Consider the following 57,325-nt stretch of genomic DNA (forward strand, 5'->3'; position numbering starts at 1 on the left):
CTCCAGCCGCTCGAACCTCTCGGCACCGATCTCCTGGCGCAGGGCGTACAGGACGAGCGCGCTGCCGTCGTAGACGACCGGCCGGAAGATGCTGCCTTCCCCGATGAGATGTCGCACGAAGTGCGCATCTCAGGGGCGCGGGGAACTGCGCGAGAAGAGGCCACCGGGCCGCGCATGACGAACTGTCCAGGGGCGCGGGGAACTGCGCGGCCAGCCACAGCGGACCCGCGGATGAAAGGGGGTCAGTACAGCTCGGGGCGGCGGTCGCCGAGGACGTCGTTGTGGGCGCCGAGGGACTTGTCGCGGGCCTGGGCCAGATCACAGGAGGCCAGCACCAGCGCCGGCCCCGCACTGGGCACCCGCCCGGCAACCGGAAACCCATCCGGAGCGACGATCACGGAGCCCCCGGTCCAGACCACCCCGCGCTCGTCCCCGACCCGATCGGCGACGGCAACATACATCCGGTTCCCCGCGGCAGCGGCCTGCGCCTTGGTCACCTCGGCGGGCCGCTCCCCCTCGGGCCGGGGGAAGAGCGGCCAGTTCACGGGCGCGCACAACAGCTCGGTACCGGCGAGAGCCGCCCGCCGCACCCACTCGGGGAACTCCAGGTCGTAGCAGACCATGACGCCGATCCGCCCGACCCCGTCGATGTCGACGGTGGGCGGTGCCTCGTCACCGGGGACGAAGAAGTCCTTCTCGGTGCCGAAGAGGTGCACCTTGCGGTAGACGGCGCGCAGCTCGCCGGCCGGGTCGATGACGACGGCCGAGTTGCGCACGAGCCCTTCGGCGTCGAGCTCGGCGAGCCCCGCGACGAGAGTGACCCCGTGCCGCCGGGCGGCCGCCGACCAGGCGGTGACGGTCGGCCCGTCCAGCGGTTCGGCGAGGGCGCGCGCCTCGGCGACGGAGGCGAAGACATAGCCGCTGTTGGCGAGTTCGGGCAGGACGACGACCCGGGCCCCGGCGCGCGCGGCGGCCTCGATCGCCTCCTCGGCGGCGGCCAGGTTCTCGGCGACGTCGCCGACCCCGAGGGCGAGCTGGGCGCAGGCCACGGTGGTCATCGGCCGGCCGTCCCGCTCCGTGGAGTCGTTCATCGCGGAGCCTTCCCTCTCGCCGTACGGGGCGCGCGGGCGCACGCCTGGTGACGGCTGGACCCTAACCCGCGCCCCCGCGCCCCGTCTCCGCCCATCCGGCCAAATGCCGCTCCCGGACCTGGACACGGCGTAGGAGGAGGCCGCGGGTCAGCAGTCGGCGCTCTCCTGCCGCTCGGGGCCGGGGACGATCTCCGGTTCCCGGACGGCGGACCGCGCCCGCGCCCTCGACCTGGAGACCGCGACTCCGGCCAGGCAGAGCACGCCGCCGAGCAGGGTCAGCCAGCCGGGCACCTCGTCCAGGAACAGCCAGCTCAGCAGGACCACGATGGCGGGCACGGCGTACGTCGTCGCGCCCATCTTCCCGGCGGGCGTGCGGGCCAGGGCGTACGTCCAGGTGGTGAAGGCGAGGGCGGTGGGCACGACGCCGAGGTAGACCATGTTGAGCGTCGCGGACATCGGCGCCCGGGACGCCTCCGAGACGAGCTGCCCGGAGAACGGCAGGCAGACCGCCGTCCCGATCAGGCAGGCGAACGCGGTGACCTGGAGCGGGGAGCCGTACGACAGGGCGGGCTTCTGGGACACGACGCCGACCGCGTACGCCACGGCGGCGAGCAGGCACAGCGCGACACCGCCCACCAGCTCACCCGTGCTGCCCTCGACGTCCCCGGAGCCCGAGGAGCCGGCCGACATGGACAGGCCGACCACGGCGGCCCCCGCGAACGACACCCCCATCCCGGCGAGCAGCCGCGGCGGCAGGCCCTCGCCGAGCAGCCGGGCGGCGAGCAGCGCCATGAGGATCGGTCCCACGTTCACCAGCAGCGCGGCGGTTCCGGCGTCGACGAGCCGTTCGCCCCAGTTCAGCGCCACCATGTAGGCGCCGAACCAGACGACGCCCGAGATCACGATCCCGCGCCAGGCGCCGCGCGGGGGCAGCCCTTCGCGGCGGATCAGCACCAGTGCGACCAGCACCACCGATCCGGAGAGCAGCCGCCCGAGGGCCAGCGCTCCCGGCGAGTAGGCGGCTCCCGCGCTGCGGATGGAGACGAAGGCGGAGGCCCAGGCGAGCACGGTGAAACAGACGGCGCCGACGGTGAGCGGACCGGGGGTGGCGGGACGCGGGTCCTGAGAGGTCATACGAGGGAGCGTACGGAGAAATGCGTTCGGCGAGCACCGAAATATCGAGGCCGGTACGGCAGTGGTCCTGGTCCCACTCCGCGGAACCGATCGGCACCCCCCTGCGGCCCCCGGCACAATGGGAGGCATGCCGATACCCGGGATTCCCAGCAACAGTCCGACCCGCGCCGCCCTGATCGACCACCTCGTCCGCACCCGCATCGCGGGCGACGTGGCCACGCCCCGCGAGAACAATCTCTCCCACTACCGCAAGCTCGCGAACGGCGACCGGCACTTCTGGCTGGGCCTGGAACTCGGCGACCGCTGGACCGACGAGCAGGACGTGCTGTCGGTGATGGCCGAGCGCTGCGGTGTCGTCGACGACGCGGAGCACCGTTACGGGCAGGACACCATCGACCCGGAGCTGACGGTCGACGCCCTGGAGCGGATGGCGGCCCGGCTGCGCAAGGCGGCCGAGGACCGCCAGAGCGTGCTGTTCGCGACGGGGCATCCGGGCGGGCTGCTCGACGTGCACCGGGCGACGGCCGCCGCTCTGCGCGCGGCCGGCTGCGAGATCGTGGTGATCCCCGAAGGGCTGGCCACCGAGGAGGGCATGGTCTTCCAGTTCGCGGACGTGGCGATGCTGGAGCGCGGGGCGACGCTGTGGCACACGCACTCCCCCGACCCGATGACGCGCATCCTGGACGGCCTGGAGCGCGAGGGGCGTCCGCTGCCCGACCTGGTCGTCGCCGACCACGGCTGGGCGGGGTGCGCGGCCCAGCGCGGGCTCGACTCCGTCGGTTACGCGGACTGCAACGACCCGGCGCTGTTCGTCGGCGAGGCCGAGGGCACGATGCAGGTGACGGTCCCCTTGGACGACCACGTCACGAGCCCCCGCCACTACGACCCGATGACGGCCTACCTCCTGACGGCGGCGGGCCTTCTGGACTAGCGGACGCGCAACCACCGCGCCCTGGACGAGCGGAGCTCGTTTCAGGGGCGCGGGGAACTGCGCGACCAGCCACGACGCGACCCGCACCCGACGACGAAACAGGCTCCTACCAGGGCTCCAGCCCCGCCTCACGCCGCTGGGCGAACCCGGGCGTCGGGTCCAGGTACACCCGCCGCACCGCAGGAAACCTCTCCCGCAACCGCCGAGCGGCATCCTCACAGGCCCACTCGATCTGCGCCGCCGTCGAAGCGTCCCGGAAGTCGACCTTGGCCGCGACCAGCGCCTCCCGGGGCCCCTGCACCAGCGTCGTCAGCTCCAGCACGGCCTCGACGTGCTCACTGCCGAGCAACAGCGCCCGGATCTCCTCCCGCACGGACCGCGGCAACGGCCGCCCCACCAGCAGCGCCGCGTTGGACCGCCCCAGCACCCACGCGACCCACAGCAGCAGCACCCCGATGCACAGCGAAGCGACCCCGTCCCACACCCCGGACCCGGTCAACTGCCCGCCCAGCAGCCCGCCGGCGGCGAGCAGCAGGCCGACGAGGGCGGCGCTGTCCTCCAGGACGACGGCCTTCACGGCGGTGTCGGGCGTGTGCTTCAGATACGTACCGAAGGGCGCCTTGACCCGGGCGGCCTCCCCGCGCGCCTGTCTGACGGCGGTGCGCAGCGAGAAGCCCTCCAGGAGGAAGGCGACGGCGAGCACGATGTAGGAGACGAGCGGGTCGCCGAGGTCCTCACCGGAGATCAGCGTGTGGATGCCGTCGTAGAGGGAGAAGACGGCGCCGCCGACGAAGGTGGCGACGGCGGCGAGCAGCGCCCACACGTACCGTTCGCCGCCGTGGCCCAGCGGATGGTCCTCGTCGGCGGGCTTCGCGCCGCGCTTGAGGGCCGTGAGCAGCATCAGTTCGGTGACGGTGTCCGCGAACGAGTGCGCGGCCTCCGACAGCATCGCGCTGGATCCGCTGATGAGCCCGGCGACGACCTTGGCGCAGGCGATGCCGAGGTTCGCCCCGGCGGCGACGAGGACCGTGAAGACGCTCTCCCCGCCGCCCTCCTCCGCGTCGTCGAACCCGTTCGTCACCGCTGTGCCGCCGTCCCGTACATCCATGTACGGGACGGTATGTCCGATCAGCGCGGAACGCGAACCACGCCTTCCTGGATCACGGTGATCGCGAGCCGGCCGTCCTGGGTGTAGATGCGGGCCTGACCGAGGCCCCGGCCGCCGGACGCGGACGGCGACTGCTGGTCGTAGAGGAGCCATTCGTCGGCGCGGAAGGGCCGGTGGAACCACATGGCGTGATCGAGGGAGGCCCCGACGACGTCGCCGACGGCCCAGCCGCCGCGCCCGTGCGCGAGCAGGACGGAGTCGAGGAGGGTCATGTCGGAGACGTAGGTGGCCAGGCAGACGTGGAGCAGCGGGTCGTCGGCGAGCTTGCCGTCGGTGCGGAACCAGACCTGCGAGCGCGGCTGCTGGGGCTCGCCGACGAAGGCGAACGGCGGCGCGTCCGCGTACCGCAGGTCGACGGCCTCGCGCGCTTCGAGCATCCGCTGGACGCGGTCGGCCCCGAGGACGTCGGCGTAGCGCGGCAGCATCTCGGCGGCCGTCGGCAGCGACGCGGGGTCGGGCGCGGGCGGCATGTCGGTCTGGTGCTCCAGGCCGTCCTCGTACGTCTGGAAGGACGCGGAGAGGTGGAAGATCGGCTGCCCGTGCTGGATGGCGACGACGCGGCGGGTGGTGAAGGAGCGGCCGTCCCTGATCCGGTCGACGGTGTAGACGATGGGCGCGCCCGGGTCCCCCGCGACGAGGAAGTACGCGTGCAGGGAGTGGGCGTGCCGGTCGGCCGGGACGGTGCGTCCGGCGGCGACCAGCGCCTGGGCCGCCACCTGTCCGCCGAAGACCCGGGGGACGACGGCGGACCGGGACTGGCCCCGGAAGATGTCCTCCTCGATCCGCTCGAGGTCGAGCAGATCGAGGAGTGACTGAAGTGCCTTGTTCATGCGCTCAGTTGTATGCGACGTCCGGGTCCCGTGGGTTACAGGCCCATGTTCTTCGCGATGATCATCTTCATGACCTCGCTGGTGCCGCCGTAGATGCGGTTGACGCGGTTGTCCGCGTACAGGCGGGCGATCGGGTACTCGTTCATGAACCCGTAGCCGCCGTGCAGCTGGAGGCAGCGGTCGATGACGCGGTGCGCGACCTCGGTGTTGAACAGCTTGGCCGAAGCGGCCTCCGCGGCGGTCAGCTCACCGGCGTCCAGGGCCTCCAGGGCGCGGTCGGCGACGGCCTCGGCGGCGTCCACCTCGGCCTGGCAGGCGGCCAGCTCGAACTTGGTGTTCTGGAAGGACGCGACCGGCTTGCCGAAGACGGTGCGGTCCTGCACGTACTGCTTGGCGAACGCGACGGCGGCCTTGGCCTGCGCGTACGCGCCGTAGGCGATGCCCCAGCGCTCGGAGGGGAGGTTCTGGCCGAGGTAGTAGAAGCCCTTGTTCTCCTCGCCCAGCAGGTCCTCGACGGGCACCTTCACGTCGACGAACGCCAGCTCGGCGGTGTCGGAGGTGCGCAGGCCCAGCTTGTCGAGCTTGCGGCCGATCGAGTAGCCCTCGAGCTTGGTGTCGACGGCGAAGAGGGAGATGCCGAAGCGGCGGTCGTCGGCGGTCGGCGCGGCGGTGCGGGCGCAGACGATGACGCGGTCGGCGTGCACGCCGCCGGTGATGAACGTCTTCGAGCCGTTGAGGACGTAGTGCGTGCCGTCCTCGGAGAGCTTCGCGGTGGTCTTCATGCCGGCGAGGTCGGAGCCGGTGCCCGGCTCGGTCATCGCGAGGGCCCACATCTCCTCGGCGGTGACGAACTTCTCCAGGTAGCGCTTCTTCTGCTCGTCGGTGCCGAGCATCTTGATGTAGGGAAGCGCGAGCAGGACGTGGACGCCCGAGCCGCCGAAGGTGACGCCCGCGCGGGCGGTCTCCTCGTACTGGATGGCCTCGAACTTGTGCGTCTCCAGGCCGGCGCCGCCGAACTCCTCCGGCACGTTGATGCCGAACAGGCCCAGGTCGGCGAGCTTCGTGTACAGCTCGCGCGGGACGATGCCCTCCTGGAACCACTCGTCGTAGTGGGGGACGACCTCGGCCTCGACGAAGGCGCGCAGGGTCTCCCGGAACGCCTCGTGGTCCTCATCAAAAACGGTACGGCGCACGGAAAACTCTCCCTCTACGGCGTCTACGACACTACTAAGCGCTTGCTCAGAACAACGTTACCGGCCGGTCACCGGAGCGTCCAGAGATACACATCACTCTGCGGCAGCCGCGAACGCCCCGCGCGCCAACGTGTGCAACATCCGTGCCGTGACCGCCCGCCCCGGCAGCGAACCCGGGCGGCTCAGGTGCGGGGTGGAGTTCAGCAGGCCGAAGACCGCGTGCACGGCCACGCGCGCGTGCGGTTCGGCGAGGCTCGGGTGGACCTTGCGGACGACCTCCACCCACAGCTCCACGTACTGCCGCTGGAGGGAGCGCACCAGCTTGCGGTCGGTGTCGCGCAGCCGGTCCAGCTCGCGGTCGTGCAGCGTGATCAGGTCCCGGTCGTCGAGGGCGAAGTCGATGTGCCCCTCGATGAGCGAGTCGAGCAGCGCGTCCGGACCGTGCTCGGCCTCGGCGACCCGGCGCCGGCCACCGGTGAGCAGCTGTCCGCTGATGCCGACGAGCAGCTCGGCGAGCATCGCGTCCTTGCCGGCGAAGTGACGGTAGAGGCCGGGGCCGCTGATGCCGACCGCGGCGCCTATCTCGTCGACCCCGACGCCGTGGAACCCGCGCTCGGCGAAGAGCCGCGCGGCCTCTTTGAGGATCTGCTCGCGACGGCTGGGGGCATCGGTTCTGGTGGCTCTGGAGACCATGCGTCAATTCTAGACAGGGCGGTTAGCGACCGTTAACCTGAAGGCGACTGGTTAACGGTCATTAACATCGCGACGTGGTGAGGGGACCGCAGGATGCAGGAGGCACCTGAGCTGACGAGCGCGGCGGATCCCGCCTCGGAGGTCTGGCGGGCCAATGAGACGGCCCACCGGGCCCTCGCGGCCGAACTGCGCGAGAAGCTCGCCGCCGCCCGGCTCGGCGGCGGCGAGCGCTCCCGCGCCCGGCACACCGCCCGCGGCAAGCTGCTGCCGCGCGACCGCGTGGACACCCTGCTCGACCCGGGCTCCCCGTTCCTGGAGCTGGCCCCCCTGGCGGCCGACGGGATGTACGAGGACCAGGCCCCGGCCGCCGGAGTGATCGCCGGCATCGGCCGGGTGTCGGGCCGCGCCTGCGTGATCGTCGCCAATGACGCGACCGTCAAGGGCGGCACGTACTACCCGATGACGGTGAAGAAGCACCTGCGCGCCCAGGAGGTGGCGCTGGAGAACCGGCTGCCGTGCGTCTATCTGGTGGACTCCGGCGGCGCCTTCCTGCCGATGCAGGACGAGGTCTTCCCCGACCGCGAGCACTTCGGCCGGATCTTCTACAACCAGGCGCGGATGTCCGGGGCGGGCATCCCGCAGATCGCGGCGGTCCTCGGCTCGTGCACGGCGGGCGGGGCGTACGTCCCGGCGATGAGCGACGAAGCGGTGATCGTCCGCAATCAGGGCACGATCTTCCTCGGCGGCCCGCCGCTGGTGAAGGCCGCCACGGGCGAGGTCGTCACGGCCGAGGAGCTGGGCGGCGGCGAGGTCCACTCGCGCGTCTCGGGCGTCACCGACCACCTCGCCGAGGACGACGCGCACGCGCTGCGCATCGTGCGGACCATCGTCTCCACCCTCCCCGAGCGCGGCCCGCTGCCATGGTCGGTGACGGCGCCGATCGAGCCGAAGGTGGACCCTGCGGGGCTGTACGGCGCGGTGCCGGTCGACTCGCGCACGCCGTACGACGTCCGCGAGGTCATCGCGCGCGTGGTGGACGGCTCGCGGTTCGCCGAGTTCAAGTCCGAGTTCGGGCAGACGCTGGTCACCGGCTTCGCCCGGATCCACGGCCACCCGGTCGGCATCGTCGCGAACAACGGCATCCTGTTCGCCGAATCCGCCCAGAAGGGCGCCCACTTCATCGAGCTGTGCGACCAGCGCGGCATCCCGCTGGTGTTCCTGCAGAACATCTCGGGCTTCATGGTCGGCAAGGACTACGAGGCGGGCGGGATCGCCAAGCACGGCGCCAAGATGGTCACGGCGGTGGCCTGCACGCGCGTGCCGAAGCTGACGGTGGTGGTCGGCGGCTCGTACGGCGCGGGCAACTACTCGATGTGCGGCCGCGCGTACTCGCCCCGCTTCCTGTGGATGTGGCCCGGCGCGAAGATCAGCGTCATGGGCGGCGAGCAGGCCGCCTCGGTCCTCGCGACCGTCAAGCGCGACCAGCTGGAGGCGCGCGGCGAGGAGTGGCCCGCGGACGACGAGGACGCGTTCAAGGCCCCGATCCGCGCCCAGTACGACACCCAGGGCAGCGCGTACTACGCCACGGCCCGGCTCTGGGACGACGGCGTGATCGACCCCATGGAGACCCGCCAGGTCCTCGGCCTGGCCCTGACCGCCTGCGCCCACGCGCCGCTTCCGGAGAAGTCCGGCGGCTTCGGCGTCTTCCGGATGTGAGAGGAGCTCAGAGAGTGTTCGACACAGTCCTGGTCGCCAACCGCGGCGAGATCGCCGTCCGCGTCATCCGTACGCTGCGGCAGCTCGGCATCCGCTCGGTGGCGGTCCACAGCGACGCCGACGCGGACGCCCGGCACGTGCGCGAGGCCGACGAGTCGGTGCGCATCGGCCCGCCGCCCGCCACCGAGAGCTATCTGTCGGTGGAGCGGATCGTCGAGGCCGCCCTGCGCACGGGAGCGCAGGCCGTGCACCCGGGCTACGGCTTCCTCGCGGAGAACGCGACGTTCGCGCGGGCCTGCGAGGACGCGGGCCTGACCTTCATCGGCCCGCCCCCGGACGCGATCGCGCTGATGGGCGACAAGATCCGCGCCAAGGAGACGGTCGAGGCGGCCGGTGTCCCGGTGGTGCCGGGCGGCCGTGACCCCGAGCTGGCGCGGGCCGCACAGGAGTTGGGCGCACCCGTGCTGCTCAAGCCGTCCGCGGGCGGCGGCGGCAAGGGCATGCGCCTTGTACGCGACCTGACCCTCCTGGAGGAGGAGATCGCCGCCGCGCGCCGCGAGGCCCGGGCCTCCTTCGGCGACGACACGCTGCTCGTGGAGCGGTGGGTCGACCGCCCCCGGCACATCGAGATCCAGGTCCTCGCGGACGGGCACGGCAATGTCGTGCACCTCGGCGAGCGCGAGTGCTCGCTCCAGCGCCGCCACCAGAAGATCATCGAGGAGGCGCCCAGCGTGCTCCTCGACGAGGCGACGCGGGAGGCGATGGGCGCGGCGGCCGTGGAGGCGGCGCGCTCGTGCGGCTATCGGGGCGCGGGCACGGTGGAGTTCATCGTGCCCGGCGAGGACCCGTCCTCGTACTACTTCATGGAGATGAACACCCGCCTCCAGGTCGAGCACCCGGTGACCGAGCTGGTCACCGGCCTGGACCTGGTGGAATGGCAGGTGCGGGTGGCGGCGGGCGAGCAACTGCCCTTCGCGCAGGCCGACATCACGCTCACCGGGCACGCGGTGGAGGCCCGGCTGTGCGCCGAGGACCCCTCGCGCGGGTTCCTCCCCTCCGGCGGCACGGTCCTCGCCCTGCGCGAGCCCGAGGGCGACGGTGTGCGCACCGACTCCGGGCTCAGCGAGGGCACGGAGGTCTCGTCCCTGTACGACCCGATGCTCGCGAAGGTCATCGCGTACGGCCCCGACCGGGACACGGCGCTGCGCCGGCTGCGGGCCGCGCTGGCCCGGACGGTGACGCTGGGCGTGCCGACCAACGCGGGCTTCCTGCGCCGCCTGCTGGCCCATCCGGCGGTCGTGGCGGGCGAGTTGGACACCGGTCTTGTGGAGCGCGAGGTCGACGCGCTGGTCCCGGCGGACGTGCCGCCCGAGGTGTACGCGGCGGCGGGCGTGCTGCGCCAGCGGGCGCTCGCCCCGACGGCGGCGGACGGCTGGGTGGACCCGTTCGCCCGCCCCGACGGCTGGCGGCTCGGCGGCAGCCCCGCCTGGACCGTGCACCACGTCCGCGTCCCCGGCCACGACCCGGTCGAGATCCGGGTGCGCGGCACCGAGGTCCTGGTCGACGGCGCCCCCACCACCCCCGCCCGGCCGACCGCCGCCGCGGGCGACTGGCTGGCCCTCGACGGCGACGCCTGGCAGATCCGCGACCACGACCCGGTGGCGGCGAGCCTGACCGGCGCGGGCTCCGGCGGCGCGGGCTCCCTCACCGCCCCCATGCCCGGCACGGTGACGGTGGTGAAGGTGGCGGTCGGCGACGAGGTCACCGCGGGCCAGAGCCTGCTGGTGGTGGAGGCGATGAAGATGGAACACGTCATCGCCGCCCCACACGCGGGCACGGTCACGGAGCTGGACGTCTCCCCCGGCACGACGGTGGCGATGGACCAGATCCTGGCCGTCGTCGAACCTTCCGGCACCGCCGAAGAGATCGCGCCCGAAGGGGCGCGGGGAACTGCGCGAGCAACCACGACGGCGAAGTCACCCGTGGACGCCCGAGACCCCAACGGCGAGGGGAATCCCGAGGAGGCCGCACGATGACACTCCCCATGATCAGCCCAGCCCCAGGCCTCCCGGCAAGGGTGCGGATCCACGAGGTGGGCCCCCGCGACGGCCTCCAGAACGAGAAGTCCACGGTCCCCACGGAGGTCAAGGCGGAGTTCGTCCACCGCCTGGCCCGCGCGGGCCTGACCACCATCGAGGCCACCAGCTTCGTCCACCCCAAGTGGGTGCCCCAACTGGCGGACGCGGAGACCCTGTTCCCCGAACTCCAGGACCTCGCCCCGGCCGTGCACCTCCCGGTCCTGGTCCCGAACGAAAGGGGCCTGGACCGGGCCCTGGCCCTCGGCGCGAGCCGCATCGCGGTGTTCGCCAGCGCCACCGAGTCCTTCGCGAAGGCCAACCTCAACCGCACGGTCGCCGAGTCCCTGGCGATGTTCGAGCCGGTGGTGGCCCGCGCCAAGGAGGCGGGCGCGCACGTGCGCGGCTATCTCTCCATGTGCTTCGGCGACCCGTGGGAGGGCCCGGTCCCGGTCCACCAGGTCGTCTCCGTCGCCAAGGCCCTCATGGACCTGGGCTGTGACGAGCTGAGTCTCGGCGACACGATCGGCGTGGCCACCCCCGGCCACGTACAGACGTTGCTCGCGGAGCTGAACGAGGAGGGCGTGCCGACCGAGGCCGTCGGCGTGCACTTCCACGACACCTACGGGCAGGCCCTCGCCAACACCCTGGCGGCGCTGCAGCACGGGGTCACCACGGTCGACGCGTCCGCCGGAGGGCTCGGCGGCTGCCCCTACGCGAAGAGCGCCACCGGCAACCTCGCCACCGAGGACCTCGTCTGGATGCTGCGCGGACTCGGCATCGAGACCGGCGTCGACCTCGCCCTGCTCACCGAAACCAGCACGTGGATGGCCGGACACCTGGGCCGCCCCAGCCCCTCCCGCACCGTGCGTGCCCTCTCCGCGACCCCACAGGAGCAGTGAACAATGGATCACCACCTCTCCCCCGAGCACGAGGAACTGCGGCGCACCGTCGAGGAGTTCGCGCACGACGTCGTGGCGCCGAAGATCGGCGACTACTACGAGCGGCACGAGTTCCCGTACGAGATCGTGCGCGAGATGGGGCGGATGGGCCTGTTCGGGCTGCCGTTCCCGGAGGAGTACGGCGGGATGGGCGGCGACTATCTGGCGCTCGGCATCGCGCTGGAGGAGCTGGCCCGGGTCGACTCCTCGGTCGCCATCACCCTGGAGGCGGGCGTCTCGCTCGGCGCGATGCCGCTCCATCTCTTCGGTACCGAGGAGCAGAAGCGGGAGTGGCTGCCGAAGCTCTGCGCGGGCGAGATGCTCGGCGCGTTCGGCCTGACCGAGCCGGAGGCCGGTTCGGACGCGGGCGGCACCCGCACCACGGCCGTCCGCGACCCGGAGACGGGCGACTGGGTGATCAACGGCACGAAGTGCTTCATCACCAACTCCGGCACCGACATCACCGGCCTGGTGACCGTGACGGCGGTGACCGGTCGGACGGCGGACGGCAAGCCGCTGATCTCGTCGGTGATCGTTCCGTCCGGGACTCCCGGCTTCACGGTCGCGGCCCCGTACTCGAAGGTGGGGTGGAACGCGTCGGACACGCGTGAGCTGCACTTCGACGACGTCCGCGTGCCGGCCGCGAACCTGCTGGGTACGGAGGGGCGCGGCTTCGCCCAGTTCCTGCGCATCCTCGACGAGGGCCGGATCGCGATCTCGGCGCTCGCCACCGGACTCGCCCAGGGCTGTGTCGACGAGTCGGTGAAGTACGCCAAGGAGCGGCACGCCTTCGGGCGGAGCATCGGCGGCTACCAGGCGATCCAGTTCAAGATCGCCGACATGGAGATGAAGGCGCACACCGCGCGGCTCGCCTGGCGGGACGCGGCGTCGCGGCTGGTGTCCGGGGAGCCGTTCAAGAAGGAGGCGGCGCTCGCGAAGCTGTACTCGTCGACGATCGCGGTGGACAACGCCCGGGAGGCGACCCAGATCCACGGCGGCTACGGCTTCATGAACGAGTATCCGGTGGCCCGGATGTGGCGGGACTCCAAGATCCTGGAGATCGGGGAGGGCACGAGCGAGGTGCAGCGGATGCTGATCGCTAGGGAGCTGGGGCTCACGTCTTAGGGGGCGTTGGGTTCGGCCCCCTTGGCGCGCCTTTGGTTCCGGGGGCCTCTGTTGTGCGCGGGTGCGGGTTCGTCGTGGCTGGGCGCGCAGTTCCCCGCGCCCCTGAAAAGCCGCTCCCGCGTGCGGCGTTGGCGACTCTTCGCGTCTACCGCGCCGTCGTGGTTGCTCGCGCAGTTCCCCGCGCCCCTGAAAAGCCGCTCCCGCGTGGGGCGTTGGCGACTCTTCGCGTCTACCGCGCCGTCGTGGCTGGGCGCGCAGTTCCCCGCGCCCCTGGAAAGCCGCTCCCGCTTGGGACGTCGGGGTTCCGTCGCGTCCTTCGCGCCGTCGTGGTTGCTCGCGGCCCCGAAGAGCTCAGGTCGACGGGATCAGGCGGCCGCGCTTCAGCGTCAGGACCTCGTCGGATGCCGCCGCCACGTCCTTCGAGTGCGTGACGACGACCACGCACTTGCCGTCCTCGTGGGCCAGGCGGCGGAAGACGTCGATGATGCCGGTGGCCGTCTCGTGGTCGAGGCTGCCGGTGGGTTCGTCGGCGAAGAGGATGTCGACCTCGCAGGCCAGGGCGCGGGCGATGGCCACCCGTTGCTGCTGGCCGCCGGAGAGTTGCAGGGTGCGCCGGTGGTGTTCGGCCGGTTCCACGCCGAGGAGTTCGAGGAGTTCGACGGCACGGCGCCTGCGGTGGCGGCCCTTCACGCCGGTGATTTCCATGGCGGTGGTGATGTTCTGCACCGCCGTGAGGTACGTGAGCAGGTTCAGGGACTGGAAGACGGTGGCGGCGTGCCGGTTGCGGTAGCGGCCGAGGCCCAGTTCGGCGATGTCCCGGCCGCGCAGCCGCACGGTGCCGGAGGTCGGTGAGTCCAGGCCGCTGGCGAGCGAGAGCAGCGTGGTCTTGCCGGACCCGGAGGGGCCCACGACGGCGTACATGCGGCCCGCTTCGAAGCGGTGGTCGACGCCCTTGAGGACGGTGCGGCGCCGGGTGCCGCTCTGGTGGACGCGGGTGACGTCGGCGAGTTCGAGCAGGGGTGCGGTCATGGCGGTCAGTCGCCCTTCGTGAGGATGTCGCGCGGGTTCAGGCGCAGGACGCGGGAGCCGGGGACGAGCGTGGCGAGGGCGGCGATGCCGAGGCCGGTGGCGCCGACCCTGCCGATGTCGGCCGCGGTGAGCCTGATGTCCAGCGAGCTGATCGGTTCGGGCCCGTCCTCCTTCGGACTCGGACCGCCGGGCGTGGAGTTGCTGTAATCCGCCTCCGGCGTGCTGTCGTCGGCGTCCTGCCGTGCCGAGGAGACCTCGCCCGCGAGCAGCTTGTCGCCGATGGTCTGGGACAGCAGCCCGCTGCACGCACCCGCGAGGCCGACCGCGAGCAGCGCGCAGGCGACGACCTCGACGAGGTGCTGGCCGAGCAGGCGCGGCTTCTTCTCGCCGAGGGAGAGCAGGATGCCGAGCTCCTTGCGGCGCTCGCGCAGCGACGAGGCGACGATGAGGGCGAGGATCACCGTGCCGGCCAGGGCGACCAGCCAGACGGTGACGGTCGCGAACCCCGCGGTCCTGGTGATGGGGCCGACCAGCGCCTTGTACTGCTTGTCGTTCACCGTGATCGGGAAGATCTTCAGGTCCGCGCCCGCGGCCCGCGCGTCGTCGCGCAGCCGGTCGAGGTCCGCCGGGTCCTTGAGGGTGAAGGTCGCGCTGGACAGGGCGGTGCCCCGGTCGCCCTTGCCCATGAGGACGGAGCCGCCGTCGGGGGTGGCGTAGAGCCGGTTGGCGGGGTCGACCATGGCGGGGAGGTAACTGCCGGTGTCGGCCGTGCTGTTCTTGTAGATGCCGACGACTTTGAAGGGGTGTTCGGTCGTGTCCGGCTTCTGGCCGGGGCCCGGCAGTTCGCCGACCTTCAGTTTCAGTACGCCGCCGACCTTCAGGTGGTTGTCCTTGGCGACGCGTTCCTCAACGACGATCTCGTCGGGCTTGCTGTCGGGGGTGATGCCGCGTCCGGCGATCAGCCGGGAGTCGCCGTTGCGGAATTCCTTGACGGCGTCGAGGTCGCGAATGCCGGAGACGGAGAAGAGGTCGGTGCCCGTGCTGTCCTGCCCGGCGGGCGGCGGTACCGGCTGGTGCAGTTTGCCGCTCTTGGTGGGGAAGGCGCCGCCGTCGGTGGAGTAGTTGCAGGAGGCCACCACGGACGACTCGCAGATCTTGTCGACGAGGCTGCGGCGCAGGTCGCCCTCGGATCCGATGACGCCGCCCTGCTGCCCTTCGGGCTTCTGCCCCTTGCCGGACGCGAGGAGTCCGTTCACGTCGAGCTGCATCGTCGCCACCGCGCCGACCCGTTCCTTGGCGGCGTCCGCCGCCCGGGCCGCCGCCGATCGGATCAGGAATCCGGACAGGACGAGGGTGCAGATGACGAAGAAGAGGCCGACCAGCATCAGGCTTTTCCCCGGATGGGCGGTCAGCCGCCACCAGGCCCGTTTGAAAAGGTTCATGCCGCGAGACGCTATGCAGGCGGTGTTTTCGGCTCTGTTTGCCGTTTCGGCGGGTGTCGGCTCCTTTCATATACGGGTCACATACCGGCTCTGATAAATGTGGCGGACCACGGGCGAAACGCCATCGGCGGACGTCCCGGTCTTTCATGGAATTCTCAGGACGGAGTGCGCGGTGCGGGTGCTGGTGGTCGAGGACGAGCGGTATCTGGCGCGCGTCATCGAGCTGGGGCTGCGCCGCGAGGCGATCACCCCTGACGTGGTGCACGACGGCCGTGCCGCCCTGGAGCGGCTGCGGGTCTACGACTACGACGCCGTGGTCCTGGACCGGGATCTGCCGCTGGTGCACGGCGACGAGGTGTGCCGCCGCGTCGTCGAGGAGCGGCTGCCCTGCCGGGTGCTGATGCTGACGGCGGCGGGGCGTCTCGGCGACAAGGTGGAGGGGCTGGGCCTCGGCGCCGACGACTATCTCGCCAAGCCCTTCGACTTCCCCGAACTGGTCGCGCGGCTGCGGGCGTTGTACCGCCGTCCCCCGACGGGCCACGCCCCCGTCCTCACCTTCGCCGACGTCTCCTTCGACACGCACCGCCGCCGGGTCGAGCGGGCGGGCGCGGAGGTCCGCCTCACGCGGAAGGAGCTGGCGGTCCTGGAGCTGCTGATGCGGGCCGACGGCGGCGTGCTCAGCACCGAGGACCTGCTCGACAAGGCGTGGGACGCGGGCACGGACCCGATGACGAACGCGGTCCGCCTGGTGGTGCACACGCTGCGCAGAAAGCTGGGCGAACCGCGCCTGGTGCACACGGCCGTCGGCGCCGGCTACTACCTGAGCGCCGGATGACCCGCCGCACAGGCCACAAAGACACAGGCCCCAAAGGAACAGGCCACGACGGACGCACAGGCCGCCGCACCCTCAGCATCCACCTGCGGCTCTTCCTCGGCTTCGGCGGCGCGCTCGTCGCCTGCTCGGTCCTGATGGTCGCCGTCATCTACGTCGGCATCCGCTACGTCCCCACGTACGACCTGACGACGCCGGTCGTGGTCCCGAGCCCGACCGCCGGTGCCTCGGCGACGCCGTCCTCGATCCCGCCGCACACCGTCGCACCGAGCGCGGACGCGAGCGTCCTGCCCGGCCAGAAGATCGACACGACCGGCCTTGTCCGCGACAAGGAGGACGTCTGGGCGAGCGTGCTCGCCATCTCGATCGGCGGTCTGCTGCTCGTCACCGCCGTCGGGCTGACGGCCGGCTGGCTGCTCTCGCGGCGGCTGCTCGCGCCGCTGCACACCATCAGCCGGGCGGCCGCCCGGGCGGGCGAGGGCGATCTGGCGTACCGCATCGACGCGCAGGGCCCGCACGACGAACTGAGGCAGCTCGCCGACACCTTCGACACGACGCTGGCCCGCCTGGAGGAGTCCTTCGCCGCCCACCAGCGGTTCGCGGCGAACGCCTCGCACGAACTGCTCACCCCGCTGACCACGGCCCGTGCCGCGCTCCAGCTGGCGGCCTCGGACCCGTCGGGCGCGTCGTTCGCCGAGCTCGTGCCGATGCTCGCCGAGACCAACGAGCGCAACATCCGTATCGTCGAGGAGCTGCTGGCGCTCGCCGCCGCGGACCACGTGGAGTTCGACGGCGCACCCGTGGACCTCGCCGCGCTGGCCCGCGAGGTCGCCGAGGAGGCGGGCCGCGCGCCGGGAACCCCCACCGTCACCTGCACCACGGAAGCGGACTGCGCGGTGCGCGGCAACGCGACGCTGCTGCGCCACCTGGTGGCGAACCTCGTCGGGAACGCCGTGACACACAACACCATCGACGGCGGAGGTTTCGTCACGGTCGAGGTGCGGGCAGGCGACCCGGACGGCGGCGGCCGGGACGACGTGGTCCTGGAGGTCGTGAACTCCGGCCCCGGGGTCGAACCCGGCACGGTCGAGCGGCTCTTCGAGCCGTTCCAGCGGGCGGCGGAGCGGGTCGGCAGCGAGCGGGGACACGGTCTCGGCCTCGCGCTCGTGCGCTCCGTGACCCGTGCGCACGCGGGCTCGGTCACCGCGACGGCACGGCCGGCGGGCGGTCTGGTGGTGCGGGTGCGTCTGCCCCGCGCGGGCGCCTGACCTGCCGGACCCGCGTCGCGGGCGCGTGCGGGTGCCCCCGCCCCCTGGACATGCCAGAAACTTAGGTTAACCTTCCCTCAGTTCTGCACCCTGCCCGGCCGACAACCCCGGCACGTCCGAAAGCAGCCCGTGATGCCCAACGCCCGACTGTCCCGCCCCACCCGCCGCGGCATACTCGCCGCCGGCGGAGCCCTCGGCCTCGGCGCCGCGCTCGCCGCCTGCGGCAGCGACAGCGGCTCGAAAGACAGCGGTTCGGACGCGACGAAGGCCGCGGACAAGTCCGGCCCGTTCTCCTTCGAGGACGACCGCGGCACGGCCGTGAAGCTGGACAAGATCCCGGCGAACATCGTCGCCTTCACCGGCGTCGGCGCGGCCCTCTTCGACTACGGCATCCAGGTCAAGGGCGTCTTCGGCCCGACCACCACGAAGGGCGGCAAGCCCGACGTGCAGGCCGGCGACATGGACGTCTCCAAGGTCACCGTCATCGGCAACAAGTGGGGCCAGTTCAACATCGAGAAGTACGCGGGCCTGGCGCCCGACGTCCTGATCACCACGATGTTCGACTCCGCGGGCACCCTCTGGTACGTCCCCGAGGAGTCCGCGGCGAAGATCGCCAAGCTGGCCCCCAGCGTCGGCGTCTCGGTCTTCGACCGCCAGCTGACCAAGCCGCTGGAGCGGATGTACGCGCTGGCCGAGTCGCTGGGCGCCGACCTGAAGGCCGACAAGGTCGTCGCGGCGAAGAAGCGCTTCGAGGACGCCGCGGCCCGGCTGCGCAAGGCCGCCAAGGCCCACCCCGACATCAAGGTCCTGGCCGGTTCGGCGAGCGCGGACATCTTCTACGTGTCCGGCACGAACCTCTCCATCGACCTGGAGTACTTCAAGGCCCTCGGCGTGAACTTCGTCGAGCCGCCGGAGAAGGCGAAGAAGGACTCGGGCGGCTGGTTCGAGAACCTGAGCTGGGAGAACGTCGACAAGTACCCGGCCGACATCATCATGATGGACGACCGCGCGCAGGCCATCCAGCCCGCCGACATCGAAGAGGGCACCTGGCAGAAGCTGCCCGCGGTGAAGGCCGGTCAGGTCATCGCCCGCTCCCCCGAGCCGATCCTCTCCTACGACAAGTGCGCTCCGCTCCTGGAGAACCTCGCCAAGGCGATCGAGACCGCGAAGAAGGTGTCCTGACCCCATGACCGCGACGGCCGAAGCCCCCGCTGTAGCCCCTTTCCGATTCTTCGATCTGCAAGTGGTCCGCACGCGGCGGCTCGGCCCGTCGCTGCTCCGGGTGACCTTCACCGGTCCCGAGCTTGAGCACTTCCACGGCGGCGGCCGGGACCAGTCCCTCTCCCTCTTCCTGCCGCAGCCGGGCCAGGACGCCCCCGTCCTGCCGCCCATCGTGCCGGGCGACGACGGCCACGGCTGGCACACCGCGTACCGCGCGCTGCCGGACGACGTCCGCGCGGTCATGCGCTCGTACACGCTGAGCGGCCAGCGCCGGCACCCCGCGCAGGAGGTCGACATCGACTTCGTGCTGCACAACGACGACCCGGCGACCACCGGCCCCGCCTGCCGCTGGGCCGAGGCCGCGACGGCGGGCGACAAGGTCGTCGTGCTCGGCCCCGCGATCGCCGACAACGCCGCGGTGCGCTGCCAGCCCCCGGCGGACTTCGACCACATCCTCATGTGGGGCGACGAGACGGCCCTGCCGGCCGCGCTCGGCATCCTGGCCTGGCTGCCCTCGTCCGTCTCCGCGCACGTGTGGCTGGAGGTCCCGCACCGCGCCGACATCCAGCCGATCCTCACGGCCGCCAACCTCACCGTGCACTGGCTGGTCCGCGACGAGCGGGCGCCGAGCGCGCTCGACGCCATCCGCGCCGCCCAACTCCCCGACACCGCACGGCCGTACGCCTGGCTGTCCGGCGAGTCCGGCTCGATGAAGGAGCTGCGCCGCCATCTCGTGCGCGAGCGCGGCTACGACAAGCGGGCCGTGAAGTTCGTCGGCTACTGGCGGCGCGGCCTGAGCGAGGACGCGCTGCGGGCCGAGGCCGCCGCGTAGACGCAATTCCCGCCAAACAACTGCACATTCCGCCATAAACAGGGGCGGGGTCCCACGTAGAAATTAGGTTAGGCTAACCTAAGTCAAGCGTCGCGGCCCCGCCCCTGCCCATGGCCGCGGCACTCCTGCCCCACCCGGGAACCACCTCATCCCCACCCGGAGGAACCGTTCATGCGCTCGCACCTGCTCAATGACACGACCGCGGAGTTGTACCGCAGCTCCGTGACCGAGGGAATCGAGCGGGTGGCGGCCAAACTCGCCACCACCTCACGGCCGTTCACCGGCGTCTCACCCGACGCCCTCTCCCCCACCGTCGACGCCGTGAACCTCGACGAGCCGCTGCACGACACCATCGCCGCGCTCGACGAGCTGGAGGACGTCTACCTCCGCGACGCCGTCTACTTCCACCACCCCCGCTACCTCGCCCACCTCAACTGCCCGGTCGTGATCCCGGCCGTGCTCGGCGAGGCCGTGCTGTCCGCGGTCAACTCCTCGCTCGACACCTGGGACCAGTCGGCGGGCGGGACGCTCATCGAGCGCAAGCTGATCGACTGGACCGCCGCCCGGATCGGGCTCGGCCCGGCCGCCGACGGCGTCTTCACCTCGGGCGGCTCGCAGTCCAACCTCCAGGCGCTGCTGCTCGCCCGCGAGGAGAGCAAGACCGAGGACCTCGCCCGGCTGCGCATCTTCGCGTCCGAGGCCGGCCACTTCAGCGTCCAGAAGTCCGCGAAACTCCTCGGCCTGCCGCCGGAGTGCGTCGTGACGATCCCCGTCGACCAGGACAAGCGGATGCGCGCCCTGGCCCTCGCGGCCGAGCTGGAGCGCTGCCGGGCCGAGGACCTCGTCCCCATGGCCGTCGTCGCCACCGCGGGCACCACCGACTTCGGCTCCATCGACCCGCTGCCGGAGATCGCCGAGCTCTGCGCCCAGTACGACACCTGGATGCACGTCGACGCCGCCTACGGCTGCGGCCTGCTCGCCTCGCGCACCCGCCGGGACCGCCTCGACGGCATCGAGCGCGCCGACTCCGTCACCGTCGACTACCACAAGTCCTTCTTCCAGCCGGTGAGTTCGAGCGCCGTGCTGGTCCGCGACGGCGCCACCCTGCGGCACGCCACCTACCACGCGGAGTACCTCAACCCCCGGCGCACCGTCGCCGAGCGCATCCCCAACCAGGTGGACAAGTCGCTCCAGACCACCCGCCGCTTCGACGCCCTCAAACTGTGGCTCACCCTGCGCGTGATGGGCGCCGACGGCATCGGCTCCCTCTTCGACGAGGTCTGCGACCTGACCCACCGGGCCTGGGAGGTGCTGGCCGCCGACCCGCGCTTCGACGTGGTCGTCGAGCCGAGCCTGTCCACCCTCGTCTACCGCTACATCCCCGCGACCGTCACCGACCCGGCCGAGATCGACCGGGCCAACCTGTACGCCCGCAAAGCCCTGTTCGCCTCCGGCGACGCGGTCGTGGCGGGCACCAAGACCGGCGGCCGCCAGTACCTGAAGTTCACCCTGCTCAACCCCGAGACGACCCTCGACGACATCCGGGCCGTCCTCGACCTCATCGCCGGCCACGCCGAGCAGTACCTGGGAGACATCCTTGACCGCGCCTCTTGAGACCTACGACTTCATCGGGATCGGGCTCGGCCCCTTCAACCTCGGTCTCGCCGCTCTCACCGAACCCATAGCCGAGCTGAACGGCGTCTTCCTGGAGTCCAAGCCGGACTTCGAGTGGCACTCGGGCATGTTCCTCGACGGCGCCCACCTCCAGACCCCGTTCATGTCGGACCTGGTGACCCTCGCCGACCCGACCTCCCCCTACTCCTTCCTCAACTACCTGAAGGAATCGGGGCGGTTGTACTCGTTCTACATCCGCGAGAACTTCTATCCGCTGCGCGTGGAGTACAACGCGTACTGCCGCTGGGCCGCCGCCAAGCTCTCCTCGATCCGCTTCAGCACCACGGTGACCGAGGTGCGCTACGAGGACGACGCGGAGCTGTACGCCGTCACCACCGACACCGGCGAGACCTACCGCGCCCGCCACCTGGTCCTCGGCACCGGCACCCCGCCCCACATCCCGGAGGCCTGCGCGGAGCTGGGCGGCGACGGAGTCCTGCACAACTCCCGCTACATGCAGCACAAGCAGGCCCTCCAGCAGAAGGAGTCGATCACGCTGGTCGGCAGCGGTCAGTCCGCCGCCGAGATCTACTACGACCTGCTGAGCGAGATCGACGTCCACGGCTACCGGCTGAACTGGGTGACCCGCTCCCCCCGCTTCTTCCCGCTCGAATACACCAAGCTGACGCTGGAGATGACGTCCCCGGACTACATCGACTACTTCCACGCGCTGCCGGAAGCCACCCGGTACTCGCTGGAGGAGCGGCAGAAGGGCCTGTTCAAGGGCATCGACGGCGAGCTGATCGACGCCATCTTCGACCTGCTCTACCAGAAGGGCCTCGACGGCCCGGTGCCGACGCGGCTGCTGACCAACTCGGCGCTGAGCAAGGCGAGTTACGACGACAACGGCACGTACACCCTCGGCCTGCACCAGGAGGAGCAGGACAAGGCGTACGAGATCGAGACCGAGGGCCTGGTCCTCGCCACCGGCTACAAGTACGCGACCCCCGCGTTCCTGGAGCCCGTCAAGGACCGCATCAAGCTCGACGGCAAGGGCCGCTTCGACGTCGCCCGCAACTACGCGATCGACACCACGGGACGCGGCATCTTCCTGCAGAACGCCGGCGTGCACACCCACTCGATCACCAGCCCCGACCTGGGCATGGGCGCCTACCGCAACAGCTACATCATCGGCGAGCTGCTCGGCACCGAGTACTACCCCGTCGAGAAGACCATCGCCTTCCAGGAGTTCGCAGTATGAGCACCCCCACACACACGCTCGGCAAACTGACCCTGCGCCCCGTCGACCCGCAGGCCGACGCGGAGCTGCTGCACCGCTGGGTCACCGATCCGAAGGCCGCGTTCTGGCTGATGCAGAACGCGAAGCTGGAGGACGTCGAGCGCGAGTACATGTCCATCGCGGCGGCCGAGCACCACGACGCGTTCCTCGGGCTGCACGACGGGGAGCCCGCGTTCCTGATGGAGCGCTACGACCCCCGCCACGTCGAGCTCGTCGGCCTGTACGAGCCCGAGCCCGGCGACATCGGCATGCACTTCCTGACCGCGCCGTCGGAGATACGCATATCCGGCTTCACCCGGGCCGTGATCACCGCGGTCATGGAGCACCTGTTCACCGACCCGGCCGTGCGCCGTGTCGTGGTCGAGCCCGACGTGCGCAACACGGCGGTCCACGCGCTCAACGAAGCCGTCGGTTTCGTCCCCGAGCGCGAGATCGACAAGCCGGAGAAGAAGGCGCTGCTGAGCTTCTGCACGCGCGAACAGTTCGAGAAGGCCACCGGAAGGAGCGCGCGAGCATGAGCATCGCGGACGCAGTCTCCCACCTGACCCCCGACCACTGGGCGGAGGCCAACCGCCTCCTGATCCGCAAGGCGCTCGCCGAGTTCGCCCACGAGCGGCTGCTCGCCCCGGAGTCCGTCGAGGGCGACCGGTACCTCGTCCGCAGCGACGACGGCAAGACCGCGTACCGGTTCGCGGCCCAGCGGCTGCGCCTCGACCACTGGCAGGTGTCCCCCGACTCCCTCACCCGCCACCGCGACGGCGCCGAACTCCCGCTGAACGCGCTGGAGTTCTTCATCGAGATGAAGGACTCGCTCGGCCTGAGCGAGTCGATCCTGCCGGTCTACCTGGAGGAGATCTCCTCCACCCTCTCCGGCACCTGCTACAAGCTGGCGAAGCCGGGCACGACGGCCGCCGAGCTGGCGGCCACCGACGACTTCCAGGCCATCGAGACGGGCATGACCGAGGGCCACCCGTGCTTCGTCGCCAACAACGGCAGGCTCGGCTTCGGCATCCACGAGTACCTGTCGTACGCGCCCGAGACCGCGAGCCCGGTCCGGCTGATCTGGCTGGCGGCGACCCGCGAGCGCGCCGCGTTCACGGCGGGGGCCGGTCTGGAGTACGAGTCCTTCCTCCGCGCCGAACTCGGCGAGGAGACCCTGGGCCGCTTCGACGCGACCCTGCGCGGCCAGGGCCTGGACCCGGCCGACTACCTGCTGATCCCGGTGCACCCGTGGCAGTGGTGGAACAAGCTGTCGGTCACCTTCGCGGCGGAGGTCGCCCAGCGGCACCTCGTCTGGCTCGGCGAGGGCGACGACGAGTATCTGGCCCAGCAGTCGATCCGTACGTTCTTCAACACCACCGACCCCGCCAAGCACTACGTGAAGACGGCCCTGTCGGTCATCAACATGGGCTTCATGCGCGGCCTTTCGGCGGCGTACATGGAGGCGACGCCCGCGATCAACGACTGGCTCACCGCGCTCATCGAGAACGACGAGGTGCTCAAGGGCACCGGCCTGACGATCATCCGCGAGCGGGCGGCCGTCGGCTACCGGCACCTGGAGTACGAGGCCGCCACCGACCGCTACTCGCCGTACCGCAAGATGCTGGCGGCGCTGTGGCGCGAGTCCCCGGTCCCGTCGCTGGCCCCCGGGGAGCGGCTGGCCACCATGGCCTCGCTGCTGCACGTCGACCGCGAGGGCCGCTCGCTGGCGGGCGCCCTGATCGAGCGCTCGGGACTGACGCCGAAGGAGTGGCTGAAGCCGTACCTGCGCGCGTACCTGACCCCGCTGCTGCACAGCTTCTACGCCTACGACCTGGTCTTCATGCCGCACGGCGAGAACGTCATCCTGGTCCTGGACGAGCGGGGCGTGGTCCAGCGGGCCGTCTTCAAGGACATCGCCGAGGAGATCGCGGTGATGGACCCGGACGCGGTGCTGCCGCCGAAGGTGGACCGCATCCGCGCCGACGTGCCCGACGACATGAAGCTCCTGTCGATCTTCACGGACGTCTTCGACTGCTTCTTCCGCTTCCTGGCGGCGAACCTGGTCGGGGACGGCGTCGTCGACGAGGACACGTTCTGGGCGGCGGTCGCGGACTGCGTCCGTGACTACCAGGCGTCGGCTCCCCAACTCGCCGACAAGTTCGAGCGGTTCGACATGTTCGCCCCCCACTTCGCGCTGTCCTGCCTGAACCGGCTCCAGCTGCGCAACAACGAGCAGATGGTGGACCTGGCCGACCCCTCGGGCGCCCTGCAACTGGTCGGCGATCTCGACAACCCGATCGCCTGATCGCAGGCGCACAGACCGCAGGGGCTCGGGAGACGGTCCTCCCGGGCCCCTGCCAGAATTGCCCCATGGCGGAAATCATCCAGCGCGACGGGACGTGGACGTTCGACGGCGAGGCGCTGCGGCTCGTCCCGGGCCGTGACAAGGGCGTGAACCCGCTGCGCAGGGCCCTGGGTGAGCTGACCGTCCCGCTCGCGGCGCTGGCCGGCGTCTCCTTCGAGCAGGGCCGGAAGTCGGGCCGGCTGCGGCTGCGGCTGCGCGAGGGCGCGGATCCGCTGCTGCAGGCGACCGGCGGCAAGCTGACCGAGGGCACGGACCCGTACCAGCTCACCGTCGAGTCGGACCGCTACGGCGTCGCGGAGTACCTCGTGGACGAGGTGCGCAACGCACTGCTGCTCGAACAGGTCCCGTCCTCGGCCTGTACCGCGTATCTGCTGCCCGGACCGGCCGTGCCGCTCTCGGTCTCCGCGGGCGACGGCACGGCCAGCTTCGACGGGGAGCACGTCCGCCTGGAGTGGAACTGGAAGACGGAGGACGCGAAGGCGACCGCCGGCACCCGGCAGCTCGCCCTCGCCGACATCGCGGCGGTGGAGTGGCAGCCGGCCGCCGGCCTGGAGAACGGCTGCCTGCGCTTCACCGTCCGCTCCGCGCCCACCAAGGCCCCGCCGAAGTACGACCCGAACTCCATCGAGCTGTGGGGCTTCAAGAAGGACCCGCTGATGGCGCTGGTCGCGGCGGCGGTGCAGGCCCGGCTGCCGCACCCCGGAGCGGGGACGGCCACTGCGGCCCCCGCCCTGGAGAAGGCGCCCGAGGCCGCGCCCCCGGCACCCGCGAAGGTGCCGGAGGACGACCACGACGCACTGCTGCGCCGGCTGCGCGAACTGGGCGAGCTGCACCGGGCCGGGGTCCTGACGGCCGAGGAGTTCGCGGTGGCGAAGCAGGCGGTCCTCAAGCGGCTGTGAGCCGCCGTGGTCAGCGCTTGGACTTGCGGGCCACCACGAACTTGTCGATCTCGGCGCCGGTCTCGGCGATGCCGCGGACCGTCAGGGTCGCCGTGCGCCCGAACGACGCGGGCTTCACGTCCACCCGCAGGAACGAGTAGTTGGTGTAGCGCACCCGCGACCAGTCGACCGTGACGGCCTTCTTGGCGCCGCCCTCCTCGGTGACGTACGAGGCGAACGGGTCGATGTCCTTCGCGTTGCCCTCGTACGTGTCGGCGACCGGGAACGCGTACAGGCTCTTGCCCGCCGCTCCGGCCGTGACGTAGACGACGCCCTCGGTCTCCGGGTAGACGGTGCCGCCGATCGGCAGCTCCTTGGTGACCTTCTCGCCCTTGAGGACGTCGGAGCGCTCGTAGACGTGGTTGTGGCCGTTGATCACCAGGTCGACGGTGTACTTCTCGAACAGCGGCACCCACTCCTGGCGCACGCCCCCCTCCGAGGCGTGCGCGGTGGCGGTGCAGTACGCGCAGTGGTGGAAGAAGACGACGACGAAGTCGATGCCGGAGTTGTGCGCGCGGAACTTCTTCAGCTGCGCCTCGAACCACTTGGTCTGGGTGCCGCCGGAGAGGCCGAGGTTGGCCGGGATCTCGAACGACACGTCGTTGGCGTCGAGCGAGATGATGGCCGTGTTGCCGTGCACGAAGGAGTAGACGCCGGGCAGGTTCTCCGGGTCGGGGCCGTTGGCCGGCGGCTCGAAGCGGGCCTGCTGGCTGCCGTAGCCGTGCGGCGCGTACCAGGCCTCCATGTCGTGGTTGCCGTAACTGACCATCCACGGAACGGACTTGGCGACGCTCTCGGTCTGCGCGAGGAACTGGTCCCAGGTCCGCGCGTCGAAGGTGTCGGTGGTCTTCCCCTGGCCCGACGGGTCCGCGTACGCGATGTCACCGGCGTGCAGGTGGAAGGACGGGCCCTGGGCGAGGATCAGGGAGTCGTTGGCGAGCGCGTGGTAGCTGACGCCCTGGTCGCCGAAGGCCGTGAAGGTGAACGGCTCCGCGTGGGAGGGCGCCGTGGTGAAGGTGCCGATGGTGCCCGCGAACTTCGGCGACGCCGGGTCGAAGCCCTGGTGGCCGACGCCGTAGTAGTAGGTGCGGCCCGGCTTCAGGTGGGACAGCTTGGCGTGCACGTAGTACTGGGTGTGGTCGGCGCTGGTGCCGACCCCGGCCGGGGTGTACAGGGCGCGGACCTCGGCGGTGATCTTCCGCGACAGGTCGCCGGCGCTGGAGCCGATCCGGATGAACGGGTTCTTGACCGGCGCGGGCACCTGCCAGGAGACCGTCATCTCGGTGCGCGCGTCGTCGCCGTAGGAGAGGTGGCGGCCGAAGGGGGCGACGAGGGCCCCGTCGATGTCGGCGGTCACAGATGCGGGGGCGGCGGCCGGGGCGGCCTGGGCGACGGCGCCGGGCACGAAGGCCCCGCCGGCGATCGCGCCGACGGTGACGGCCCCGCCGCGCATCATCGTGCGGCGGGAGAAGGTGCTGCGCAGGTATTCGTGCTGCTCGGCGAGGCTCCGCTCGGCCAGTTCGGCGGGTACGCCCATACGTGGAATGTCCATGACCCGAAAGGTGCTGGTGGCAACTATCCCGGCCGGATACGCCGGATGAACGGGGGCCGAACAAGCGGCATGGCGCCCTTCAAACCTTCACAGCTTCCGCCCGGGCGCCCTCGCGATCTTCCCGACCACGTGACACCTGCCCGATATCGGGCAGATTTCTTGCGAAACCCCCGCCCGTCCCCCAGGATCTACCGAGTGCACGAGGAACTTGTCGATCATCTGACGCGGACCACCGCCCTGAGCAGGGGCGAGGCGCTGCGGGTGATCCAGGACGTGCTCGCCTACTTCGACGAACCGACGGAGGGCTTCGTCCGCCGCCGCCACCGCGAGCTCCAGGGTCAGGGCCTGGTGAACGCGGCGATCTTCGAACAGATCGCGGCGGAACTGCCCTACCGGGCGGTGGCCCCGCCGGAGCTCACGCTCCGGCAGCTCCGCCGGATCGTCTACGGCTGAACCAGCCGGCTGAACCAGTGCTTCACGTAGAGGGGACTTCACCAACTTATGTGCGGAATCGTCGGTTACATCGGCAAGCGTGACGTGGCACCGCTGCTCCTGGAGGGTCTGCAGCGCCTGGAGTACCGCGGTTACGACTCCGCGGGCGTCGTCATCACCAGCCCCAAGGCGTCCGGCCTGAAGATGGTCAAGGCCAAGGGCCGCGTCCGCGACCTGGAGGCCAAGGTCCCGGCCCGCTTCAAGGGCACGACCGGCATCGCCCACACCCGCTGGGCCACGCACGGCGCCCCCTCCGACGAGAACGCGCACCCGCACATGTCCGGCGACAACAAGGTCGCCGTCGTGCACAACGGCATCATCGACAACGCCTCCGAGCTGCGCGCGAAGCTGACCGCCGAGGGCGTCGAGTTCCTCTCCGAGACGGACACCGAGGTCCTCACCCACCTCATCGCCCGCTCGCAGGCGACGGACCTGGAGGACAAGGTCCGCGAGGTGCTGCGCCTGATCGAGGGCACGTACGGCATCGCGGTCCTGCACGCCGACTTCCCGGACCGCATCGTCGTGGCCCGCAACGGCTCGCCGGTCGTCCTCGGCATCGGCGACAAGGAGATGTTCGTCGCCTCGGACATCGCCGCGCTGGTCTCGCACACCCGCCAGATCGTCACCCTCGACGACGGTGAGATGGCGACGCTGAAGGCCGACGACTTCCGTACGTACACGACGGAGGGCACCCGTACGACGGCGTCCCCCACCACCGTCGAGTGGGAGGCCGCCTCCTACGACATGGGCGGCCACGACACGTACATGCACAAGGAGATCTCCGAGCAGGCCGACGCCGTGGACCGCGTGCTGCGCGGCCGCATCGACGACCGCTTCTCCACGGTGCACCTCGGCGGCCTCAACCTCGATGCCCGCGAGGCCCGTTCGGTGCGGCGCGTGAAGATCCTCGGCTGCGGCACGTCGTACCACGCGGGTCTGATCGGCGCCCAGATGATCGAGGAGCTGGCCCGCATCCCCGCGGACGCCGAGCCGGCCTCCGAGTTCCGCTACCGCAACCCGGTCGTCGACCCCGACACCCTGTACATCGCGGTGTCCCAGTCGGGCGAGACGTACGACGTCCTCGCGGCCGTCCAGGAACTGAAGCGCAAGGGCGCGCGGGTCTTCGGCGTCGTCAACGTCGTCGGCTCGGCGATCGCCCGCGAGTCCGACGCCGGTGTCTACGTCCACGCGGGCCCCGAGGTCTGCGTCGTCTCGACCAAGTGCTTCACGAACACCACGGTCGCCTTCGCGCTGCTCGCCCTGCATCTGGGCCGCATCCGCGACCTCTCCGTCGCCGACGGCAAGCGCATCATCGAGGGCCTGCGCAAGCTGCCCGCCCAGATCACGGAGATCCTCGCCCAGGAGGCGGAGATCAAGAAGATCGCCGAGGAGTACGCGGACGCCCGCTCGATGATGTTCATCGGCCGTGTCCGGGGCTACCCGGTGGCCCGCGAGGCCTCCCTGAAGCTGAAGGAGGTCTCGTACATCCACGCCGAGGCCTACCCGGCCTCCGAGCTGAAGCACGGCCCCCTCGCCCTCATCGAGCCGGCGCTCCCCACGGTCGCGATCGTCCCCGACGACGACCTGCTGGAGAAGAACCGCGCCGCGATGGAGGAGATCAAGGCCCGCTCCGGCCGCATCCTCGCGGTGGCCCACCAGGAGCAGGAGAAGGCCGACCGCACCATCGTCGTCCCGAAGAACGAGGACGAGCTGGACCCGATCCTGATGGGCATCCCCCTCCAGCTCCTCGCCTACCACACGGCCCTGGCCCTCGGCCGCGACATCGACAAGCCCCGCAACCTGGCGAAGTCCGTCACCGTGGAGTAGCCGGCCTCCCCTGAGATGCCGCACGAAGTGCGCATCTCAGGGGCGCGGGGAACTGCGCGACCAGCCACGACGAGAGCCGCACCCGGCAACCGGAAGCGAACCGGACGAACGGGCCCCTCCACGCGCCACCCGACGCGGAGGGACCCGTTCCCGGAGGGCCGGGGCCGCCCATTGCCCCGGCCCGACATGGCTGTCAGCCGGCGGCCGTCACGCCGCCCCGGCCGGCAGCCCGCCCGGGCAACACGGTCGGCAGCCCCGACATGGCGGCGGTCGCCCCGTACCAGGCCACAACCCCGCCGGCCACGGCGAACCACCCGCCCACCTTGGCGAGCCCCGCCGTGTCACCGAACGCGGCGACGGCCAGCAGCAGCATCGCCACGAACAGCAGCCCGTACGTCCCCCGCGCGAACACCCCGGCCCCCGCGGACCCGAGCGTCAGACTGAGCGCGAGCAGGGCGAACAGCAGCAGGAACAGCCCCGCCGCGTTCGCCGAAACGGCCTCCCCGGCCCCGACGCCCCAGGTGAACCAGAAGGCGCCGAGCCCGGCGAAGGCGGTACCGGTGAAGCCGTCCTCGCGCAGGGCGAGCAGACCGGCGACGAAGAGGGCGATCCCGCCCACGTACGTCGCGACGGAGACCGCGTCGGCCGCCGTGACCCCGTCGATCACGGCGGTGTGACCGAGGCCGAAGGCCAACAGGGTGAGTCCGAGAGTGAGTTGACCGAGAGTGGAAACGGACGAGGTGGTCGCCGTGCTTCCCGCGGAGACGTCGTTGTCCACAGCGGGCTCCCTTCGTGCGAAGTGCGGGTGCTCTGAGCTGTTGTCCAGCGACCGCTATGTACCCTTCACAAGGGCACAAAGCACCTCTACGCGCGAGTAGTATCAGCCATCCGGCAGAAATTCACCGAACACCGAACGGCGCTTCCCCGTAACGAAATTGAGGAACCGTCAGCCGTATTCCACCTGGGACAGGACCCGGTTACGGAATGACAACGACGGGCCGCTGCGCGCGCCGCGCCAGCCGCCCCGCGACCGAGCCGAAGATCCGCCCGACGAGACCGTGGGTCGAGCCCACGACGATGGCGTCGGCGGAGTACTCCCGGCCGACCTCCTCCAGCTCGTGACAGATGTCGCCACCGCGCTCGACGAGGATCCAGGGCACTTCGGCGAGATAGTCCGCGCAGGCCAGCTCCAGACCGAGCACCTCGGTGCGGTGGTCGGGCACGTCCACGAAGACGGGCGGCTCACAGCCGGCCCACACCGTGGTCGGCAGCCGATTGGCGACATGCACGATGATCAGCCCGGAGCCCGAGCGGTGCGCCATGCCGATGGCGTAGGAAAGGGCCCGCTCGCTCGACGTCGACCCGTCGAAGCCGACGACGACGCCGTGCTTGAACGCGGGGTCACAGGCGTGACGGTGCTCTTCGGCGGCTCGGGGGGTCGTCGTCGGATCGGCGACCTGCCGTTTGCGGCCTTCGGGTTCGGAAAATTCGTGACCGGCCATGAGTGTCTCGGCGTGTACCTCGTGGGCCTCAAATGAGGGGACGACATCTGATCGGCGGAGCTGTGTCCGGGAATCATCTTCCCAACCCCATACCCCCAAGGGTACGGCGACACTCCTCCTCTGCCCAGACTCCGGCCCGCTCTCGGACCTGTACGTACGTGCGCTCCGCAGCGTTCAGGGGAGCATGCACGAGGCGCCGACCGTATGGCAATGGTTGCTGCCCCGTACAGGCGGTTTGCGCACTCTTGTGGGCCACTCCAGGGGCGGAACGAGTGACCGGGACGGACCCCGCGCGTTGAACTCCCGACCGTCACGACCCAGGGAGCACCGAGGAGCACCACGTGCCCGGACCGTCCACCGCGCACCGGACCACCGGCTCGCGCCGGAGCATCCCGGCCCCCGCCCGCGCGCCGGAGTCGCACACACGGCCGACCCCGCACGCCCAGGACAAGCCAGTCGCGGGGACCGACGGGGCGGGCGATGTCGTCCGCTGGGCCGCGTTCTCCTGTGTCCTGGTGCCACTGGTTCTCGTCGGATACGGCATCTCGGCGGCCGGCGCCGCCGGGGCCGCGCTGGGCCTCGCCGCGGTCACCGCGGCCTGCCGACTGCTCCTGCGACAGTCCGAACGCGGTGCTGCGCGGTTGCACACTGAACAATGCTGCGCGCATCGTGGTAGGCACGGCCGTACGGGGCAGGGGGCGCACAGGGGCGGACACCGAGCCGGGCAGAGTACGCCGGTGGATTGAGGCGTTTCCACGCGCTACCCCGTACATTTTCAGCCAACTTCGGCCACACAGGCTTTCCTTGCTCCTCAGGCCTTCCAACCCCCTTTCCACCAGGGCTGAAAGGGCCGCAAAACCCCCGTGCACCCTACGGGGACCGGCCACTGAGTTGAGGCGCACTTCCCAGCAACGCCCGTGAGTGCAACGCTTCGTGATCGAATGCTTCACGCCAAGTTGCCATGTCGACAATGTGCCAGGTCTTTAACTGGTCACAGGGGCAGCCGGAGACACAGTAGATTCGATCATGCTGGTCGAGTTTTTTGGCGGCGGGGGACTTCAGCAGGACCGAGGGGAAACGTGCAGGAGCGAACAGCCCGTCAAAGTATTGAGGGAGCCGCGATCACCGAGGGGGGCTTAGCAGGATGAGCCACGACTCCACCACCGCGCCGGAGGCGGCGGCTCGCAAGCTGTCAGGGCGCAGGCGACGCGAGATCGTCGCGGTGCTGCTGTTCAGCGGCGGACCCATCTTCGAGAGTTCCATACCGCTCTCCGTATTCGGAATCGATCGTCAGGACGCGGGAGTTCCCCGCTACCGGTTGCTCGTGTGCGCCGGTGAAGAGGGACCCCTGCGGACCACCGGAGGACTGGAACTCACAGCGCCCCATGGGCTCGAGGCGATCTCGCGGGCGGGCACGGTCGTCGTGCCGGCCTGGCGGTCGATCACCTCGCCGCCCCCGGAGGAAGCGCTGGACGCGATACGTCGCGCGCATGAGGAAGGAGCACGCATCGTCGGCCTGTGCACCGGCGCGTTCGTGCTCGCCGCGGCCGGCCTGCTGGATGGCCGACCGGCGACCACGCACTGGATGTACGCACCGACACTGGCCAAGCGATATCCGTCGGTCCATGTGGACCCGCGCGAGCTCTTCGTGGACGACGGCGATGTACTGACGAGCGCCGGCACCGCGGCCGGTATCGATCTGTGCCTGCACATCGTGCGCACGGATCACGGCAACGAGGCGGCAGGCGCACTCGCCCGCCGTCTGGTGGTCCCGCCGCGCCGCAGCGGCGGCCAGGAGCGCTATCTCGACCGGTCACTGCCCGAGGAGATCGGTGCGGATCCGCTGGCCGAGGTCGTCGCCTGGGCGCTGGAGCATTTACACGAGCAGTTCGACGTGGAGACGCTCGCCGCACGTGCCTATATGAGCCGCCGCACCTTCGACCGCCGCTTCCGGTCACTGACGGGGTCCGCCCCGCTCCAGTGGCTGATCACGCAGCGTGTCCTCCAGGCCCAGCGGCTGCTCGAGACGTCCGACTACTCCGTGGACGAGGTCGCGGGGCGCTGCGGGTTCCGCTCCCCCGTAGCGCTGCGCGGCCACTTCCGGCGGCAGCTGGGCTCGTCCCCGGCCGCGTACCGGGCGGCCTACCGGGCGCGCCGGCCGCAGTCGGCCGACGGCCCGGGGGCGAACGGCAAGCCGGCCGACAGGCAGCCGGTCGACTTCGCCGCCATGTCGGGCGACCCGGCGGGCCCGGGCGCCGTGCCGAGCCAGTCCCGGCGCACGGCCGCGGCCACGTCCGGCCTGGGCGCCCATGCGGCGTCCATGCCGACCGGGCCGACGGGGCACACCGGACACACGGGGCACTCCGGGCACCTGGAGGGCGGCAAGCCGCCGTCCGACGCGTTCGCGCCGGGGCGCGCCAGTCTGCCCGGGCCGCGGACCGCGCCCCAGTAACCCGCACAGGAGCTGACGCCCGTCGTCTGCCAGCGAGAAGGTCTGACCCGTAGGGTTGGCGCATGAACGATCGCATGGTGTGGATCGACTGCGAGATGACCGGACTCTCGCTGGCGAACGACGCGCTCATCGAGGTGGCCGCACTGGTCACCGACTCGGAGCTGAACGTACTGGGTGAAGGGGTGGACATCGTGATCCGCCCCCCGGACGAGGCCTTGGAACAGATGCCCGAGGTGGTGCGGCAGATGCACACCGCCTCGGGCCTCCTCGAGGAGCTGGCGGGCGGCACGACGCTGGCCGACGCCGAGGAGCAGGTCCTGGCGTACGTACGTGAACACGTCAAGGACGCGGGCAAGGCCCCGCTGTGCGGGAACTCGGTCGGGACCGACCGCGGATTCCTGCTGCGGGACATGCCGACGCTGGAGGAGTACCTCCACTACCGGATCGTCGATGTGTCCTCGGTCAAGGAACTGGCCCGGCGCTGGTACCCGAGGGCGTACTTCAACAGTCCGGAGAAGAACGGCAACCACCGGGCGCTCGCCGACATCCGCGAATCCATCGCGGAGCTGCGCTACTACCGCGAGGCGATCTTCGTCCCGCAGCCCGGGCCCGACTCGGACACCGCGAAGTCGATCGCGGCGAAGCACGTCCTGCCTGCGGAGTAGCCACTCCCAGGCCCGCCCGTACGGGGTCCGCCCGGCTTCGGCAAAAGGGGTGCGCGAGCACCCCTTCGGACCCTGTACACTTTTTCTCGGCCGGTCGGAAGAACGACAAAAGACCGGACATGGTGGGTGTAGCTCAGTTGGTAGAGCACCTGGTTGTGGTCCAGGTGGCCGCGGGTTCAAGTCCCGTCACTCACCCTGCAAGGCCCGAAGGCCCCGGTTCGCGAGAACCGGGGCCTTCGGCGTTCCCGGAGCCCGGTGGCCCCGGGAGCGCCCTCGTGCCTACGACGACGCCCGGATCACCAGCTCCGTGGGCAGCACCAGATGCCGCTCGGCCCCCCGCCGGGCCGAGGAGCGCTTGCCCTCGGCGGCCAGGGCGATCTCGTCCAGGAGGAGCTCCGTCATCGCGCGGCCCATGTCGCGGGTGGGCTGGCGGACGCTGGTCAGGCCGGGTTCCAGGTGGCGGGCGATCATGGAGTCGTCGAAGCCGACCAGGGACACGTCGTCGGGGATGCGGCGGCCGGCCTCGCGGAGCACCTGGCGGGCGCCGGAGGCCATCAGGTCAGAGCAGGCGAAGACCGCGTCGAGGCCGGGGCTGCGTTCAAGAAGATCAGTCATGCAGCGCCGGCCGCCCTCCTCGGTGAAGTCTCCGTAGGCCACCAATTTCTCTTCGTACGCGATACCGGAGGCGGTCAGTTCGTCCCCGTATCCGACCAGTCGGCGCTGGGCGCCGTACACGTCCAGCGGGCCGGTGATGATCGCGATCGAGCGCCGGCCGCGGGAGACCAGGTGCTCGATCGCGGAGCGGGCCCCGGCGTAGTTGTCGGTGTCGACCGAGGGCAGCGGCTCGTCGGCCGAGCGGGGGCCGCTGATCACCGTGGGGATGTCCATCTGCAGGAGGCGGTCGGCGAGCGGGTCGTCGGAGTGGACCGAGACGAGCAGGACGCCGTCGACACGGTGGGCCGCGAGGTAGGAGGCGAGCTTGTCGCGCTCGCGCTCGCCGCGGGCGAAGGTCAGCAGAAGCTGCAGGTTGGACTCGGCGAGGGCCATGCCGACGCCGCCGACCATGCCGGAGAAGTAGGGCTCGGAGAAGAACCGGGACTCGGCCTCGGGGACGACGACGGCTATGGAGTCCGTGCGGTTGGCGGCGAGGGCGCGGGCCGCCGTGTTCGGGACGTAGCCGAGCTCGGCGATGGCCTCCTCGACCGAGGCGCGGGTGGTGTCGCTGACCCGCGGAGACCCGTTGATCACCCGGGAGACGGTGCCGCGGCCGACACCGGCCCGGGCCGCGACCTCCTCCAGCGTCGGACGCCTGCCGTGAGTGCCGTGAGCCACCATGGCTTCTACCTCCCCGAGTCTCCCGCGGAATCTAACAGCCCGATAACCGCAGCGACTTGTCGCCGTCACACGTCTTGACACCCACCGCCCGAGGCGCGAATCTTCAACTCATCACGGATGGGAGCGCTCCCACCGTATCTGGTTCTTACATACCCTGCACACTCCCCGCCCGAGCCGCAGCACAAAGAACGGGCCCAGCATGGCAGTTGGCCGGGGCACAGCACGTCAGAGCAACCGAAGCATTTGGAGGACGCTATGCGCACTTCGGGCAACTCCCGCGGCAGAACCCACCGCACCGCACTGGCCACCGCCGCAGGCGTCGCCGCCGCCGCACTCCTCGCCACGGGATGCAGCGCCAGCGACGACACCGACTCGGACTCGGGCTCCGCAGGCGGCAAGATCACGCTGCACGTCGGCACGTTCGGCACGTTCGGCTTCGACAACGGCAAGGGCAGCGCCAAGCTCTACGCCGCGTACGAGAAGTCGCACCCGAACATCAAGATCGTCGAGGACCACACCACCGACGGCCAGAAGTACTGGGACACGCTCAAGCTGCGGATGTCCCGCAACAGCGGGCTCGCCGACGTCCAGGCCATCGAGGTCGGCTACATCGCCGAGGCCACGGGCCCGACGATGGCCAGCAAGTGGGAGGACCTGGGCAAGGCCGACAAGGCCCACGTCTCGGACTTCCTCGACTTCAAGACCAAGCAGGCCACGACGGCCGACGGCAAGACGATCGGCTTCGGCACCGACATCGGCCCGATGGCCGTCTGCTACAACAAGGCCCTCTTCAAGGAGGCCGGCCTGCCCACCGACCGCGAGGCGGTCGCGAAGCTGTGGCAGGGCGACTGGTCGAAGTTCCTCGACACCGCGGCCGACTACAAGAAGAAGGCGCCGAAGGGCACCGTCTTCACCGACTCCGCGGGCGGTCTGTTCAACGCGGTGCTCTCCAGCCAGCCCGAGCAGTTCTCCGACAGCAGCGGCAAGCTGATCTACGACACCAGCGCCGGCATCAAGACCGCGTGGGACCTGGCCGTGAAGGCCGCGCAGGAGGGCTACACCGCCAAGCTGCGCCAGTTCGACGAGAAGGGCACCTGGGCCGCCGGGTTCAAGAACTCCAAGTTCGCGACCGTGGCCTGCCCGAGCTGGATGCTCGGCCAGATCCAGAGCCAGGCGGGCGACAGCAACAAGGGCAAGTGGGACGTCGCGCTGCCCCCGCAGAACGGCAACTGGGGCGGTTCGTTCCTCGGTGTCCCGGCCTCCGGCAAGCACGTCAAGGAGGCCACCGAGCTGGCCGCGTGGCTGACCAGCGCGGCGCAGCAGGAGAAGGTCTTCACCGCGCTCGGCAACATCCCGTCCACCAAGGACGGCCTGGCCTCCGACACCGTGAAGAACGCCAAGGTCGACTTCTACGGTGACACCCCTGTCGGCCAGATCTACTCGAAGATCGCGGAGGGCATCCAGCCGGCGCCGATCGGTGCCAACGACGGTCAGGTGAAGACCTTCCTCACCGACAACGGCATCCTCGACATCGAGCAGCGGGGCACGGACCCCAAGAAGGCGTGGGACAACGTCAAGAAGCTGGTCGACGACAAGATCGAGCAGTGACGGACGGCCGTTGACCGCGGTCCCGGCGCCCGCTCCGGCCGGGCGCCGGGACCGCATCACGGCCCGCATCCCACAGCAATGCACCACCACCGAACCGGAAGGAACGCCCGCGTGGCCACCTCCGTCAAGGCGGACGCCGGCGGCAGCCCGCCGTCCGCCCCTCCCTCCGCCGCACCGGTCCAGCGGCCCGCCCCATCGACCTGGCGCAGCAGGATCTACCGGTGGGACCTCAAGGGGTCCCCGTACGCCTTCATCGCTCCGTTCTTCCTCTGCTTCGCGGCCTTCGGCCTCTTCCCGCTGATCTACACGGGCTGGCTCTCGCTGCACAGCGTGCAGCTCGGCGCCGAGGACCAGGCCTCCTGGGTGGGGTTCGACAACTACACCCGTCTCATCGACAGCGAGTTCTTCTGGCGCGCGCTGTCCAACACGTTCACCATCGGTGTGATCTCGACCGTTCCGCAGCTGCTGATGGCCCTCGGCCTCGCGCACCTGCTCAACTCCAAGATGCGCGGGCGTGCCTTCCTGCGGATCGCGGTCCTCACCCCGTACGCCACGTCGATCGCCGCGGCCACGCTGGTCTTCGCCCAGCTGTTCAACACCGACTACGGCATGATCAACTCGCTGCTCGACGTCTTCGGGCTCGGTCCGATCGAGTGGGAGTCGTCCAAGTGGCCCGCGCAGATCGCCATTTCGACGATCGTGACCTGGCGCTGGACCGGCTACAACGCGCTCATCTACCTGGCCGCGATGCAGGCCGTGCCGAACGACCTCTACGAGGCGGCCGCCCTCGACGGGGCGTCGCGCTGGCGGCAGTTCATCTCCGTGACCATCCCCTCGATCCGGCCGACGATCCTGTTCACCATCATCGTCTCGACCATCGGCGCCACCCAGCTGTTCGGTGAGCCGATGCTGTACGGCGGCAGTGTCGGTATCGGCGGCGGCAGTGGCGGTCAGTACCAGACGCTCTCGCTGCTGATGTACCAGACCGGCTGGACCAACAACTCCCTGGGCCGGGCCTCGGCCATCGCCTGGGTGATGCTGCTGATCCTGCTGCTCGTCGGCGCCCTCCAGGCGCTCGCGGCCCGCCGCAACCGCACGAAGCTGGGAGGCTGACCCATGACCGTCCAACTCCCGGCGCCCCCCGCGGCGGCGACTCCCACCCCGGAGCCGCGCCGCAGCCGCTTCGCGCCCGGCGCGGGCGACCAGCGCAAGGCCGGACCGCTCGCGTACGTCCTGCTGATCGTGGCGGCGTTCGTCTCCCTGTTCCCGCTGTACTGGAACGTGGTGGCGGCCTCGCACGACAGCACCCGGGTGCAGCAGGCCCCGGCGCCGCTGCTGCCCGGCTCGCACCTGCTGGAGAACCTGGACGTCGCGTGGAACCAGGTCCACATGGGTGTGGCCCTGATCAACACCACGGTGGTGGCGGGCATCATCAGCGCCAGCACCGTGCTGTTCGCGACGCTGGCCGGCTTCGCCTTCGCCAAGCTGCACTTCAAGGGCCGCAACATGCTGCTCGCGCTGGTCGTCGCCACCATGACGGTGCCGCCGCAGCTCACGGTCATCCCGCTGTACCAGATCATCACGGACCTGCAGTGGACGGACACCCTCCAGGCGGTCATCATGCCGTCGCTGGTCGCGGCCTTCGGTGTGTTCTTCATGCGGCAGTACCTCGTCGAGGCGCTGCCGGTCGAGCTGGTCGAGGCGGCCCGGGTGGACGGGGCGAACAGCCTGCGGGTCATCTGGCACGTGGTGTTCCCCGTGGCGCGGCCCGCGATGGCGGTGCTCGCGATGCTCACCTTCGTCCAGGCGTGGAACGACTTCTTCTGGCCGTTCATCGTGCTCACCGACACCGGCACCCCGACGCTCCAGGTCTCCCTGGCGAACCTCGGCGCGGGCAACCACACCGTCGACACGGCGGTCGTGCTGACCGGCGCGCTGATCTCCACGGTCCCGCTGCTGCTGGTCTTCGCCTTCCTCGGCAAGCACATCGTGGGCGGCATCACGGCCGGCGCGGTCAAGAGCTGAACCACCGCCGTCCGCATCCGTGCGGCCGGCGCCGGTGGGAGCGCTTCCACGGCGCGGCCCCCGGACCGGCCCGGCACCGTCGATCCGCCCCGCCCGGCGCCGGGCCCGATCCCCGTCCCCGCCTCGGACCCTCCGGGCGGGGACGGGGCCCCGGCAGCGTCGCCGACGGCCCCCGCCCTGACGTCACGTCCATTCCCCCCTGCTCATCCCTGCGTTGGGAGCGCCCCTATGACCACCACGAACAACACCAGCCCCACCGATCTCGCCGGCACCGCGACCGCCACCGCCACCGGCGCGGTCACCCGCTTCCCCGCCGGGTTCCTGTGGGGATCCGCCACCGCCTCGTACCAGATCGAGGGCGCCGTCCGGGAGGACGGGCGCACCCCGTCGATCTGGGACACCTTCAGCCACACCCCGGGCAAGGTGCTGAACGGCGACACCGGCGACGTCGCCGTGGACCACTACCACCGCTGGCGCGACGACGTCCGCCTGATGGCGGACCTGGGGCTGACCGCGTACCGCTTCTCCGTGGCCTGGCCGCGGGTGCAGCCGACCGGGCGCGGGCCCGCCGTGCAGCGCGGGCTCGACTTCTACCGGGGCCTGGTCGACGAGCTGCTCGCGAACGGCATCAAGCCGGTCGCCACCCTCTACCACTGGGACCTGCCGCAGGAGCTGGAGAACGCGGGCGGCTGGCCCGTCCGGGACACCGCCTACCGGTTCGCGGAGTACGCCACCCTGGTCGGCGAGGCGCTCGGTGACCGGGTCGAGCAGTGGGTGACCCTCAACGAGCCCTGGTGCAGCGCCTTCCTGGGGTACGGCTCGGGCGTGCACGCGCCGGGCCGCACCGACCCGGTCGCCGCCCTGCGCGCCGCGCACCACCTCAACCTCGGCCACGGTCTCGCCACGTCGGCGCTGCGCGGCGTCCTGCCCGCCCGCGCCCAGATCGGCCTCAGCCTGAACCCGAGCGTGGTCCGGGCGCGCACCGACGACCCGGCCGACCTGGACGCCAAGCGCCGGATCGACGCGCTCGCCAACCGGGTCTTCACCGGGCCGCTGCTGAAGGGCGCCTACCCGGAGGACCTGATCGCCGACACCGCGCGGCTCACGGACTGGTCGTTCGTGCAGGAGGGGGACACCGGGATCGCCCACCAGCCGCTGGACTTCATCGGTCTGAACTACTACACGCCGGCCATCGTCTCGGCCCCCAGCGCCGAGCGGACCGGCCCCCGGCTCGACGGCCACGGCGGCGGCGACCACTCCCCCTGGTCGGGCTCGGAGGACGTCGAGTTCCACCACGTGAACGAGGACAAGACCGCGATGGGCTGGCCGGTGGACCCGACCGGCCTGAGCGATCTGCTCCTCGACTACACCGCGCAGGCGCCCGGCGTTCCCCTCTACGTGACGGAGAACGGCGCCGCGTACGAGGACGTCGTGGAGGACGGCGCCGTGCACGACCCCGAGCGGGTCCGCTATCTGCGGGGCCACCTCGGCGCCGTGCACGACGCGATCGCCCGGGGCGCGGACGTCCGCGGCTACTTCCTCTGGTCGCTGCTCGACAACTTCGAATGGGCGTACGGCTACAGCAAGCGGTTCGGCGCGGTCCACGTCGATTACGAGACGCAGGTCCGCACCCCGAAGTCCAGCGCCACCTGGTACTCCCAGGTCGCGCGGAACGGCGGGCTGCCCGCGCAGGACTGATCACAGGCCGGGGGGAGGGCCGGTGCGTCGCGCGCCACTCATGTGGCGGAGCGGCGTACCGGCCCTTATTTTTCCGCTATGCCCGATAAGTCACGTATCTCCGCCCACGAGAGCCACTGAGCCGCCATGGGCGTACTCAAGGACCACCCGGAACTCGTCCTGTTCGCGAGCCTCGCGCTCGGCTACCTCGTCGGGAAGCTGCGCGTGGGGCCGCTCACGCTCGGCGGCATCTGCGGCACCCTGATCGTCTCGCTGCTGCTCGGCGCCTGGACCAAGGCGCAGGTCTCCGACGACGTGAAGACCGTGTTCTTCGCGCTGTTCATCTTCGCGCTCGGCTACATGGCCGGGCCGCAGTTCTTCCGGAACCTCAACAAGAAGTCGCTGCGCTTCTTCGTGCTGTGCGGCATCGAGCTGGTCTGTGTCCTCGGCATCGCCTTCGGCCTCGCCAAGTGGTTCGACCTCGACGTCGGCACGGCCTCCGGCATCCTGGCCGGCGCGGCCACCGAGTCGGCCGTGGTCGGCACCGCGACCGAGTCCATCGGCAAGCTCGGCAATCTGACCGCCGCACAGATCACCGAGTACCAGGGCAACGTCGCCACCGCGTACACGGTCTGCTACCTCTTCGGCCTGATCACGATCGTGCTCTACACGAGCCAGATCATGCCGATGATGCTGCGCATCAACCTGCGCGACGCCGCCCGCGAGCTGTGGGAGCGCACGAAGAGCAGCGGCAGCCTGGAGCCGGACGAGCGTCCGGCGCTGCCGGGCATGGTGGGCCGCACCTATCTGGTGACGACCGCCGACGGCCGCACGGTCGGCGACCTCCAGGAGCACCTCGGTGAGCGGGTCACGATCGAGAACGTCAAGCGCGGCAGCAAGATCCTCACGGTCTCGCCGGGCCTCGAACTCACCCTTTCGGACCTGGTGCTGCTGGTCGGCCGGCGGGCCAATGTGATCGAGGCCGGACGGCTGATCGGCCCCGAGACACCGGGCGTGCCCGGCCTCGACTCGCCGCTCGCCAGCCGCGAGGTGTCGGTCACCGACAAGGCGCTCGAGGGCAAGACGGTCGACGAGCTGCAGCGGACGCACCCCGAGTTCCTGAAGGACGGCGTCTATGTCACCGACATCACCCGCGGCGACACCGACATCCCGGCCAACGGCGACACGGTGCTGCACCGCGGTGACGTGCTCACCCTGGTCGGCGCCCGCTCGGGCCTGAACAAGCTGGTCGCCAAGATCGGCTCGGTGGTCAAGAACGACGCGACCGACTTCATCTATCTGGGCCTCGGCATCGCGGCCGGTTCGCTGCTCGGGCAGATCGTGGTCAAGTTCGGCGACGTCCCGCTGTCGCTCGGCACGGGCGGCGGCTGTCTGGTCTCCGGGCTGCTCTTCGGCTGGTTCCGCTCGCGGTCGCAGACCTTCGGCGCGTTCCCGCCGCAGGCCGCGTCCACGATCAAGGACATGGGGCTCGCGGTCTTCATCGCCTGCACGGGCCTGGTGTCCGGGCCGCAGGCCTGGCCGCTACTCAAGGAGTACGGCGCCCTGCTGCCGTTCGCCGGGATCGCGATGGTGCTGATCCCCGCCACGATCTCGCTGTTCGTCGGACGAAGACTGCTGAAGATCGAGAAGCCGCTGCTGATCGGCGCCATCGCCGGACAGCAGTGCTCGACGCCCGCGATCACCGCCGTCACCCAGGTGGCGCAGTCGTCGGTGCCGCTGCTCGGCTACACGATCACCTACGCCCTCTCCAACTTCCTGCTCCCCCTGACGGGCCCCGTGCTCGTCGGCGTACTCGGCCACTGAGAGGAACGCAGTGATCGACTTCCTCAACCGGAACATCTTCCAGCCCCACCCCGAGCTGCTGGTCTTCCTCACCGTCGCGATCGGCTTCCTCTTCGGGAAGATCCGCTACAAGGCGATCGCGCTCGGCGCCGTCACCGGCTGTCTGGTGGCGGGGCTGCTGCTCGGCGCCCAGTTCAAGGTGACGATCGACGGGACCGTGAAGAACCTGTTCTTCACGATGTTCCTGTTCGCCCTCGGCTACAAGGTCGGCCCGCAGTTCTTCCGCGGCCTGAAGAAGGACGGCCTGCCGCAGGTCGTCAACGCCATCGTCGTCTGCGTCACCGGCCTGCTGGTCTGCTGGGGCTTCGCGGCCCTGCTCGGCTACGGTCCCGGGCTCAGCGCCGGTCTGCTCGGCGGAGCCCTCACCCAGTCCGCCGTGATCGGTGTCGCGCAGGACGCCATCGGCAACCTGCCGGGCCTGTCCTCGGCCCAGGTCAAGAGCGAGAGCAACCTCGTCGCCATCGGCTACGCGGTGACCTACCCGCTCGGCACGATCCTGTGCGCGATGCTCCTGGCCAACGTCCTGCCGAAGCTGTACCGCAAGGACCTGGCTGCCGAATCGGCCGCGCTGGCCAAGGAGCTGGACGCGCCGGACGACAACCCGGACCTCAACGAGGGCTACTACGAGGTCGTGCTGCGGGCCTACACGATCCAGCGCCCCGACATCGTGGGCCGCACCATCGAGGACTTCGAGCAGCAGCAACAGCAGCTCGGCCACCGCATCTACCTCACGCGGGTGCGCCGCGACGGGCAGATCCTCGACCACGACCAGCGGACGGTGCTGCGCGAGGGCGACGTCGTGGCGCTGAGCGCGCTGCGCGGCTCGCTCGTCGACTACGACGCCAGGACCCACATCGGCGGCGAGACCGACGACGTCGAACTGCTCGGCTACCAGACCGAGACGCTGCACGTCGTCGTCTCCGAGAAGGCGCAGATCGGCAGGACCATCGCCGACCTGCGCAAGGAGCCGTTCATGGTCGGCGTCTACATCGACAAGATCTACCGCTCCGGCGCCGACTTCCCGTACCGCCTCTCCTCGAAGGTCGAGCGCGGCGACACCCTCATCCTGACCGGGCCCAAGCGGCTGGTGGACCCGGCGGGCAAGGCGCTCGGCAAGCCCGTGCCGACGTCCTTCGCGACCGACATGATCTGGGTCGGTCTCGGCATCTTCCTCGGCGGCTGCATCGGCATCCCGGCGCTGACCGCGGGCGGCGTCCCGATCTCGCTGTCCACCTCGGGCGGCGCGCTGATCATGGGTCTGATCTTCGGCTGGATCCGCGGCAAGTACCCGACGTACGGCAATGTGCCGCCCGGCGCGCAGTGGTTCATGGACACGCTCGGCCTGTGCCTGTTCGTCGCGGTCGTCGGCATCAACGCGGGCCCGAGCTTCACCTCCGGCCTGTCGACGGCGGGCTGGGGTCTGCTGATCTTCGGCGCGGTGGCGACCGTGATCCCGCTGATCGTCGGCTTCCTGGTCGGCCACTACATCCAGAAGATCCGCTTCCCGATCCTGATGGGCGTCCTCGCGGGCGGCCAGACCACGACGGCGGCGATCGGCGCGATCAACGAGTCGTCCAGATCCCAGGTGCCGACGCTCGGCTACACGATCCCGTACGCCGTCGGGAACGTGCTGCTGACCATCTGGGGCGCCGTGATCGTCCTCCTCCACCACTGAGCTCCGTCCCTGAGCACCGTAAGGAAGCAGACTCCTCATGCCGAAGACGAACCTGACCCGCGAGCAGATCAAGAGCTACGCCCAGCTCTCCCCCTTCGAGCTGAAGAACATCTTCATCGACCTGGCCAAGGAGGCACAGGCCGACCAGCCCGGGCAGAAGGGCAAGTCGAGCGTCCAGATGCTCAACGCGGGGCGCGGCAACCCGAACTGGGCCGCCACCGGCCCCCGTGAGGCCTTCTACGCGCTCGGCTACTTCGCCCTGGAGGAGTCGCGCCGGGTGTGGACGGCCGACAACCTCGGCGGGATGCCGGAGGAGAAGGGCAGCTACGAGCGCTTCGACACCTTCGTGCGCCGCCACCCCGATCTGCCCGGCATCGAGATGCTCGCCCAGTGCGTGCAGATGGGCATCCAGCGGTTCGGCTTCGACAAGGACGCCTTCGTGCACGAGCTGACCGACAGCTCGATCGGCGACAACTACCCGGTGCCGGACCGGATCCTGCACCACACGCAGGAGATCGTGCGCGGCTACATCGCCGACGAGATGTTCGCGAAGAAGCCGCCGGCCGGCGACATCTCGTACTTCGCGACCGAGGGCGGCACGGCCGCCATGTGCTACATCTTCGACTCGCTCATGAAGAACGGGATCCTGCACAAGGGCGACAAGATCGCCCTGATGGTGCCCGTCTTCACGCCGTACATCGAGATCCCCGAGCTGGACACGTACGAGTTCGACGTCACGTACGTCGAGGCCAGCATGTTCGCCGAGGCGGGCGTGCGCGAGTGGCGCTATCCGGAGGAGGAGGTCGCCAAGCTGGAGGACCCGGAGATCAAGATGGTCTGCCTGGTGAACCCCTCCAACCCGCCGTCCCTCGCCCTGTCGCAGCGCGTCGCGAACCAGATCAAGGACATCGTCGCGACGAAGAACCCGAACCTGCTGATCGTCACCGACGACGTGTACGGCACGTTCGTGGAGGGCTTCCGCTCCATCGCAGCGGACCTGCCGCGCAACACGCTGCTCGTCTACTCGTACTCGAAGCACTACGGCTGCACCGGCTGGCGGCTCGGCGTCATCGGACTGCACGACGACAACGTGATCGACGAGATGATCGCGGGGCTCCCGGCGGCGGAGAAGGAGCGGCTGAACAAGCGGTACGGGACGCTCACCCTCGAACCCGAGAAGATCAGGTTCATCGACCGGCTGGTCGCCGACTCCCGTCAGGTGGCGCTCAACCACACGGCGGGCCTCTCGCTCCCCCAGCAGGTCATGCTCGGCCTCTTCTCGCTCTTCGACATGCTGGAGGAGGGCCAGGCGTACAAGGAGAAGATCCGCGGGATCGTCCAGCAGCGCCTCGAACTCCTGCTGGAGGGCGCCCGGATGAAGGTCGCCGAGGACCCGCACCGCGCCGGGTACTACATCGAGCTGGACCTGATGGCGCAGGCCGAGCTGGAGTACGGCGAGGAGTTCGCGGCCTTCCTGAAGAAGGAGTTCGAGCCCGTCGACCCGCTGTTCCGCCTCGCGCAGCAGACCGGTGTGGTGCTGCTCAACGGCGGCGGGTTCGAAGGCCCGGAGTGGTCGGTGCGCGTCTCGCTCGCCAACCTCGACGACCTGGACTACCTGAAGATCGGCCACCATCTGCGGGCGATCTTCGACGGGTACGCGGCGGAGTGGCGGGCCACGCAGGGCTGACGTCGGTCAGCCCCGGCCGGGTGGGGGACTCCGCAGAGCGCCGGCCGGGGCTGCAACCCCCGTATTCCAGTGGCTAGTTGAGCACTGTGGCTAGTTGAAGGCCGCGAACGCCTTCTGGAACGCGTTCGCGCTCTGCTCGATGGAGGAGCAGGTCGGCTGCGCCGAGTTCGAGGCGCCCCCGTCGCACTGCTTGTCACGGGTCGCGGACCACATCGACAGGCCGCCCAGGCCCTTCTCCTTGGCGAAGGAGACGAGCTGCGTGGCGTCGTCGACCTTGAAGACCTCGGACGAGACGTCGTTGACGCCGATCATCGGGGTGATGCCGACGGCGTTCCAGGCGGCCGTGTCGGACAGGCCGAGCGCCGACTTGATCTGGGCCTGCGTGGCGGTCGCGGCCTGCTCGGCGTAGTCGCCCATGTCGCCGCTGTAGGACGCCCCGTAGTCCATCGCCATGACGTTGACGAGGTCGGTGGAGACGCCGTTCTCCTTGGCGTTCTTCAGGAAGTTCACGCCGTCGGACGTCAGGCCCTCGGGCATGACCGGCAGGGTGAAGGAGACGTTCAGGTCCGCGTTGTCCTTCTGGAGCGTCGCGATCGCCTGGGCCCGCTTGGTGTTCGCCGCCGTGTCCGGCAGCGCGCCGCCCTCGACGTCGAAGTCGACCTTGGTGAGCTTGAACTGGTCGATGACCTTCTGGTACGCCGCCGCGAGGTCGGAGGCGGAGGAGCAGGCCTGCGCCAGCTCGGTGCCGGAGGCGCCGCCGAAGGAGACCCGGACGTCACCGCCCGCCGAGCGCAGGTCGCCTATCTGCGCCGCGACCTCGTCGCTGCCGAGGTCGGTGACGCCGCCCCACTTCGGGGCGCAGGAGCCGCCGGAGGTGATGAAGGCGAGGTTGTACTCCTTGACGCCGGTGGCCTTGGAGGAGGCGACCAGGTCGAACTTCGGGTAGAGCGAGGTGTCGACGTACGGGGCGAAGGCGGCGCCGCTCGCGGCGGACCCGGAGCCCGTGCCGGACCCGGACGACTGCGAGGGGCTCGCCGAGGCGGTGGCCGTCTTCGTGGGCTCGGCGCTCTGCGAGGCCGACGCCGAGGCGGTCGGGGACGGGGTCGCCGACTCGGTCGGGCGGCCGCTCGGCTCCGGGGTGGCGCCGTCGTCGACGGAACACGCGGTGTCGTCGATCTTGCACCCGGTCGGGTCGGCGTCACCGGCGACCACGAAACCGACGGTCACCGACTTGCCCGGCGCGATGCCCTCCTTGTCCCAGGAGGCGGGGGTGACGGTGACGTGCTGCCCGTCGGTCTTCGACTCGGCGTTCCACAGCGAGCTGAGCTTCGCGCCCTTCGGCAGGTCGAACTCCAGGGTCCAGCCGGACTTGGCCGAGGCCGTGTCGTTGGTGACGACGTACTGGCCGGTGTAGCCGCCGGACCAGCTGCTGGTCTTGGTGTACGCGGCGCCGACCGAGGCAGCCGACGCGGTGGAGGTGAGGAAGAACGCGCCGCCGCCCACCACGGCCGCGGCGACCACTCCGCCGATCGCCTTGTTCCTGCCGCTGATCCTGCGCCGGTGCGTGCTGCTCATGACGTTCCTGCCTTAGCGATGCGGGGGTGTTGGGGGTGAGCAGCACGCTAGCGATCAGGAACCCGTCAATTCGGGCAAGAAGGAAGGGAGTTGCGGATCTTAGGGTTGGCTTAAGGAAGGGATCGGGAGCGATTAAAGGTCGAGACCAGTCCTTTACGTTCCCGGCCGCGATGTCCGCGTCCCCGGCGCCCCTCGGCGGGCCCCCTGCCGTCCAGCTGCACCCAGATGCGGACCTCGGTGCCGCCCAGCACGGACGAGCCGATCGTCACGTCGCCGCCGGTCGACTCGGCGAGGCGGCGCACGATGTCGAGGCCGAGCCCGGTGGAGCCGACCCGGCCCTCGGCCGAGCCGCGGGCCATCGCGGCCTGCGGGTCGACGATGCCGGGTCCCGCGTCGGAGACCAGCACGATCACGGCGTCCTCGCCGCTGTGCACGTCGACGGCGAAGGCGGTGCCCTCGGGGGTGTGCCGGAAGACGTTGCCGAGCAGGGCGTCGAGCGCGGCGGCCAGCTCGCCGCGGGCCACCGGGATGCGGACCGGCCGGTCGACACCGGCGACCCGGACCTTGCGCCCCTCGTCCTCGGCGAGCGCGGACCAGAAGTCCATCCGCTCGCGGATCACCTCGGCGGCGTCGCAGCCGGCGCCCGGACCGGCCGCGGCGGTCTGCGGCTTGGCGTCGCGGGCCGTACGGATGATGGTGTCGACCTCGCGCTCCAGCTGCTCGACGGCGACGCGGGTCTGCTCGGCGGCGGGACCGGCGCCGAGCGAGGCCGCGTTGAGCCGCAGCACGGTGAGCGGGGTGCGCAGCCGGTGCGAGAGGTCGGCGGCCAGCTCGCGTTCGTTGGCGAGGAGCTGCACGACCTGGTCGGCCATGGAGTTGAACGCGACGGCGGCGAGCCGCAGTTCGGTCGGCCCGTCCTCGGGCACCCGCGCGCCCAGCTTTCCCTCGCCCAGGTCGTGGGCGGCGCCGACGAGCCGCTGGGCGGGCTGCACCATGCGCACGCCGAGCCGGTCGGCGACGGCCACGGAGCCGATGATCAGGGCGATCCCGACGCCCGCGAGGACCACCCAGGCGGTGGTGACGCCGTTGGTGACCTCGGCCTCGGGCACGTACACCTCGACGACCGCGATCTTCGTGGTGCTCACCGCGATCGGCTGGAGCCACACCGAGCCGCCGGGCACGTCGTGCACCGTCGCCCGCCGCACGCCGTCCAACTTCCCCTCGGGCAGGCGCTGTTCGCCCAGCCGGATGGCGGGGTCGCCGCCGCCCGCAGGGACGTAGATGGACATGCGGTCCTCGCCGCCGGTCTGCGCGGTGGCGAGGGCACGGGCGAGCTGGTCGCGGTCGGTGGTGATGGAGAGGGTCGGGCCGAGGGCGACCGCGGTCCGCTCCGCGTTCGAGAAGGCCCGGTCGCGCGCCATCTCCTTGATGACGAGCCCGAGCGGGATCGCGAACGCCACGACGACCATGGTGGTGACGGCCAGGCAGACCTTGACCAGCGCCCACCTCATGGCGCGGGCTCCGGCCGGGGCGGCTCCAGCTTCACGCCGACACCCCGCAGGGTGTGCAGATAGCGCGGCCGCGCCGCCGTCTCGCCCAACTTCCTGCGCAGCCACGACAGATGGACGTCGATGGTCTGGTCGTCGCCGTAGCTCTGCTGCCACACCTCGGCGAGGAGTTCCTTGCGCGGGACGACGACACCGGGGCGCCCGGCGAGGAAGGCCAGCAGGTCGAACTCGCGGCGGGTCAGGTCGAGCGGCGTCCCGTCGAGGTCGGCCTGGCGGCGCAGCGGGTCGATGGAGAGCCCGCCGACCTGGATCAGCCGGGAGGGCGGCTCGGCGCCCGCGCTGCCCCGGGCGCGCCGCAGCACGGCGGCCATCCGGGCGGAGAGGTGCTCGGGCGAGAAGGGCTTGGTGAGGTAGTCGTCGGCGCCGTCGTTGAGCAGCCGGACGATCTCCGTCTCGTCGTCCCGCGCGGTGGCGATGATCACGGGTACGTCGGTGATTCCGCGCAGCATCTTCAGCGCCTCGGCCCCGTCCAGATCGGGCAGACCGAGGTCGAGGATCACGACGTCGAAACGGAGATGGGCGACCTCGCGCAGCGCCTCCAGGGCCGTGCCGACGCTGCGCACGGTGTGCGCGGCGTCGGTCAGGTGCCGGATGAGAGCGGAGCGCACGAACTGGTCGTCCTCGACCACGAGCACACTTGCCATGGGCGGCACCGTACGCCATTCGGTCGATCGGCAGCCTCTTCCGGGTGGAGGTGGACCGCACGGGACAGCAGTGGCGGGTGTGGTGCAGTATGGCCCGCGATGCCATCGACGCCGCCCTCACCGACCCCCCTGTCCGCACCGCCGGCCGCACCCTCGGCACCGGCCGGGAACCCGGTGCGGCGCGGCCTGGTGCACGCGGTGGCGTGGCTGCTCGCGACCGGCGCCGCGGTGACCCTGTCGTGGTGGGGCGTGCACACGGTGATGGCGGGCACGGCCTACGACCCGCCGAAGGCGCTGCCCGTGGCCGGCCAGGACGGTCCCGCCTCGCCGCTCGCGTCGTCCACGCACCGGCCCGAGCCGTCCCCGTCGACGTCGTCCTCGGCGGCGTCCGCGACGCCCTCCCGCCCGGCCTCGACGAAACCCGCGTCGCCGAGCCGTACGGCGCCCGCCGCGCCGCCCTCGTCGTCGCCCGGCGCGTCCTCGTCCGGCACGGTGAAGAGCTACTCGACGGCCGGCGGGCGGGCCGTCTTCGACCTGGGCGACACCTCGGCGACGCTCGTCTCCGCGACGCCGGGCGCCGGCTGGTCGGTGGAGGTGTGGAAGCAGACGACGTGGATCCGGGTGGAGTTCACGTCGGGGACGGACAAGGTGTCGGTGTTCTGCACCTGGCACGACCACGAGCCGTCGGTGGAGATCGCCAACTACTGACCGTCCCCCGCCCGCTATCGGAAGACGGACGGCGGCGGCGCGGGCGACGCCTTCGCCGACGCGTCCGCCACCGGGACCGCTCCCCCGGTGAAGTCGAGCAGCCCGCGGCCGTGCTCCACCCGTCCGGGATGCGGATCGCCGGCCGCGCGGCGGGTCAGCTCGGCCACCGGCAGCGGCAGCGCCGACGCGGCCAGCACCGCGTTGCCGAACCGCTTGCCGCGCAGCACCGTCGGGTCGGCGATCAGGGCCAGTTCGGGGAAGACGGCGGCGGCGGTCGCGATCTGGCCGCGCAGATGCGCCAGCGGCGGGCCGTCGGCGAGGTTCGCCACGTACGTTCCCGTGGGCCGCAGGACGCGCCGCACCTCGGTCAGGAACTCGGTGCTGGTGAGGTGGGCCGGGGTGCGGGCGCCGCTGAAGACATCGGCCACCAGTACGTCGGCCCAGGCGTCGGGCAGCTTGGCGAGCGCCTCACGGGCGTCGGCGGTACGGACCCGGATGCGGGCGCCGGGATCCAAGGGCAGCGCGGTGCGCACCAGTTGGACGAGCGGGCCGTCCCGCTCGACGATCTGCTGGGTGGAGCGCGGCCGGGTCGCGGCGACATAGCGGGCGAGGGTGAAGGCGCCGCCGCCGAGGTGCACGGCCTGGACCGGGCGGCCCGGGTCCGCGGCGAGATCGAGCACATGGCCGATGCGGCGCTGGTACTCGAAGGAAAGATGGGCGGGATCGTCGAGGTCGACGTGCGACTGCGGGGCGCCGTCCAGGTACAGGGTCCAGCCGGCGGGCCGGTCCCGGTCGGGTATGAGCTCGGCGAGCCCACCCTCGACGCTCTCCACGACGGGCTCCCGGGAGCCCCGGCCACCGCCCTCGCTCCTGCGCGCCTGCTGCTTCCCGCGTGACCTCGCCATTCGCCCATTATCCGCGGACGGCGCGGCGTCGGCTCAGCGGCAGTTGTCGGCGGCCTCGATCAGGCGGGCCGCCTCGTCGAGGGCGGCCCGCAGCACGGCCGGGTCGGTGACCAGGTCGGCGGCGCCGGTGCCGTCGGAGTCCGGCGGCAGCAGCCAGCCGGTGCCCTCGACCGGCGGGGCGAGCCGGGCGCCGCGTCCCTCGGTGTGGGTGCAGGCGCTGCCCGGGACGTCCCAGCCGTCGGCGGTGCCGGGCGGGACGAGGAAGCCGAGGGTGGCGCCCCCTCCGTCGTGCAGCACCGGACCGACCGGTTCCGCACAGCCGCGGCGCAGGATGTCGACCGCTTCCAGCCCCTGCCGGGACGGGACGGTGACCAGGTCGCAGGCGCCCGGCGGCTGGTCGCTGCGTTCCTCGGTCGGACAGTGCTGCGCCGTCGATGTCGTGGGCTGTGTCGCGTCCAACACGTCGGCCCCTCCTCGTGTCAGATGGGGTTTCGCGCATGGTTCAACGCGCCGGAACGTCAACCGGCTACGGCGGCACGCCGCCGCAAAGGATGGCAGTTCATGGCGGATCGTGGGTGAGATATCCGTTTTGTAGCCAAACCCTGCGTGTCGGACCCGTCGCAGCCGGTACCTTCGAGCCTCGCCGGAACAAGGACCAGCACGCCGCGTCGAGGTGTCCGTTCCACCGCGCCACCGCGCCACCCGTCACCTCGGCACCGTCTCCCTTGGTGTCCGGCACGGTTCGCACGGGAGGACCCGCTCATGACGTCGTCTCCGCATCTGTCCGATGCCCCGGCGCCGCCGCCCCCACGACCGAATCTCGCCTTCCGGGAGCTGCGCGGTCAGCGCTCTCCGGGCGAGTTCGCGGCCGCGGTACGGCGGGCGGCGCGCGAGATCGGCGAGCGGGTCAGCTGCGACGCGCGCTACATCGGACGCGTGGAGGCCGGCGAGATCCGCTGCCCCAACTACGCGTACGAGCGGGTGTTTCTGCACATGTTCCCCGGCCGGGACCTCGCGGACCTGGGGTTCTCGCCCCGCTCCGTGGTCCGGGGCCGGGGCTCGCGCCCCACCGTCCCGGCCCAGCACAGCCCCCTGCACGACCCCCAGCACCACGAGGAGAGCGACGTGCGACGTCGCGCGTTCATGACCGGCATGACCGGCTCGACGGCCACCGTGGCCGTCGCCGCCCTTGCGCCGTTCGGCACCGCCCCGCAGCAGGTCCCCCAGGACCGGCACCCCGCACGCGCGGGGGTCGGCGCCGTCGAGGAGGCGATCCGCCGGATCCGGCTGCTCGACGACCGGCACGGCGGCGACGGCCTGTACCGGCGCGCCGCGGCCCCGTTGCGCACCGCGTTCGAACTGCTCGACTCGGGGGCGGCCTCGCGCGAGGCCGCCGACCGGCTGCAGGCCGGCGCGGGCGAACTGGCCATCTCCGTGGGCTGGCTGGCGCACGACTCGGGCCGCTTCGACGACGCCCGCTCGCACTACGCGGAGGCGCTCGCGACGGCGCGGATGGCGGGGGACGAGGCGCTGGAGGCGCACGCCTTCTGCAACACGGCGTTCCTCGCCCGGGACGCGGGGCGGCCGCGCGAGGCGGTCCGGGCGGCGCAGGCCGCCGCGCGGGTGGCCGCGCGGGTGGGCTCGCCGCGGCTGCTGTCGCTGCTCGCGCTGCGGGAGGCCGGAGGGTGGGCGGGCCTCGGCGACCAGCGGTCCTGCGAGCGGTCGCTGGCGCGGGCGCAGGCCCTGTTCGCGCGGGGCGGCACCGACTCCGACCCGGAGTGGATGTCCTTCTACGGGGAGGCCGAGCTGGAGGGGCTCGAGTCGCAGTGCTGGTCGGCGCTGGGCTCCTGGGACCGGGCGGCCCGGCACGCGCGGCGGGCCGTCGCCCTTCAGGACCCGCACTTCACGCGGAACATGGCGCTGTACACGGCCGAGCTGGCGGACGATCTGGCCCGCGCGGGGCAGCCCGACGAGGCCGCTGCCGCGGGGGGCCGGGCGCTGTCCCTGCTCCGGGACGTCCGGTCGTCCCGCATCGAGGGGATGCTGGCGACGACGGCCCGCGTGCTGCTGCCGCATCGCCGGGCGTCGGGGGTCTCGGCGTTCTTGACGTCCCATGCGGAGTCGCGCCGCTGAGGTGGGGTCGCGATCCGGGTGCGCCACCGTCGTGGCTGGTCGCGCAGTTCCCCGCGCCCCTGAAGGCTGCGCTGCGCGCGCCTTCCCCTGGGCGAGCGGAGCTCGCTTCAGGGGCGCGGGGAACTGCGCGAGAAGCGGCCACCGGGCCGCAGGCGAACGACGACCGCGGGTCAGGCCAAGTGGCCCGTTTCGTTCCAGGACTCGATGGCCGGGTCGCCGTAGGCCCAGCTCAGGATCGAGAGCGAGGTGGGGTTCAGGCGGACGCGGGCCGCGAAGTCGAGCGGGAGGCCCAGCCAGCGGGCCCCGATGGAGCGCAGGATGTGCCCGTGCGCGAACACCAGGACGTCACGGTCGGCCTCCCGGGCCCACGCGACGACCTCATCGGCCCGCGCGGTGACGTCGCCGATGCTCTCCCCGTCGGGGACACCGTCACGCCAGATGAACCATCCGGGCCGCATCTCCTGGATCTGCGCCGGCGTCAGCCCCTCGTACGCGCCGTAGTCCCACTCCATCAGCGCGTCCCACGAAGCGGCCCGCTCCCCGAACCCGGCGATCTCACAGGTCTCGCTCGCCCGCACCAGCGGAGACGTCCGCACCTCGACCCCGTCCAGCCCGTCGTACGGAGCCCGGTGCAACCGCTCGCCGAGCAGCTTCGCCCCGCGGCGGCCCTCTTCCAGGAGCGGAATGTCCGTCCTGCCGGTGTGCCGTCCGGACAGGGACCACTCGGTCTGTCCGTGCCGGGCCAACAGGATGCGCGGTGCCATACGAGATGCGCCTTTCGTCGGGAAGGGGCGCGAGGAGTGTGAAGAGCGCGCCGGGGAAGGACGGGAGGGAACAGGATGAACAGGAGGCAACGGGAGTGTCGCCACTTCCATCATCGCGCAACAGCAACGAGGACGGTCGGCTGGGCAACCCGCCGCGTGATCCCAGCGTCTACGAGGGTCAGGGGTCGCCCACGCAGACCCCCACATACGCCTTAGGGTGGGCACGTGGCCAGAGGCCGCCGGACGAGGAAGAGGGGGAGCGGCCCGCATGTCGCAGACCGACCACGCACCGCGCACGGAGGCGATACCGGGCGTACGGCTTCGATGGTGGACCGAGCTTCCCCTGATCGTGCTGGTGTACAGCGCGTACACCGCGGGCCGGCTGCTGGCCCGGGGTGACGTACAGGCCGCCGTCGACCACGGCGTGTCGATCCTCAGAGCCGAGAAGGTTGTCCGCCTCAATCTCGAGCACCCGCTGAACCGTCTCTTCACGCGCGAGGCCTGGATCGGCGTCCCCGCCGACTTCTGGTACGCCTCGCTGCACTACGTCGTCACGCCGGCCGTGCTGATCTGGCTCTTCCGCCGCCGCGCGCATCTCTACCGCACGGCCCGCACCTGGCTGATGACCTCGACGATGATCGGTCTCGTCGGCTTCACGCTGCTGCCGACCTGCCCGCCCCGGCTGCTCTCCGCGTCCTACGGCTTCGTCGACACGATGGCCCAGTACAGCTCCTACGGCTGGTGGGGCGGCGCGGCCAGCGCGCCCAAGGGCATGGGCGGGATGACCAACCAGTACGCGGCGATGCCCAGCCTGCACGTCGGATGGGCGCTGTGGTGCGGCTTCATGCTGTGGCGGCACGGCGGCAGCCGCTGGACCAAGGCGGCGGGCGTCGCCTACCCGCTGATCACCACGATCGTCGTGATGGGCACCGCCAACCACTACTTCTTCGACGCGCTCGCCGGCGCCGCGGTGATGGGCGTCGGCCTGCTGCTCACCAAGCCCGTCCAGCGGCTCGCGGCGCTGGTCAAGGAGTGGGCCACCGGTCTGGTCGGCGGGACGCGCGGCGGTCCGGTGACCGCCCCTTCCGCCACACGCTCCTCGATTGTCAGTGAGGAATGCCAGACTTCGCCGGGTGAGCGAATTCCCCGACAGCGCAAGGCCGCAAGCCGACCGCAGCCCCGCGACACCGGCGACGGGGCTGCGGCACCGGCTCGCTGAGCTGCGCGGCCCCGACACCCCGCCACGCCCGCTGGACGCCCGAGCCCTGGCCGCCCTCGCGGCGAACCCGGGGTGCAGTCGCCGCGCGCTCCTGGACGGCGCGGGTGTCGACAAGGGCCGGATCGCGGACGCACTGGGCGCACCGGCCACCTTCGGCCAGTCCCAGTTCGCCCTGACGCGGGGGAACGCGTTCGAGGCGAGAGTCAAGGCCGACGGCGGCGCCGAGCTGCTGCGGCTGGTGCACGCCCGCGTCGACTCCGCGGCGCCCGAGCCGGTCCCCGGCCTCGTACGGACACCCGACCTGTCGGCGATCGGGCCCGAGGGCCGCACCGCGCGCACCGCGCTGGCACTGCGCGAGGCGGTCGGGTCGGCCGCCGAATCCGGTACGTGGACGTTCCTGGACCATCCGATGGTGGCCCTGGACGTGGCGGGCAGCCCGGCGTTCCTGGAGCCGGACGCGGTGGTCGTGCACCCCGACGGCAGCTGGACGGTCGTCGAGATCAAGTCCTTCCCGATGATCGACGGCGCGGCCGACGCGGCGAAGGTCGGCGCGGCGGCCCGCCAGTCCGCGGTGTACGTGCTGGCGCTGGAGCGGATCGCGGAGCGCACGCCGGGCGCGCGGGTCCGGGACCGGATCGTCCTCGTCTGCCCCAAGGACTTCACGAACCTGCCGGCCGCGTCCGCGGTCGACGTGCGCAAGCAGTGCTCGGTGACCCGGCGCCAGTTGACGCGGCTGACCCGGATCGAGCACATCGCGGCGGCGCTGCCGCCCGGCACCGTCTTCGACCCCGAGCAGCCGTCGAAGGAGCTGACGGCGGCCGTCGAGTCGGTGCCCGCCGCGTACGCGCCGGAGTGCCTGGCCGCGTGCGAGCTGGCCTTCCACTGCCGGGACCGCTCCCGGGCGGCGGGCGCGGTGACGAGCCTGGGCCGGCCGCTCCGCGCCGAGCTGGGCGGTCTGACGACGGTGGACGCGGTGCTCGCCGCGGCGCACGGCGAGGCCGGAGACCCCGAGGACCCGACGGTCGCGGCGCTGCGGCGCGCGGCCGCCCTGCGCGCGGAGGCCCTCGGAGGCGCCCGGTGCTGACCTCGTACCCGACCGTCCGCCGCGAGGAGCCCACCGCGTGAGCCTGATCAACCACCTGGCCCGGCTCGAGGCGACGAGCACCGGCCGCGCCCAGCCCACCGCCACCGTCCGCCACCGCCATCTCTCCCAGCGGCCCCTGGTCCTGGTGCCGCTCACCACCGCGGGCGAGACGGGCGCCCCGCTCGGCGCCCTCGTCGGCACCGAGCGCACCTCGCCGCGTCTCCTGGTCGTGCCCCAGCCCCGCGACCGCGATCTGCGCTTCGCGTTCCTGACTCAGCTCGCCGAGACGGTCCTGCCGTACATCGACGGGTACGCGGCCGACGTCGAGCTGACCGAGCGGGCCGAGACCGACCCGGCGACGAACAAGCGGGTCAAGGTCGAGGTCGAGCTGTGCGCGGACGCGCCGCAGCTGATCGTGCCGAGCCGGGCGGGCATCGAGTTCCTCCGGCTGCTCGGCCGCTCGATGCGCTTCCGGCGCACCGCCGAGCAGGACCCGGAGACGCCCTATCCCGCTCCCCCGCACGTCCCGCTCCTGGGCCGCTGGCTGACGCACTTCGGCGAGCGGTCGAGAGTCCCGGGCTCCGCGCTGCTGCTGGCCATGACGGACCTGCTCTCCCGGCACTGGGCGACGGGCCAGTCCAGCCT

General features: G+C 71.1%; 49 protein-coding genes and 1 tRNA gene (1 of these 50 cut by a window edge). 32 read left to right on the forward strand and 18 right to left on the reverse strand.

What is annotated here, in order from left to right:
• Positions 1–242: 242 nt before the first annotated feature.
• Both ABZ930_RS31260 and ABZ930_RS31265 read right to left on the reverse strand, forming a co-directional pair.
• On the reverse strand, positions 243–1,091 hold the full coding sequence (locus ABZ930_RS31260) for a nitrilase-related carbon-nitrogen hydrolase (RefSeq protein WP_361555170.1): 849 nt from the start codon (positions 1,089–1,091) through the stop codon (positions 243–245).
• A 147-nt stretch (positions 1,092–1,238) separates the two neighbouring features.
• Positions 1,239–2,225 carry a DMT family transporter gene (locus tag ABZ930_RS31265; protein ID WP_361555173.1) on the reverse strand — a complete coding sequence of 329 codons (987 nt, stop codon included), beginning with the start codon at positions 2,223–2,225 and terminating at the stop codon, positions 1,239–1,241.
• A 127-nt stretch (positions 2,226–2,352) separates the two neighbouring features.
• On the opposite strand from ABZ930_RS31265, the gene ABZ930_RS31270 reads away from it, so the two are divergent.
• Entirely contained in the window at positions 2,353–3,156 is an 804-nt protein-coding gene (locus ABZ930_RS31270) for a phosphatase (protein ID WP_361555176.1), read from the forward strand.
• Positions 3,157–3,262: 106 nt separating this feature from the next.
• Here ABZ930_RS31270 and ABZ930_RS31275 read toward each other — a convergent pair whose 3' ends face one another.
• The 4 genes from ABZ930_RS31275 to ABZ930_RS31290 form a co-directional block, all read right to left on the reverse strand.
• A complete protein-coding gene (locus ABZ930_RS31275) occupies positions 3,263–4,264 on the reverse strand; it encodes a cation diffusion facilitator family transporter (protein ID WP_361555179.1) in 1,002 nt (333 codons plus the stop codon).
• Positions 4,265–4,284: 20 nt separating this feature from the next.
• Positions 4,285–5,154 (reverse strand): acyl-CoA thioesterase II, encoded by an 870-nt coding sequence (locus tag ABZ930_RS31280; protein WP_361555182.1) that lies wholly within the window; start codon positions 5,152–5,154, stop codon positions 4,285–4,287.
• 35 nt (positions 5,155–5,189) lie between these two features.
• Positions 5,190–6,347, reverse strand: coding sequence for an acyl-CoA dehydrogenase family protein (locus ABZ930_RS31285; protein WP_361555185.1), 1,158 nt, complete (start codon positions 6,345–6,347; stop codon positions 5,190–5,192).
• A gap of 93 nt (positions 6,348–6,440) precedes the next feature.
• Positions 6,441–7,040 carry a TetR/AcrR family transcriptional regulator gene (locus tag ABZ930_RS31290; RefSeq protein ID WP_361555188.1) on the reverse strand — a complete coding sequence of 200 codons (600 nt, stop codon included), beginning with the start codon at positions 7,038–7,040 and terminating at the stop codon, positions 6,441–6,443.
• A gap of 93 nt (positions 7,041–7,133) precedes the next feature.
• Between ABZ930_RS31290 and ABZ930_RS31295 the strand changes: the two genes are divergently transcribed.
• From ABZ930_RS31295 to ABZ930_RS31310, 4 genes are read left to right on the forward strand one after another with little or no spacing between them, the layout of a single operon-like run.
• Positions 7,134–8,756, forward strand: a complete 1,623-nt coding sequence (locus ABZ930_RS31295; RefSeq protein WP_361555191.1) for a carboxyl transferase domain-containing protein — start codon at positions 7,134–7,136, stop codon at positions 8,754–8,756.
• A gap of 14 nt (positions 8,757–8,770) precedes the next feature.
• Positions 8,771–10,792, forward strand: coding sequence for a biotin carboxylase N-terminal domain-containing protein (locus tag ABZ930_RS31300; RefSeq protein ID WP_361555194.1), 2,022 nt, complete (start codon positions 8,771–8,773; stop codon positions 10,790–10,792).
• Positions 10,789–11,733, forward strand: a complete 945-nt coding sequence (locus ABZ930_RS31305; RefSeq protein WP_361555197.1) for a hydroxymethylglutaryl-CoA lyase — start codon at positions 10,789–10,791, stop codon at positions 11,731–11,733. Before ABZ930_RS31300 ends, ABZ930_RS31305 begins: the two co-directional genes overlap by 4 nt.
• A 3-nt stretch (positions 11,734–11,736) precedes the next feature.
• Entirely contained in the window at positions 11,737–12,897 is a 1,161-nt protein-coding gene (locus ABZ930_RS31310) for an acyl-CoA dehydrogenase family protein (RefSeq protein WP_361555200.1), read from the forward strand.
• Positions 12,898–13,248: 351 nt separating this feature from the next.
• Here ABZ930_RS31310 and ABZ930_RS31315 read toward each other — a convergent pair whose 3' ends face one another.
• Positions 13,249–13,926 carry an ABC transporter ATP-binding protein gene (locus ABZ930_RS31315; protein ID WP_361555203.1) on the reverse strand — a complete coding sequence of 226 codons (678 nt, stop codon included), beginning with the start codon at positions 13,924–13,926 and terminating at the stop codon, positions 13,249–13,251.
• Between the two features lie 5 nt (positions 13,927–13,931).
• Positions 13,932–15,368, reverse strand: a complete 1,437-nt coding sequence (locus tag ABZ930_RS31320) for an ABC transporter permease (RefSeq protein WP_361555206.1) — start codon at positions 15,366–15,368, stop codon at positions 13,932–13,934.
• 172 nt (positions 15,369–15,540) lie between these two features.
• Here ABZ930_RS31320 and ABZ930_RS31325 point away from each other — a divergent pair, with 172 nt between their 5' ends.
• The 9 genes from ABZ930_RS31325 (at position 15,541) to ABZ930_RS31365 (ending at position 25,681) form a co-directional block, all read left to right on the forward strand.
• Positions 15,541–16,203, forward strand: a complete 663-nt coding sequence (locus tag ABZ930_RS31325) for a response regulator transcription factor (RefSeq protein ID WP_361555209.1) — start codon at positions 15,541–15,543, stop codon at positions 16,201–16,203.
• On the forward strand, positions 16,200–17,468 hold the full coding sequence (locus ABZ930_RS31330; RefSeq protein WP_361555212.1) for a HAMP domain-containing sensor histidine kinase: 1,269 nt from the start codon (positions 16,200–16,202) through the stop codon (positions 17,466–17,468). The genes ABZ930_RS31325 and ABZ930_RS31330 overlap by 4 nt, the downstream gene beginning before the upstream one ends.
• A gap of 132 nt (positions 17,469–17,600) precedes the next feature.
• Positions 17,601–18,650 (forward strand): ABC transporter substrate-binding protein, encoded by a 1,050-nt coding sequence (locus ABZ930_RS31335; protein WP_361555215.1) that lies wholly within the window; start codon positions 17,601–17,603, stop codon positions 18,648–18,650.
• A 4-nt stretch (positions 18,651–18,654) separates the two neighbouring features.
• The gene (locus ABZ930_RS31340; RefSeq protein ID WP_361555218.1) at positions 18,655–19,521 is read left to right on the forward strand and encodes a siderophore-interacting protein; all 867 of its coding nucleotides are present in this window, start codon (positions 18,655–18,657) and stop codon (positions 19,519–19,521) included.
• A gap of 171 nt (positions 19,522–19,692) precedes the next feature.
• Positions 19,693–21,135, forward strand: coding sequence for a lysine decarboxylase DesA (gene desA, locus ABZ930_RS31345; RefSeq protein ID WP_361555221.1), 1,443 nt, complete (start codon positions 19,693–19,695; stop codon positions 21,133–21,135).
• On the forward strand, positions 21,119–22,396 hold the full coding sequence (locus ABZ930_RS31350) for a lysine N(6)-hydroxylase/L-ornithine N(5)-oxygenase family protein (RefSeq protein ID WP_361555224.1): 1,278 nt from the start codon (positions 21,119–21,121) through the stop codon (positions 22,394–22,396). Before desA ends, ABZ930_RS31350 begins: the two co-directional genes overlap by 17 nt.
• Positions 22,393–22,953: a GNAT family N-acetyltransferase gene (locus ABZ930_RS31355; protein ID WP_361555227.1), complete on the forward strand. Its 561-nt coding sequence runs from the start codon at positions 22,393–22,395 to the stop codon at positions 22,951–22,953. The genes ABZ930_RS31350 and ABZ930_RS31355 overlap by 4 nt, the downstream gene beginning before the upstream one ends.
• Positions 22,950–24,722 (forward strand): IucA/IucC family siderophore biosynthesis protein, encoded by a 1,773-nt coding sequence (locus ABZ930_RS31360; protein WP_361555230.1) that lies wholly within the window; start codon positions 22,950–22,952, stop codon positions 24,720–24,722. Before ABZ930_RS31355 ends, ABZ930_RS31360 begins: the two co-directional genes overlap by 4 nt.
• Positions 24,723–24,787: 65 nt before the next feature.
• Entirely contained in the window at positions 24,788–25,681 is an 894-nt protein-coding gene (locus ABZ930_RS31365; RefSeq protein WP_361555233.1) for a DUF4429 domain-containing protein, read from the forward strand.
• Positions 25,682–25,691: 10 nt separating this feature from the next.
• Here ABZ930_RS31365 and ABZ930_RS31370 read toward each other — a convergent pair whose 3' ends face one another.
• Positions 25,692–27,272 carry a metallophosphoesterase family protein gene (locus ABZ930_RS31370; protein ID WP_361555236.1) on the reverse strand — a complete coding sequence of 527 codons (1,581 nt, stop codon included), beginning with the start codon at positions 27,270–27,272 and terminating at the stop codon, positions 25,692–25,694.
• A gap of 195 nt (positions 27,273–27,467) precedes the next feature.
• Between ABZ930_RS31370 and ABZ930_RS31375 the strand changes: the two genes are divergently transcribed.
• Together ABZ930_RS31375 and glmS are read left to right on the forward strand one after the other, a co-directional pair.
• Positions 27,468–27,725, forward strand: coding sequence for a hypothetical protein (locus ABZ930_RS31375; protein WP_361555239.1), 258 nt, complete (start codon positions 27,468–27,470; stop codon positions 27,723–27,725).
• Positions 27,726–27,773: 48 nt separating this feature from the next.
• Entirely contained in the window at positions 27,774–29,591 is a 1,818-nt protein-coding gene (glmS, locus tag ABZ930_RS31380; RefSeq protein WP_361555242.1) for a glutamine--fructose-6-phosphate transaminase (isomerizing), read from the forward strand.
• A 193-nt stretch (positions 29,592–29,784) separates the two neighbouring features.
• Here glmS and ABZ930_RS31385 read toward each other — a convergent pair whose 3' ends face one another.
• Complete coding sequence (locus tag ABZ930_RS31385) at positions 29,785–30,369, reverse strand: GPR1/FUN34/YaaH family transporter (RefSeq protein WP_361555245.1); 585 nt, start codon at positions 30,367–30,369, stop codon at positions 29,785–29,787.
• 199 nt (positions 30,370–30,568) lie between these two features.
• On the reverse strand, positions 30,569–31,093 hold the full coding sequence (locus ABZ930_RS31390; protein WP_361555248.1) for a universal stress protein: 525 nt from the start codon (positions 31,091–31,093) through the stop codon (positions 30,569–30,571).
• 389 nt (positions 31,094–31,482) lie between these two features.
• Between ABZ930_RS31390 and ABZ930_RS31395 the strand changes: the two genes are divergently transcribed.
• From ABZ930_RS31395 to ABZ930_RS31410, 4 genes are all read left to right on the forward strand, one after another.
• Positions 31,483–31,839: a hypothetical protein gene (locus ABZ930_RS31395; protein WP_361555321.1), complete on the forward strand. Its 357-nt coding sequence runs from the start codon at positions 31,483–31,485 to the stop codon at positions 31,837–31,839.
• Between the two features lie 398 nt (positions 31,840–32,237).
• Positions 32,238–33,545: a helix-turn-helix domain-containing protein gene (locus ABZ930_RS31400; RefSeq protein WP_361555251.1), complete on the forward strand. Its 1,308-nt coding sequence runs from the start codon at positions 32,238–32,240 to the stop codon at positions 33,543–33,545.
• Between the two features lie 62 nt (positions 33,546–33,607).
• Positions 33,608–34,210, forward strand: a complete 603-nt coding sequence (gene orn, locus ABZ930_RS31405; RefSeq protein ID WP_361555254.1) for an oligoribonuclease — start codon at positions 33,608–33,610, stop codon at positions 34,208–34,210.
• Between the two features lie 122 nt (positions 34,211–34,332).
• A tRNA-His gene (locus ABZ930_RS31410) sits at positions 34,333–34,405 on the forward strand.
• Between the two features lie 84 nt (positions 34,406–34,489).
• On the opposite strand, the gene ABZ930_RS31415 is transcribed toward ABZ930_RS31410, so the two are convergent.
• Positions 34,490–35,545 (reverse strand): LacI family DNA-binding transcriptional regulator, encoded by a 1,056-nt coding sequence (locus ABZ930_RS31415; RefSeq protein ID WP_361555257.1) that lies wholly within the window; start codon positions 35,543–35,545, stop codon positions 34,490–34,492.
• 255 nt (positions 35,546–35,800) lie between these two features.
• Here ABZ930_RS31415 and ABZ930_RS31420 point away from each other — a divergent pair, with 255 nt between their 5' ends.
• The 7 genes from ABZ930_RS31420 to ABZ930_RS31450 all read left to right on the forward strand — a co-directional run bounded on the left by ABZ930_RS31420 (position 35,801) and on the right by ABZ930_RS31450 (position 46,080).
• Positions 35,801–37,153, forward strand: a complete 1,353-nt coding sequence (locus ABZ930_RS31420) for an extracellular solute-binding protein (RefSeq protein ID WP_361555260.1) — start codon at positions 35,801–35,803, stop codon at positions 37,151–37,153.
• 111 nt (positions 37,154–37,264) lie between these two features.
• Complete coding sequence (locus ABZ930_RS31425; protein ID WP_361555263.1) at positions 37,265–38,266, forward strand: sugar ABC transporter permease; 1,002 nt, start codon at positions 37,265–37,267, stop codon at positions 38,264–38,266.
• 3 nt (positions 38,267–38,269) lie between these two features.
• Positions 38,270–39,178, forward strand: coding sequence for a carbohydrate ABC transporter permease (locus tag ABZ930_RS31430; RefSeq protein WP_361555266.1), 909 nt, complete (start codon positions 38,270–38,272; stop codon positions 39,176–39,178).
• 228 nt (positions 39,179–39,406) lie between these two features.
• On the forward strand, positions 39,407–40,876 hold the full coding sequence (locus ABZ930_RS31435) for a GH1 family beta-glucosidase (protein WP_361555269.1): 1,470 nt from the start codon (positions 39,407–39,409) through the stop codon (positions 40,874–40,876).
• A gap of 126 nt (positions 40,877–41,002) precedes the next feature.
• Positions 41,003–42,679 (forward strand): aspartate-alanine antiporter, encoded by a 1,677-nt coding sequence (aspT, locus tag ABZ930_RS31440; protein ID WP_361555272.1) that lies wholly within the window; start codon positions 41,003–41,005, stop codon positions 42,677–42,679.
• Between the two features lie 10 nt (positions 42,680–42,689).
• Positions 42,690–44,393: an aspartate-alanine antiporter gene (aspT, locus tag ABZ930_RS31445; RefSeq protein WP_361555275.1), complete on the forward strand. Its 1,704-nt coding sequence runs from the start codon at positions 42,690–42,692 to the stop codon at positions 44,391–44,393.
• Between the two features lie 37 nt (positions 44,394–44,430).
• On the forward strand, positions 44,431–46,080 hold the full coding sequence (locus tag ABZ930_RS31450) for a bifunctional aspartate transaminase/aspartate 4-decarboxylase (protein ID WP_361555278.1): 1,650 nt from the start codon (positions 44,431–44,433) through the stop codon (positions 46,078–46,080).
• Positions 46,081–46,170: 90 nt separating this feature from the next.
• On the opposite strand, the gene ABZ930_RS31455 is transcribed toward ABZ930_RS31450, so the two are convergent.
• The 3 genes from ABZ930_RS31455 to ABZ930_RS31465 form a co-directional block, all read right to left on the reverse strand.
• Positions 46,171–47,655, reverse strand: a complete 1,485-nt coding sequence (locus tag ABZ930_RS31455) for a cellulose binding domain-containing protein (protein ID WP_361555281.1) — start codon at positions 47,653–47,655, stop codon at positions 46,171–46,173.
• Positions 47,656–47,765: 110 nt separating this feature from the next.
• On the reverse strand, positions 47,766–49,166 hold the full coding sequence (locus ABZ930_RS31460; protein WP_361555284.1) for a HAMP domain-containing sensor histidine kinase: 1,401 nt from the start codon (positions 49,164–49,166) through the stop codon (positions 47,766–47,768).
• Complete coding sequence (locus ABZ930_RS31465; protein WP_361555287.1) at positions 49,163–49,867, reverse strand: response regulator transcription factor; 705 nt, start codon at positions 49,865–49,867, stop codon at positions 49,163–49,165. The genes ABZ930_RS31460 and ABZ930_RS31465 overlap by 4 nt, the downstream gene beginning before the upstream one ends.
• A 174-nt stretch (positions 49,868–50,041) precedes the next feature.
• On the opposite strand from ABZ930_RS31465, the gene ABZ930_RS31470 reads away from it, so the two are divergent.
• Complete coding sequence (locus ABZ930_RS31470) at positions 50,042–50,575, forward strand: hypothetical protein (protein WP_361555324.1); 534 nt, start codon at positions 50,042–50,044, stop codon at positions 50,573–50,575.
• Positions 50,576–50,589: 14 nt separating this feature from the next.
• Here ABZ930_RS31470 and ABZ930_RS31475 read toward each other — a convergent pair whose 3' ends face one another.
• Positions 50,590–51,480, reverse strand: a complete 891-nt coding sequence (locus tag ABZ930_RS31475; RefSeq protein ID WP_361555290.1) for a fused MFS/spermidine synthase — start codon at positions 51,478–51,480, stop codon at positions 50,590–50,592.
• Between the two features lie 33 nt (positions 51,481–51,513).
• Positions 51,514–51,942 carry a hypothetical protein gene (locus tag ABZ930_RS31480; RefSeq protein WP_361555293.1) on the reverse strand — a complete coding sequence of 143 codons (429 nt, stop codon included), beginning with the start codon at positions 51,940–51,942 and terminating at the stop codon, positions 51,514–51,516.
• A 300-nt stretch (positions 51,943–52,242) separates the two neighbouring features.
• Here ABZ930_RS31480 and ABZ930_RS31485 point away from each other — a divergent pair, with 300 nt between their 5' ends.
• A complete protein-coding gene (locus ABZ930_RS31485; RefSeq protein ID WP_361555296.1) occupies positions 52,243–53,613 on the forward strand; it encodes a tetratricopeptide repeat protein in 1,371 nt (456 codons plus the stop codon).
• Between the two features lie 170 nt (positions 53,614–53,783).
• On the opposite strand, the gene ABZ930_RS31490 is transcribed toward ABZ930_RS31485, so the two are convergent.
• The gene (locus ABZ930_RS31490) at positions 53,784–54,377 is read right to left on the reverse strand and encodes a histidine phosphatase family protein (RefSeq protein WP_361555299.1); all 594 of its coding nucleotides are present in this window, start codon (positions 54,375–54,377) and stop codon (positions 53,784–53,786) included.
• A 268-nt stretch (positions 54,378–54,645) separates the two neighbouring features.
• Here ABZ930_RS31490 and ABZ930_RS31495 point away from each other — a divergent pair, with 268 nt between their 5' ends.
• The 3 genes in view from ABZ930_RS31495 to ABZ930_RS31505 are tightly spaced (at most 37 nt apart) and all read left to right on the forward strand, a layout consistent with a single transcriptional unit that may run on beyond the window.
• The gene (locus tag ABZ930_RS31495) at positions 54,646–55,596 is read left to right on the forward strand and encodes a phosphatase PAP2 family protein (protein WP_361555302.1); all 951 of its coding nucleotides are present in this window, start codon (positions 54,646–54,648) and stop codon (positions 55,594–55,596) included.
• Positions 55,577–56,680, forward strand: coding sequence for a hypothetical protein (locus tag ABZ930_RS31500; RefSeq protein WP_361555327.1), 1,104 nt, complete (start codon positions 55,577–55,579; stop codon positions 56,678–56,680). Before ABZ930_RS31495 ends, ABZ930_RS31500 begins: the two co-directional genes overlap by 20 nt.
• Positions 56,681–56,717: 37 nt before the next feature.
• Positions 56,718–57,325, forward strand: partial view of a hypothetical protein gene (locus ABZ930_RS31505; protein WP_361555305.1) — the 5' end (the start) only. Its footprint extends 973 nt past the window's final position; 608 of the gene's 1,581 nt are visible here — the first part of the coding sequence; it begins with the start codon at positions 56,718–56,720; the stop codon falls past the right edge of the window.

The organism is Streptomyces sp. NPDC046716 (assembly GCF_040645755.1).
Lineage (GTDB): Bacteria > Actinomycetota > Actinomycetes > Streptomycetales > Streptomycetaceae > Streptomyces.

Coding starts and splice junctions, on each gene's coding strand:
- ABZ930_RS31280 (WP_361555182.1), bottom strand. CDS start 5,154: ATGAACAAGGCACTTCAGTCACTCCTCGATCTGCTCGACCTCGAGCGG.
- ABZ930_RS31475 (WP_361555290.1), bottom strand. CDS start 51,480: ATGGCGAGGTCACGCGGGAAGCAGCAGGCGCGCAGGAGCGAGGGCGGT.
- ABZ930_RS31265 (WP_361555173.1), bottom strand. CDS start 2,225: ATGACCTCTCAGGACCCGCGTCCCGCCACCCCCGGTCCGCTCACCGTC.
- ABZ930_RS31460 (WP_361555284.1), bottom strand. CDS start 49,166: ATGAGGTGGGCGCTGGTCAAGGTCTGCCTGGCCGTCACCACCATGGTC.
- ABZ930_RS31430 (WP_361555266.1), top strand. CDS start 38,270: ATGACCGTCCAACTCCCGGCGCCCCCCGCGGCGGCGACTCCCACCCCG.
- ABZ930_RS31340 (WP_361555218.1), top strand. CDS start 18,655: ATGACCGCGACGGCCGAAGCCCCCGCTGTAGCCCCTTTCCGATTCTTC.
- ABZ930_RS31290 (WP_361555188.1), bottom strand. CDS start 7,040: ATGGTCTCCAGAGCCACCAGAACCGATGCCCCCAGCCGTCGCGAGCAG.
- ABZ930_RS31370 (WP_361555236.1), bottom strand. CDS start 27,272: ATGGACATTCCACGTATGGGCGTACCCGCCGAACTGGCCGAGCGGAGC.
- ABZ930_RS31420 (WP_361555260.1), top strand. CDS start 35,801: ATGCGCACTTCGGGCAACTCCCGCGGCAGAACCCACCGCACCGCACTG.
- ABZ930_RS31275 (WP_361555179.1), bottom strand. CDS start 4,264: ATGGATGTACGGGACGGCGGCACAGCGGTGACGAACGGGTTCGACGAC.
- ABZ930_RS31365 (WP_361555233.1), top strand. CDS start 24,788: ATGGCGGAAATCATCCAGCGCGACGGGACGTGGACGTTCGACGGCGAG.
- ABZ930_RS31295 (WP_361555191.1), top strand. CDS start 7,134: ATGCAGGAGGCACCTGAGCTGACGAGCGCGGCGGATCCCGCCTCGGAG.
- ABZ930_RS31305 (WP_361555197.1), top strand. CDS start 10,789: ATGACACTCCCCATGATCAGCCCAGCCCCAGGCCTCCCGGCAAGGGTG.
- ABZ930_RS31435 (WP_361555269.1), top strand. CDS start 39,407: ATGACCACCACGAACAACACCAGCCCCACCGATCTCGCCGGCACCGCG.
- ABZ930_RS31390 (WP_361555248.1), bottom strand. CDS start 31,093: ATGGCCGGTCACGAATTTTCCGAACCCGAAGGCCGCAAACGGCAGGTC.
- ABZ930_RS31415 (WP_361555257.1), bottom strand. CDS start 35,545: ATGGTGGCTCACGGCACTCACGGCAGGCGTCCGACGCTGGAGGAGGTC.
- ABZ930_RS31310 (WP_361555200.1), top strand. CDS start 11,737: ATGGATCACCACCTCTCCCCCGAGCACGAGGAACTGCGGCGCACCGTC.
- ABZ930_RS31455 (WP_361555281.1), bottom strand. CDS start 47,655: ATGAGCAGCACGCACCGGCGCAGGATCAGCGGCAGGAACAAGGCGATC.
- ABZ930_RS31400 (WP_361555251.1), top strand. CDS start 32,238: ATGAGCCACGACTCCACCACCGCGCCGGAGGCGGCGGCTCGCAAGCTG.
- ABZ930_RS31270 (WP_361555176.1), top strand. CDS start 2,353: ATGCCGATACCCGGGATTCCCAGCAACAGTCCGACCCGCGCCGCCCTG.
- orn (WP_361555254.1), top strand. CDS start 33,608: ATGAACGATCGCATGGTGTGGATCGACTGCGAGATGACCGGACTCTCG.
- ABZ930_RS31360 (WP_361555230.1), top strand. CDS start 22,950: ATGAGCATCGCGGACGCAGTCTCCCACCTGACCCCCGACCACTGGGCG.
- aspT (WP_361555272.1), top strand. CDS start 41,003: ATGGGCGTACTCAAGGACCACCCGGAACTCGTCCTGTTCGCGAGCCTC.
- ABZ930_RS31315 (WP_361555203.1), bottom strand. CDS start 13,926: ATGACCGCACCCCTGCTCGAACTCGCCGACGTCACCCGCGTCCACCAG.
- glmS (WP_361555242.1), top strand. CDS start 27,774: ATGTGCGGAATCGTCGGTTACATCGGCAAGCGTGACGTGGCACCGCTG.
- ABZ930_RS31355 (WP_361555227.1), top strand. CDS start 22,393: ATGAGCACCCCCACACACACGCTCGGCAAACTGACCCTGCGCCCCGTC.
- desA (WP_361555221.1), top strand. CDS start 19,693: ATGCGCTCGCACCTGCTCAATGACACGACCGCGGAGTTGTACCGCAGC.
- ABZ930_RS31320 (WP_361555206.1), bottom strand. CDS start 15,368: ATGAACCTTTTCAAACGGGCCTGGTGGCGGCTGACCGCCCATCCGGGG.
- ABZ930_RS31490 (WP_361555299.1), bottom strand. CDS start 54,377: ATGGCACCGCGCATCCTGTTGGCCCGGCACGGACAGACCGAGTGGTCC.
- ABZ930_RS31335 (WP_361555215.1), top strand. CDS start 17,601: ATGCCCAACGCCCGACTGTCCCGCCCCACCCGCCGCGGCATACTCGCC.
- ABZ930_RS31465 (WP_361555287.1), bottom strand. CDS start 49,867: ATGGCAAGTGTGCTCGTGGTCGAGGACGACCAGTTCGTGCGCTCCGCT.
- ABZ930_RS31330 (WP_361555212.1), top strand. CDS start 16,200: ATGACCCGCCGCACAGGCCACAAAGACACAGGCCCCAAAGGAACAGGC.
- ABZ930_RS31450 (WP_361555278.1), top strand. CDS start 44,431: ATGCCGAAGACGAACCTGACCCGCGAGCAGATCAAGAGCTACGCCCAG.
- ABZ930_RS31495 (WP_361555302.1), top strand. CDS start 54,646: ATGTCGCAGACCGACCACGCACCGCGCACGGAGGCGATACCGGGCGTA.
- ABZ930_RS31260 (WP_361555170.1), bottom strand. CDS start 1,091: ATGAACGACTCCACGGAGCGGGACGGCCGGCCGATGACCACCGTGGCC.
- ABZ930_RS31485 (WP_361555296.1), top strand. CDS start 52,243: ATGACGTCGTCTCCGCATCTGTCCGATGCCCCGGCGCCGCCGCCCCCA.